Origin of the sequence: Streptomyces sp. NPDC056883, assembly GCF_042788835.1 — a bacterium.
GTDB lineage: Bacteria > Actinomycetota > Actinomycetes > Streptomycetales > Streptomycetaceae > Streptomyces > Streptomyces stoeckheimensis.
Window position 1 is genome coordinate 228,063 of record NZ_JBHUBS010000003.1, and the last position, 55,299, is coordinate 283,361.

Genomic DNA, 55,299 nt, shown 5'->3' on the forward strand with positions numbered 1-55,299 from the left:
TGCGCGGCCAGTTCGCGGGCGTACGCGAACATCTCCCCCAGCAGCGCCGGCGAGCGCGGGTTCAGCGGCTTGCCGTCCGGGCCGAGCAGCGGAGCCGGCGCGTCCTCGGGGTCCTGGTACCCGATGATCCGTACGGTCCACTCCAGCAGGAGCCCCCGGTCGGCGGCCGGGACGCCCAGCAGGTCGGTGAGGTTCAGCAGCGCGTACGTGTCGGTGACGGTGCGCACCAGGTCGGCGGCCCCGTCCTCGGCGCCGTCCCGGGCGGCGCGCAGCAGCGTACGGGCCCGGCCCCGGACCCGGGCGGCGAAGGCGTCGACGCGGGCCGGGGTGAAGGCGCGGGCCACGGTCCGGCGCAGGGTCCCGTGCTCGGGGGGATCCTGGTTGAGCATGGTGCGGCGCAGGAAGGGCAGGTCGGCCGGGTCGGGGTCGCGGATCTGGGTGGCGCCCAGGTGCGAGGAGTACGTGCGGTGGTCGCGCAGGACCCGGACCACGTCGGCGTGCCGGGTGACGGCCCAGAACCCGGGACCGGCGGGCCAGCCGAGCACCTCGGGCTCCCCCTGCCAGGCCACCGGGTGCCGGTCGCGCAGCAGCCGGTAGCGGTCGTACGGGACGCCTTCGCCGTAGAGCCGCGGGTCGAAGACGTCGGGGGCCGTTCCTTGGTCCATGCGCACACGGTGGCGGGCACCGGCCCGGCCCGCAAGGGGCCCCGCGGGGTGGCGGGCCCGCGTCGGCCGGGGCTCAGTCCTCCGGTCTGACCTCGCACACGGCGCTCTGCTCCTTGCCGTCGGAGCCGATGAGGAGGATCTCGGGGGCCGGCCTGACGCCCACCGCCGCGAGGGCCGTGCACGCCAGTTGGCGGCGGGCCGGTTCGGACAGCGGCTCGACCGGGAGGGGCAGGACCACGCGGAGGGTCTTGTCGTCGACGGCGACCTTGACCGGTCCGCGGGCCGCGCCCCTGGCCTTGGGATCGGGAGAGTCGGCGCCCGGAACCGGGATCTCGGTGGTCAGACCGGCCTCCCGCGCAACCTCGCTCGGCCCCTCCAGCAGTATCCCGAGGGTGAACCCGACGTCCGGCCGCTGCACCCGGTCGCTGACCGGGAGCGGAACGAGCGCACCGTCGGGTGCGATGAAGTACAGCAGGCCGGGGTCCGGCGCGGTGGCCAGTTTCACGGTCCCGGCGCGGCCGCTCTCGACGACTCCGGTGGTGGCGATGCCGCAGCCGGTGGCGAGCAGCAGCGGGACGGTCAGCGCGGCCGCGGTCACGGCCCTGCGCACGCGGCTCATGCGCGGGCCTCCAGCGGCATGTCGAGGGTGAAGAGCGCGCCGCCGCCGGGGCCGTTGGCCGCGTGCAGGGTGCCGCCGTGCAGGCGGACGTTCTCCAGCGTGATGGCCAGGCCCAGGCCGCTGCCCGTGGAGCGGGTGCGGGCGGCGTCGGCCTTGAAGAAGCGGTCGAAGATGTGCGGCAGCACCTCGGGGGCGATGCCGGGCCCGCTGTCGGCGACCTCGACGAGCAGCCGCTCGCCTTCGGGCCCGGTCTCGGTGCGGACGCCCACGCGGACCGGGGCCCCGCCGTGTTTGAGGGCGTTGCCCACGAGGTTGGCGAGGACCACGTCGAAGCGGCGCGGGTCGAGCCGGGCACGGACGTCGGGGGGCAGGTCGGTGCTGACCCGCCCGTCGGTCCAGTGGCGGCGTTCCAGGGTCTTGGTGACGGTCTCGGCGACGTCGACCTCGTCGAGGTTGAGCTCGGCGGCGCGGGCGTCGAAGCGGGAGATCTCCATGAGGTCTTCGACGAGCACGGCGAGTTTCCCCGTCTCGGCACTGATCAGGCGCAGCGCCTTGGCGGTGTCGGCGTCGAGGTCCTCGGCTCCCTCGTCGAGGACCTCGGTGACGGCGAGCATCCCGGCGAGCGGGGTGCGCAGTTCGTGGGAGACGTCGGCGGCGAAGCGGCGGGCACGGGCTTCGGCCTCCCGGAGTTCGCTGACCGACTGTTCGAGTGCGCGGGCCGTCTCGTTGAAGGTGCGGGCGAGTCCGGCGAGTTCGTCGGAGCCGCGCACCTCGATCCGGGTGTCGAGCCGGCCGCGTCCGAGCCGCTGGGCGGCCTTGCGCATGTCCCGTACGGGCCGCAGGACGCTGCGCGCCGCGAGCAGGGCCGGGATCAGGGCGATCGCGAGACCAGGCACGGCGCCCGTTCGGGCGGCGGTGACCAGGGCCTGCACGGTGGTCTGCTCGGTGTCCAGGGGCAGGACCGCGTAGAAGACCGCGCCGGTGCTCTCGTACACCTCGTCGTACTTGAAGACGGCGGGCATGCCGACGACGAGGGACAGGTTGCCGTTGCGGTCCTGCGTGCGCTGGAAGGCCCCGTGCGGGTGGGCGGTCACCTGGCTGCGGAGCTGTCCGGTGATGGAGGGCGAGGTGGTATCGCCGCCCGGGTTGGAGGTCGCGCGGAGCTTTCCGTACTCCCCGTAGACGATCCAGGGGTGCGGCTGGCCGCGCTTGCCCAGTTCCCCCACGAGCCGCTGGAGCTCCGGCTGTCCCATGGGCAGTTGGGTGTACTGGGAGTCGACCAGGTCGCGCAGGGTGCTGACGGCGGTGTCCTGGCTCTGCTTGAGGATCGCGTTGCGGGCCTGCTGGTAGGTGAGCGCGGCCGTGCTCACCGCGCAGATGGCGGCGACCAGCAGGAAGGCGGCGATCAGCCGGGTGCGCAGGCCCAGGGGTGCGAAACGTCTCATGCGGGCCGCTTACAGCGGGCCGAAGCGGTAGCCGAAGCCGCGCACGGTCTGGATGTAGCGGGGGGCGGCGTCGGGGTCCTCGATCTTGTGGCGCAGGCGGCGCACGCAGGCGTCCACCAGCCGGGCGTCGGCGTGGTAGCTGTGCTCCCACACGTATTCGAGGAGCTGCTGGCGGGAGAAGACCTGCTCGGGCGAGGCCGACAGGTGCAGCAGGAGCTTGATCTCGCTGGGGGCCAGGGGGACGCGCTCGCCGTTCTTGGCGACGGTGAGCCCGGCGCGGTCGACGGCCAGTTCGCCGTGGAACTCCACGTCGGGGCGGCCGCCCGCGGGCTCGCTGAGGCGGCGCAGCACGGCCTTGATGCGGGCTTCGATGACCTCGGTGCGGGCGGGTTTGACGATGTAGTCGTCGGCGCCGGCTTCCAGGCCGACGACTATGTCGAAGTCGTCCCCGCGCGCGGTGAGCATGATGATCGGGACCTGGCTGGTCTCGCGGATCCGGCGGCACACCTGGACGCCGTTGATGCCGGGCAGCATGAGGTCGAGCAGGACGAGCTCGGGGTGGAAGCTCGCCATGAGGCCGAGTCCGGCCTCGCCGGTCTCGGCGGCGCTCACGTCGTGGCCCCTGCGGCGCAGGCCGAGGCCCACGCCCTCCCTGATGGAAGGGTCGTCCTCGATCAGCAGTACGCGTGGCATCGGGTCAGTATTCCAGGGTCGTCGAGCGGTCCCCTCCCCCCTTCGGCCGATATCGGTGCGATCGGAAGCGGGGACGACCTAACGGCCGGTCTTGCGGCGTACGGAGTCCAGCAGGTCGGTGATCTCCGTGAGCCGCAGGGGGCGGGCGAGGAGTACGACGCCGAGGACGATCACCGCGGTTCCCGCCGCGACCCCGGCGAAGTTCCCGAGGGGCCCGGACAGGTTCCCGAACCGGTCGACGGAGCGCGCGGCCGCGTACCCGGCGGCGCCCGCCGGGGCGCAGGCGGCGAGGAGCCGCAGGTGGGTGCGTACCGCGGTGCTCCGGCGTTCCGTCCGGGTCCCCGTGCGCGGGCCGAGGCGCCGGGACAGGACGTACGCGGTGACGGCCGCGCCCGCGGTGAAGGCGATCGAGCAGGCCGCGGCCATGCCGGTGACGGCCCAGCGCGGCGGCAGCAGGAGGTACGCGGCGGCCGAGAGCCCGGCGTTGAGGGCGGCGATGGTGAGGTTGAGGAAGAAGGGGGTCCGGGTGTCGGACAGGGCGTAGAAGCCGCGGGAGAGCACGTACTGCGCGGAGTAGGCGATCAGGCCGGGTGCGAAGGCCGCGAGCATGCCGGCCATGACGGCGACGTCGGCGGGGCCGGTGCGTCCGTACTCGAAGACGCTGCCGGTCACCCAGGGGGCGAGGGCCGCGAAGAGCGCGGCGGCGGGGACGATCAGGGCCGCGCTGGAGCGCAGCGCGTAGGAGACGTCCTTGCGTACGGCCCCGAGGTCGCCGTCGGTGGCCGCGGAGCTCATCCGGGGCATGAGGGCGGTGACGAGGGAGACGGTGATGATGCCCTGCGGGACCATCCACAGCAGGTAGGCGTTGCTGTAGGCGGTGTATCCGGCGCCGCCGGCGAGGCCCTCGGCGACGGCGTGCTCGCCGGTGGCGGTGGAGAGCCGGGTCACGACCCAGTACGCGATCTGGTTGGTCAGGACGAGCAGGACGAGCCAGCCCGCGTTGCGCAGCGGGCGGGCCAGTCCGCTGCCGCGCCAGTCGAAGCGGGGGCGCCAGCGGAAGCGGGCGGCGCGCAGCGAGGGGATCAGGCCGAGGGCCTGGACGACGATGCCGGCGGTGGTGCCGATGCCCAGGAGCCGGGTGTCGGCGGCGCTCAGGCCGTCGCCGGCGCCGTGGGAGACGGCGAGGAAGAGTCCGAAGACGGCGATGACGACGAGGTTGTTGAGGACCGGGGTCCACATCATGGCGCCGAACCGGCCGCGGGCGTTGAGCACCTGCCCGAGCAGCGTGAACAGCCCGTAGAACAGGATCTGCGGGAGGCAGTACCGGGCCAGGGCCACGGTGACGGACTCCTGGCCGCCGCTGTAGCCGGTGTACGCCGAGACGATGAGCGGGGCTGCCAGGACGGCGGCGGCGGTGAGGACCAGCAGCGCGGCCGTGCAGACGGTGAGCAGCCGGTCGGTGTAGGCGGCGCCGCCGTCCTCGTGCTCCTTGGCGGCGCGGACCAGCTCGGGGACGAAGACGGCGTTGAGGGCGCCGCCGATGAGCAGGATGTACAGGATGTTCGGGACGGTGTTGGCGACCGCGTAGCCGTCGCCGAGCAGGGTGGTGCCGAGGGCGGCGACGATCACGGCGGAGCGGACGAAGCCGGTGGCGCGGGAGACGACCGAGCCGGCGGCCATGAGCGCGCCGCTGCGCAGCACCGAGGTCTTCTTCGGTGCCGCGCGGTCGGTGCGGTCCTGTGTCGCGGGCTCTGCCGCGGCCTCTGCGGCCTCGGCCGCTCTGGGGTCTGCGAGGGTCACCGGCGGGCCATGTACGCCTGGAACGCCTTGTAGAGGGCCGTGTTGGCGTATCCGTCCATGGAGGTCTCCCACTCGCCGAGGGTTTCGACGACCTGTCCGCCGGTGCCGAGCTTCCAGCGCAGCAGCCCGAAGGAACGTTCGTCGGGGTCGAGGGTGGAGGGTACCCCGCGCATGTCGTATTCGTCCGCTCCGAGTGCATGTGCGTCACACATCATGCGCCACTGCAGGGCGTTGCTGGGGCGGACCTCGCGGCGGTGGTCGGCGGAGGCGCCGGTCTGGTACCAGACCCGGCTGCCGGCCACGATCATGGTGTGCGCGGCGAGGATCTCACCCTGGTGAACGCCCAGGTAGAGGCGCATGCGGCCGGGTTCTTCGGCGTTCAGGGCCTCGTACTGCTGCTGGTAGTACGCGAGCGAGCGGCCGAGCCGGAAGCCGTCGCGCTCCTCGGTGATGCGCAACAGCCGGTAGAACTCGGGCAGCTCGGCGGCCGTGCCGACGACCGTCTCGACCCCCGCCTTCGTGGCCTTGCGCACATTGCGCCGCCACTCCTGGTTCAGGCCCGACCACAGGTCGTCGCGGGTGCGCCCGGCGAGCGGGACGCGGAAGACGTGGCGGGGCTGGGCGTCGCCGTCGTCCTCGCCTCCGCAGCGCTTCCAGCCGCGGGTGCGCAGCCGGTCGGCGAGCGCGGCGCCGATCGGGTCCACCTCGGTGGCGAGCACGTCGGAGATCTGCCGGCCCGGGCCGGTGCCCGCCTTGGCGGTGGCCGCGTCCCAGCGGCGGTAGGCGGGGGTGGGCCCGATGCGGACGGCGAAGGCGCCGGAGGCCTTGAGGTGGTTCTTGAGGGGGGTCAGCCAGCGGTCGATGTCGGGGTCCGCCCAGTCGGCGACGGGCCCTTCGGGGAGGTAGGCGAAGTATTTGCGGGTGCCCGGGAATTGACGGTAGAGAACGAGCCCGGCTCCTTCTATTTCACCGCCGGGATAGTGCCATCCGACCTTTTCCGACCGCCAAAGGTCCTTTACCGCACCCCAGGACGGGTACTGGAGAAAGCTGGCCCGTCCGTGCCGTGAAAGGAATCCCCGATATTCCGCTTCGGACAGCGGGCGCACGGTGAGCTCCCTGCCCCGGCTTCGGGTCTGGTCCTGCTGGGTGGGGGTCACGAGCAGTGCGCACACGGCAGATCGGCCTTCCTGTCCGTCCGGATCGGTGGATGCACAGGACTCTCACAGGTGTCCATGACCGCCGTGCGCGGCGATTGTGACCGGACGATGACCGTATCGCTGCGGTCCATGTCACACGGGAAATACTGAACTTTTCTTCATCTTCCGCAACCTAGAGTTGCCCCGTTCGCATCTTCTTTTGCGAACGATCATTACTTACGCGCCATGAAGGGGCCCTCCATTGAGCCGCACACGCCGGGTCTTCTCTGTACGCAGCCGCACCGCCGTGGCGGCCGGCACCGCATTGCTGGCCGCCTCGCTGGCCGCCTGCGGCGGCGGCGCCAGCTCGGGAGGCGCGGCAAAGGCGGAAATGAAGCCGAAGCCCGATATGGCCGTCTCGGTGAACCTCACCGGCGACCAGGTCAAGGCGGGCCAGCCGGTGACCGTGACGATCGCCGAGGGCAAGCTCGCGGCGGTGAAGGTCACGGACGCCAAGGGCGGCGAACTGGCCGGGCAGATATCCGCCGACGGGAAGACCTGGACCTCGCAGGGCAACGCCCTGCCCTCGGCCGACTACAAGGTCGAGGCCCAGAACACGGACAGCCAGAGCGCCACGACGACGTTCAAGACCTCGGCCCCCGACAAGGTCAACAAGGTCTCGATCAACATCCCTAAGGGCAGCACCGTGGGCGTGGCCATGCCGGTCTCGATCGTCTTCGACAACCCGGTGAAGGACAAGGCCGCGGTCGAGAAGCAGCTGAAGGTCACCACCTCGAACAACACCGAGGGTTCCTGGGGCTGGATCACGGACTACTCGGGCAAGGACCGGGTGGACTGGCGGCCCAAGGAGTACTGGAAGTCCGGCACCGACGTGAAGGTCCAGATGAACCTGAACGGCGTGGACTCCGGCCCCGGCGGCGGGATGTTCGTCAAGGACTACGCCACCGAGTTCAAGATCGGCAAGGACCGCGAGGTGAAGGTGGACCTCGACACGAAGAAGGCGACGGTCACCGAAGGCGGCCAGGTCGTCAGCACCATCCCGATCTCGGCGGGCACGCCCGGCGGCAAGAAGGCCTCCTGGGACGGGAAGATGGTGATGATGGCGAAGGAGGGCACCGTCCGGATGGACTCCCAGACGGTGGGCCTGGGCGACTCCTACGACAAGATGGTCGACTACTCGATCCGGCTGACCTGGTCGGGCATGTACGTGCACGCCGCACCGTGGAACACCGCCAACTTCGGCCGCGCCAACACCAGTTCCGGCTGCGTGGGCATGAGCGACGAGAACGCGAAGGCGTTCTTCGCGGCGGCCCAGGCCGGCGACCCGTTCGAGGTCGTGGGGCAGGGCTCCAAGGGCAATCCGGACATCGGCAACGGCTACGGCGAGTGGAACCTCACCTGGGAGCAGTGGCAGGGCAAGAGCGCCCTCGCCGGAACCCCGCAGGTCGGCTGATCCACACGGACTGACCAAAGTTCAATCGTTACCGCCACGTAACTTACTCACGGGTTACTTCCGGTAAGCCCCTCCCGTTACCGTCGGGTCACTTTGACACCCCGGCACACGCGAGGAGCGATCGATGGTCCGCACGGTCCGCACCACCAGCACCGCGACTGCCCTGGCAGCCGTACTGGCAGCAGCCGCCCTGGGCCTGGCCCCCCATCAGGCCCAGGCGGCTCCCGCCACCACGACCGCCACCGCCTCGGAGGCCTCCTCCGAGCTCCGGTTCCACGACATCCCCGGCTCCGGCGGCATCACCCTCAAGGGCAACGTCTTCACCCCGGCCGGCGCCGGGGCCGGCGCGAAGTATCCGCTGATCGTGCTGCCCACCAGCTGGGGCATGCCGCAGATCGAATACATCGCCCAGGCCAAGAAGCTCGCCGACTCCGGCTACGTGGTGGTCTCTTACACCTCCCGCGGCTTCTGGCTCTCCGGCGGCGAGATCGAGACCGCCGGCCCGGCGGACACCGCCGACGTCTCCGCCGTCATCGACTGGGCGCTCGCCAACACCCCGGCCGACACCGCGCACATCGGCCTGGGCGGGGTCTCCTACGGCGCGGGCATCAGCCTGCTGGCCTCCGCGAGCGACCCGCGCATCAAGGCCGTGGTCGCGCTCAGCGGCTGGGCCGATCTCATCGAGTCCATCTACTCCGGCCGCACCCAGCACCTCCAGGCCGCCGCCCTGCTCGGCGGCGCCGGCTTCCTCACCGGGCGCCCCGGCCCCGAACTCCGGCAGATCCTCGGCGACTTCCTCGGCTCGAAGCTGGACCGGGAACCGCAGATGATCGAGTGGGGCAAGAAGCGCTCGGCCGCCGAGAAGGTGGACGCGATCAACGCCAACGGCGCCGCGATCATGCTCGGCAACGCCTGGGGCGACACCATCTTCCCGCCCAACCAGTACACGAAGTTCTTCGAGAAGCTGACCGGCCCCAAGCGCCTGGAGTTCCGCCCCGGGGACCACGCCACCGCCGAGGCCACCGGGCTGCTCGGACTGCCCAACGACACCTGGACCAACGCCCACCGCTGGTTCGACCGCTACCTCAAGGGCACGGCCAACGGCATCGACGCCGAGGCCCCGGTCCAGATCAAGCCCCGCAGCGAGGGCGGCTACGAGGGCTACGCCGACTGGAAGTCGGTCGGCGGCGGCGGCGCCGAGAAGCTGATGCTCTCCGACAGCGAGCACCTCTTCACCGGCATCGACTCCGGCGCCAACGGCGGGATCGTCATGCTCTCCAACCTCCTCGACCAGATCGCCCGGACGCCCCCCGTCGCCTCCATCCCGCTGCTCCCCCGCGCCTTCGCCGCCGTCTGGCAGTCGCCGCGCTACGAGGAGGAGCGCCGCATCCGGGGCACGGTCGCACTGCACACCACCGTCACGCCCTCGAAGTCCGACGGCACCTTCGTCGCGTACCTCTACGACGTGGGCCCGCTCGGCATCGGGAAGCTGATCAGCAACGCCCCGTACACCTTCCACGGCAAGCAGGCCGGCCGGTCCTTCGGCGTGGACCTGGAGCTCTTCTCCACCGCCTACGACGTCCCGGCCGGGCACCGCCTCGCGGTGGTCGTCGACACCGTCGACCCGCTGTACATCGAGCACAACCCGACCGGCGGGCAGCTGACCTTCTCCTCGCCGCGCACCGATCCCTCGTACGTCTCGGTGCCGCTGCGCGAGCAGTGATCCGCGGCTGCTGCCGTGCCGGGTGTGGCTCTGGGGGACGCCCCGCGGGTCAGATCCGGCCCGGCAGCGCCGTTCCGGGGTCGGCCACGTCGATGTCGATGCCGACCGCCTTGGTCTTGGGGTTGCCGCGCTCGCGCCGGGCCACCCAGGTGGCGAACCAGGACAGGAGCATGCACATCCCGATGTAGATCGGCGAGATGATCATCACGACGGGGATGAAGGGGAGGTCGTAGTCGAGGTTGGAGGCGATCAGCTTGCCCGCGTGCAGGAACTCCTCGTAGGTGATCAGGTAGCCGAGCGAAGTGTCCTTGAGGGCGACCACCAACTGGCTGATGATCGTGGGCAGCATCGCCCGGATCCCCTGCGGGGCCAGGACGTAGGTCATCACCTGGGTCTTGCGCATGCCCAGGGCGTACGCGGCTTCGCGCTGGCCCTTCTCCACCGAGTTGATGCCGGTCCGGAAGACCTCGGCCAGCACCGAGCCGTTGTACAGGGTCAGTCCGGCGACCAGCGCGGGCAGCGGCTGGACCTTGAGCGCGACGAAGATGAAGAAGATCATCACCAGCACCGGCATGGCCCGGAAGAACTCCACGCACAGCGTGCACAGCCAGCGCACCGGCCGGTGGACCGAGAGCCGGCCCGTCGCGAGCACCGCGCCGAACACGAGCGAGAGCACCGAGGCGTAGGCGAAGGCCTTGAGGGTGTTCCACAGGCCCTTGAGCAGCAGCTCCTGGATGCCCTTGTAGGTGAAGGGGCTCCACTTGGCGGCGGTGAACTGGTTCGTGTCGAAGAGCAGGTAGAGCAGCCAGCCGATCAGTCCGAGGATGACGGCCGTCGAGGCGATCCCGTAGAAGAAGTGGCGGCGCTGGGCGCGCGGGCCCGGCAGGTCGTAGAGGGCGGTGGACTCCAGGTCACCGTGGAGCGCGTGCGCGGTCATCGGGCGACTCCGTAGCGCTTTTCGAGCACGTTGAACAGCGCGCTGATGGACAGGGTGATGATCAGGTAGCCGACCGCGATCCAGACGAAGGTCCAGATGATGCTGTAGCCCAGCTCGTTGAGGGTCTTGTACGTGCCCAGCAGCTCGGTGACGCTGAAGGCGCCGGCGATCGCGGAGTTCTTGGCGAGCGCGATCAGCGTGGAGCCGATGGGCGGGATGACGGACCGGAAGGCCTGGGGCAGGACGACGGTGCCCAGGGTCTGGCCGAAGGACATGCCGAGGCTGCGGGCCGCCTCGCCCTGACCCTTGGGCACGGTGTTGATGCCGGAGCGCAGGACCTCGCAGATGAAGGCCGAGGTGTAACAGCCCAGGGCCAGCACGGCGAAGAGCTGGAAGGGCAGGACCAGGCCGAAGCGGGGCAGGCCGAGCAGCACGGCGAAGAAGAGCAGGGTGAGCGGGGTGTTGCGCAGGATGGTCACCCAGACGGTGCCGAAGACCCGGAAGGAGCCGACGGGGGCGACGCGGAAGGAGGCCATCAGGAATCCGAGGACCAGGGCCAGGAGGGAGGCGTAGACCGTGAGTTCCACGGTGCCGAGGAAGCCCTTCCCGTAGAGCGAGAAGTTTTCGGTGAGTACGTCCATGGCGGTGCGCTCTCCCCTCAGCTCGCCGGGTAGCGGTCGATGGCGGGCGGTGTCGGCGCCGGCTGGCCGGAGAGGCCGAGCGTGGCCTCGTAGGCCTTCTTCCAGTTGCCGTTCTTCTCGTTCGCCGCGAGTGCGTCGTCGAGCGCGAACCGCAGGGCGTTGTCGGAGCGCGGGACGCCGATGCCGTAGGGCTCCTCGGAGAAGGGCTTGCCGACCACCTTGAGCTCCTCGGGGACCTTGGCCGCGTAGCCGAGGAGAATGGAGTCGTCGGTGGAGACCGCGTCGACCTGGTAGGTCAGCAGGTTGTCCACGCAGACCGAGTACGTGTCGTAGGCGACGAGGACGGCCCGCGGGAACTCCTTCTGGAGCCGCTGGTAGGGGGTGGAGCCTGCGGCCGAGCAGACCTTCTTGCCGTCGAGGTCCTCGGGGCCCTTGATGTCCGTCTCCCCCTTGCGCACCAGCAGGGACTGGCCGGCCATGAAGTAGGGGCCGGCGAAGCCGACCTGCTTCTTGCGGTTGTCGTTGATCGTGTAGGTGCCGACGTAGTAGTCGATCTGGCCGTTCTGCAGGGCCGTCTCGCGGTTGGCGGAGGCGATCGTCTTGAACTCGATCGTCTTGGGGTCGAAGCCGAGCGAGGCGGACATCATCTTGGCGATCTCGATGTCGAAGCCGGAGTAGCGGCCGCTCGCGGGGTCCTTCTCCCCCATGTACGGCTGGTCCTCCTTGGCGCCGACCACGAGGTGGCCGCGCCGCTTGGCCTTCTCCCAGGTCGGGGAGTCCGGCAGCTGGAAGCCGGACTGGACCTGGTAGACGGGCAGGTCCTCGGGCTGCGGACCCTTGACCGGCGGGCTGCCGGACTTTCCGCAGGCGGTGGCGGCCAGCAGCAACGTGGCCAGGGCCAGTACGCGCAGGGCGTGCTTCATCGGACCGCCCCTCAGTGCTTGAGGATCTTGGAGAGGAAGTCCTTGGCCCGGTCGCTCTCGGGGGCGGTGAAGAAGGCCTCCGGGGTCCGGTCCTCGACGATCTTTCCGTCGGCCATGAACACGACGCGGTTGGCGGCGGAGCGGGCGAAGCCCATCTCGTGGGTGACCACGACCATGGTCATGCCCTCCGCGGCGAGCTGCTGCATGACCTCCAGCACCTCGTTGATCATCTCCGGGTCGAGCGCGGAGGTGGGCTCGTCGAAGAGGAGGGCCTTGGGGTTCATGGCGAGCGCGCGGGCGATGGCCACGCGCTGCTGCTGGCCGCCGGAGAGCTGGGCCGGGAACTTCTCGGCCTGGTTCGCGAGGCCGACCCGTTCCAGCAGCTCGCGGGAGCGCTTGTCGGCTTCCTCCTTCTTGCGCTTCCTGACCTTGATCTGGGCGAGGGAGACGTTGGCGAGGACGGTCTTGTGCGCGAAGAGGTTGAAGGACTGGAAGACCATCCCCACGTCCGCGCGGAGCGCGGCGAGCTCCTTGCCCTCGGCCGGCAGCGGTTTCCCGTCGAGCGTGATCGTGCCCGACTCGATGGTCTCCAGCCGGTTGATCGCCCGGCACAGGGTCGATTTCCCGGAGCCGGAGGGGCCGATGACCACCACCACCTCCCCGCGGCCGACGGTGAGGTTGATGTCCTGGAGGACGTGCAGTTGTCCGAAGTGCTTGTTGACGTCCCGCAGCTCGATCAACGGATCGACGGCCATACGCTGCCCTGCCCACTTGTCGGTGTGTCGAGGTCAGCGCAAACTATCCAGCCGCGGAAGGGCACTTCACCGCGACACGCCTAAAAGCCGCATAAAGGCCCGCGAGGTCAGCCTTCCGTGGAGCGTCAGCCCTCCGAGGCCTCGGCGTACGCCTGGCTGAGCTCGGGGGAACCCGTCATCGCCCAGGACACCCCCGACTCGACCACGTTCAGCTCGCGGCCCGAGGCCAGCCGGATCATCGGCTGCCCGTTGGGCCACACCTGCCAGGCGGCGCCCGGAACGGAGCGGATGATCACGGTCCCGAGGTAGAAGCCCGCGTCGTTGCCGAGCCACGGGGTGATCTCCGGATCTCGGCGCCACCGCGGCATCAGCTGGTCGATCTCCTCCAACGAGCGCGGGCTCTCGTCGAGTTCGAGCCCGGCCGAGCGCGCCTGGGCGCGCAGCATCTCGCATTCCGCGAACAACTCGTTGATGCCCTCCGGATCGTCCGCGAGGGCCGCGGCGAGTCCCGCGCCCCGGTCCGTTTCATGTCGGTTGATCCAGTTGGCCAGGAAAGGGATGTTCATGGGGCCAGCCTGACACCAGGACCCGCGACCGGCCATAGGGCGCGCCTGAGGATCACGGGCCGCGGGGACAATCGGCGCGGGCCGGGCAAGATCCGGAAGGGACGGCCCGGGCCGAGACGGCTAGACCTCCAGGTCGACGACGACCGGCGCGTGGTCGGAGGCGCCCTTGCCCTTGCGCTCCTCGCGGTCCACGTAGGAGTCGGTGACGGCCTTGGTGAAGGCCTCGTTCCCGTAGACCAGGTCGATGCGCATGCCGCGGTTCTTCGGGAAGGCCAGCATCCGGTAGTCCCAGAAGGTGTAGGGCCGGTCGTACTTGAGCGCGCGCGGGAAGACGTCGGAGAGCCCGGCCGTGCGCAGGGCCTCCAGGGCGGCGCGCTCGGCCGGGGTCACGTGGGTGAGGCCCTCGAAGACGGCCGGGTCGTAGACGTCCTCATCGGTCGGGGCCACGTTGAAGTCGCCGAGCACCGCGAAGGGGCGCTCCCCCGCCGCGTCCTCGGCTACGGCGGCGGCCAGGGCCCGGAACCAGTCCAGCTTGTAGCCGTAGTGGTCGTGCTCGACCTCGCGCCCGTTGGGCACGTACACCGACCAGACGCGCACGCCGCCGCAGGTGGCGGAGATGGCGCGGGGCTCCTGGACGCCCTCGTAGTCGGGCCCGCCGGGCAGGCCGGTGACCACGTCCTCCAGGCCGACCTTGGAGAGCAGCGCGACGCCGTTCCACCGTCCGGTGGCGTTGACGGCCGACTCGTAGCCCAGCGCGCGGAGCTCCTCGTACGGGAACTGCTCCGCGGAGCACTTGGTCTCCTGGATGCACACGACATCGGTGCCGGAGCTCTCCAGCCAGGCCAGCAGGCGCGGCAGCCGGGCGGTGATCGAGTTGACGTTGAACGTGGCGATACGCATGCCGTCCAACCTACCGCCCGGCACCGACAGTCACAGTTCGGTGGTGTTCCCGGCGGTGAGTCGTTCGTACGCGGCGCCGCCGAGGTTGCCGATCTGGTGGGCGTAGACCGGCAGGATGAGATCGGTCAGACCGGCGTCGTGGATGGCGAGGGTCTGGCGCGGCTTGACCTCGCGGACGTAGTCGATCACTTCGGCGATCTTGTTCCAGGGCGCGTGCACCGGGAGCATGAGGGTCTCGACGGGGGTCGCGGGCACGGTCAGCGCGTCCCCGGGATGGAAGACGGACCCGTCCACCAGGTAGCCGACGTTGGTGATCCGCGGGATGTCCGGGTGGATCACGGCGTGCAGTTCGCCGTACACCTGGACGTCGAAGCCGGCCGCGCTGAAGGCGTCCCCGTGACCCACGGTGTGCACGCGGCCCGGATAGGCGGGGGCCAGCTTCTCCGCGACGCTGCCCAGTGTCCACAGCTGCGCCGCCGGGTTCACGTCGAGGGCGGCGCGGATCCGGCCCTCGTCGAAGTGGTCGAAATGCTCGTGGGTGACGAGCAGGACGTCGGCGCCGAGGCCGGCGTCCGGTTCGCTGAAGGCGCCCGGGTCGATGACGAGCACGCGCCCGTCCTTCTCCAGCTGGACGCAGGAGTGCAGCCGCTTGGTGAGTTTCATGATCCAAGGCTAGCGGCGCGGGCTCCGCTGCGCGGCGGGAAGACGGAGCCGACCGGATTCGAACCGGCGTCCTCGCAGTTTTGGAGACCGCGCGCGACGACCTCTGCGCTACGGCCCCGTCCCGGGCAGCACTTTACCCCCGCCGGCCTAGGGCACTGCCGTGGAGACCACGTAGACCTTGGGGTACCCGGGGTGGCTCAGGTCCACGGTGATGTCGCGGGTGGGCCGGGGGTCCGGTGCGTCCAGGGTGATCCCGTACCAGCTGCCCTTCGAACCCCAGCGCCAGCCCGCGGACGCGGTGTCGCTCGGGGAGATCGACACCCCGGGAGTCAGCTCCTCCCGGCTGGTGCCGACTTCGGCGAGGAAGGTGTCGAGCTCCTCCGGGGTGACCCCGAACTGCACGTACAGGCGGCTGGTGTGCCAGTTGTTGGTCTCCAGGTACCCGACCCGCGAGGCCTTCACCGGGATCGGGACCTCGTAGACGCTGCGCTGCACCTTGGAGGGCCAGGCGGTGCGGACCCTCTCGGCGCCCACCTTGGCGGCCTTGTCGCGGCCGCTCTGGCGGCTCTGCTGGGCGGAGACGGCGAGGTAGCCCGCCGGGACGCCGACCAGCAGCAGGATGATGATCGCCGTGATCCAGCGGCGCCGCACCACGTGCTTGCGGTCCTCGGCGGGGGTGGGCGCGCCGGACCCCGCGTCGGGGGACGGGGCCTGGCGGGGCAAAGAGGGCGGTGTCACTGCTGGTCCTGGTCCTCGGGGCCGGTGGTGGTGTCGCGCCGGCCGAACTGCGCGTAGCGCTCGTACCGCTCGACGCGCCGGCGCGTGGCACGGCGGAAGCGGCGGGCGACCAGCCGGGAGAGGTCGGCGGCGCCGACCATGCCGGCCTCGGGGCCGAGCTGGGCCTTGGCGATGCGGGCCTCCGGGCGGTACCCGCGGCCGGTGAGGTGGCGGCGGAAGGCGTCCCGGGCGGGGCCGATGAGCAGGTCGTCGGCGGCGCTGACGCCGCCCCCGATGACGAAGCAGGAGGGGTCGAGGGCGGCCGCGAGGTTGGCGATGCCGACGCCGAGCCACTGGCCGATGTCCTGGAGGAGCTCGACGCACATGGCGTCGCCCTCGCGGGCCAGCTCGGTGATGAGCGGCCCGGTGATCTCGTGGACGTTGCCGCCGACCCGGGCGATGAGGTTGTACGCGACCGGGGAGTCGGCGGCGGCCAGCTCGCGGGCCTCGCGGACCAGGGCGTTGCCGGAGCTGTACTGCTCCCAGCAGCCGCGGTTGCCGCAGGGGCACCGGTGGCCACCGGGGACCACCTGCATGTGGCCGAACTCACCGGCGACCCCGTAGCGGCCGCGCTTGACCTGGCCGCCTTCGAGGATGGCCCCGCCGATCCCGGTGCCCAGGGTGATCATGACCAGGTGGTCCTCGCCCCGGCCGGCGCCGAAGCGCCACTCGGCCCAGGCGGCGGTGTTGGCATCGTTGTCCACCATGACCGGGACCGCGAGCCGGGACTGGAGGGCGTCGCGCAGCGGTTCGTCGCGCCAGGCCAGGTGCGGGGCGAACAGCACGCGGGAGCGGTCGGCGTCGACCCATCCGGCGGCGCCGATGCCCACGGCGTGCACGTCGTGCCGGTCGGAGAGGTCGAGGACCAGCTCGACGATGGTGTCCTCGACGACCTTGGGGCTCTTGGACTTGTCCGGGGTTTCGGTCCGGATCTTCTCCAGGATGACCCCGTCGGCGTCGACGACCCCGGCCATCACCTTGGTGCCGCCGATGTCGATGCCGACGGTCGGAACGCGCGGGGCGGTCAGGTGCGACCGGCGCTCACGGGTCCCGATGGTCCGCAGGACGGTGCCTCGCGCCGCCCCCCGGTGGGCGAGCGTGAAGTCCCGGTACGTGCTCATCGAGTCGTGTCGTCCCTCAGGGTGCGGCAGGGCCCGCAGTGGGGCCGGATGCCTGGTCGGATGGAGTGGCCGATGGGGAGGCGGATGCGCTGTCAGCTCCTGATTCTGCCACTCGCTCCAGTTCGTGGCTCAGTTCGTCGAGCTCGGAGCCGCCCGCCATCTGCCGGGTGAGCTCGTCCAGGGTGATCGAGTCACGGGTGTGACTGCCCGCCATGGTGCCGCGCTTGAGCAGCACGAACCGGTCCCCGACCAGGTGGGCGTGGTGCGGATTGTGCGTGATCAGGACCACGCCGAGGCCCGCGTCACGGGCCGCGGCGACGTACTTGAGGACCACCCCGGACTGTTTGACGCCGAGAGCGGCGGTGGGCTCGTCGAGCACGAGGACCTTCGCGCCGAAGTGGACGGCGCGGGCGATGGCCACGCACTGCCGCTCGCCGCCGGACAGGGTGCCGATGGGCTGGTCCACGTCGCGCAGGTCGATGCCCATGCGCAGCAGCTCGGCGCGGGTGGTCCGGCGCATGAGCTCCACGTCGAGGCGGCGGAAGGGGCCACGGCCCTTGGTGGGCTCCGAGCCGAGGAAGAAGTTGCGCCAGACGGGCATGAGCGGGACCACGGCGAGGTCCTGGTAGACGGTGGCGATGCCGCGGTCGAGGGCGGCGCGCGGGTTGGCGAGGACGGTCTCCTCGCCCTCGATCTCGAAGGTGCCGGCGTCGTGCCGGTGCAGCCCCGCAATGATCTTGATGAGGGTGGACTTGCCCGCGCCGTTGTCGCCGAGGACGCAGGTGATCTCGCCGGCCGAGACCTCCAGGGAGACGTCCTGGAGGGCGCGGATGTTGCCGTAGTACTTGCTGACCCCGGTCAGCTTCACCAGAGCCGGTGCGGTCTCGGACATCACTTCGCCTCCGCCCGCTTGCGGACCCATGCGTTGAGCAGCGTGGCCAGCAGCAGCATCGCGCCGAGGAAGAACTTGAACCAGTCCGGGTTCCACTGGGCGTACACGATGCCGTTGCTGGTCATGCCGAAGATGAAGGCGCCCACGGCGGAGCCGATGGCCGAGCCGTAGCCGCCGGTCATCAGACAGCCGCCGATGACGGCCGCGATGATGTAGAGGAACTCGTTGCCGACTCCCTCGCCCGACTGGACCACGTCGAACGAGAAGAGGATGTGCTGCCCGGAGATCCAGGCGCACAGTGCGACGCCCATGTACAGGCCGATACGGGTCTTCACGACCGGTACGCCGGTCGCCCGGGCGGCGTCCGCGCCGCCGCCGACGGCGAAGATCCAGTTCCCGGCACGGGTGCGCAGCAGGATCCAGGTGGCCACGGCGACCAGGAGCAGCCACCACAGGATGGTGACCTTGAGGGTGACCGAGCCGAAGGTCCACTGCGAGGCGAAGAGCGCGCGGGCGGAGGAGAAGCCCTCCATGTCGGCGATGGTCTTGGTGGAGACCGAGCCGCTGATCAGCTTGGTGAAGCCGAGGTTCAGGCCGGTCAGCATCAGGAAGGTGCCGAGCGTGATGATGAAGCTGGGCAGTTTCGTGCGGGTCAGCATGAACCCGTTGAAGAACCCGATCCCCAGGGTGACCAGCAGCGATACGAGGACGCCCACCCAGACGTTGGCGGTCATCTGGTAGCTGAACATCGAGCTGAGCAGCGCCGACGAGGTGACCATGACCCCGGCGGACAGGTCGAACTCGCCGCCGATCATGAGCAGGGCCACCGGGACGGCCATGATGCCGATGGTGGAGGCCGAGTACAGGATCGTGCTCAGGCTGGAGGCCTGCAGGAAGCTGTCCGCGGCGAAGGAGAAGAAGACGAAGACGGCGGCCGCGCCGACCACCGCGCCGAGCTCGGGGCGGCCGAGGAGGCGGCGCAGCAGCGAGGTGGGCGCGAGCCGCTCGTCGCGCGGGGCGGGAGCGGGGGCGGGGGCCTGGGTGGTGGTGCCGGTGCTCATCGGCTGCCCCGGTTGATGAACTTCTCCAGCGTGGCCGCCTCGGCCCCCGTGACGATCTGCGGGCCGGTGAGCACCGGCTTGCCGCCGCCGAGCACGTCGGCGTTGTAGCGGTAGAGCCAGAGCAGGTCCACGGCCTCGTAGCCCTGGAGGTAGGGCTGCTGGTCGACGGCGAATCCGAGGGTGCCGGCCTTCAGGTCGCGGGCCACGGAGGCGTTCAGGTCGAAGGTGTCGACCTCGGCCTTGCTGCCCGCCGCGTCCTTGGCCTTGACGGCCGTGGGGGCGAAGGGCGCGCCGAGGGTGAGGATCGCGTCGACGGAGGGGTCGGCCTGGAGCTTGGCCTGCAGGGCCGCCTGGACGGACGGCATGTTGGTGCCCTCGACGTACAGGTTCTCCATGGTCCCGCCGGACTCGGCGAAGGTCTTCTTCGCTCCGGCGCAGCGCTGCTCGTGGCCGACGTTGCCCTGCTCGTGCAGGACGCAGACGGCCTTCTTGCGGCCGCGCTTGCCCAGCTCGGTGCCGACCGCCTCGCCGGCGATCTCCTCGTCCTGGCCGATGTGGGTCAGCGCCCCGTACGCGGCGGACTGGGCGGATCCGGAGTTGACCGTGATCACCGGAATGCCGGCCTTGACGGCCTTGGCGAGGACGTCCTTGAGCGCCTCGGGCTTGGCGAGGGAGACGATCAGCCCGTCGACCTTCTGGTCGATGGCGTTCTGGACGAACTGGGCCTGCTGCTGCGCCTGGTCGTCGTGGGCGTAGACGAAGTTGATGTTGTCCTTCGCCGCGGCCTCCTTCGCGCCCTTCTGCACGATGTCCCAGAAGGTGTCGCCGTCTCCCGCGTGGGTGACCATCGCGAAGGTCCAGCGCGGAGTGGAGACGGCGGGCCGGCCCGCCGCCTCGGCCTTCGCGCGGTCCTCGGCGCGCTTGCCGCCCGTACTGCTGCAGCCCACGAGGGAGGCACCCAGTACCGCCGCGAGCACCGCGCCCACGAGGCGTACCCCTGTCCGAACCCTAGCCACGTCTGCCCGTGCCTTTCGCTTGTCGGGCCGTTCCGCGAGCGCTGTCCCGCCGCGGTACCCGGTCGCCGAAACGGTCATATGTTTCAAGCCGCAGCCGCCCAGTATCCGTCACAGTGCACCATGCAAGGTCATCGGGGCCATTGCGGACCGTGCCGGACACAGCGGGACAGATTGACAGCTCCCCCGGACGGGGCCACGTTGAGTGCATGCGCATCGGGCTCATCGGAACGGGCCGGATCGGTTCCTTCCACGCGGCGGCACTGGCACGCCAGGCGGACGCGGGATCGCTCCTGCTCGCCGACGCCGACCCCGCGCGGGCGGTGCGCCTCGCCGACCGGCTCGGGGCCACCGCCGCGCCTGCCGTCGAGCAGATCTTCACCTGGGGCGTGGACGCACTGGTGGTGTCCTGCGCCACCGAGGGCCACGCGGACCTCGTCGTACGGGCGGTCCGCGGCGGGCTGCCGGTGTTCTGCGAGAAGCCGGTGGCCCCGGACCTGGACCGCACCCTGGCGGTGCTGCGCGAGGTGGCGGCGGTCGGCGGGGTGCTCCAGCTCGGGTTCATGCGCCGCTTCGACGCGGGCTACACGACGGCGCGCGAGCTGGTCCGCTCCGGGGCCCTGGGCCGGCTGCACACCGTACGGACCACGACCGCGGATCCCTCGCCGCCGACCGCCGAATACCTGCGGACCTCGGGCGGGCTGTACCGGGACTGCCTGGTGCACGACTTCGACATGGTCCGCTGGGTGACGGGGCACGAGGTGAGCGAGGTGTACGCGACCGGGTCGGACGCGGGGCCGGCGCGGTTCCGGGAGGCGGGTGACATCGACACCGCCACCGCCGTCCTCACCCTCGACGACGGGACGCTGGTCTCCAGTACCGGTACGCGGTGCAACGGCGCCGGGTACGACGTACGGATGGAGCTGGCCGGGGAGCTGGACCAGGTCTCCACCGGGCTGGACGACCGTACGCCGATCGCCTCCACCGAGCCGCAGGGACCGCCCCCGGCGACCAAGCCGTGGCCGGGGTTCCTGGAGCGCTTCGCTCCCGCCTACGAGGCCGAGCTGGAGGCCTTCGTCCGGCTGGTGCGGGGCGAGGGCCCCAATCCCTGCGACGGCGTCGAGGCGCTCGCCGCGTTCCGGGTGGCGGAGGCGTGCGAGCTCTCGCGGCGGGAGCGGCGCCCGGTGGCCGTGGAGGAGCTCGCGGATCTCTGAGGCGGCCGGTGGCCGGGTACCCGGGGTCCGTAAGCCGCCCGTCGGTAAGTCCGCCGGCCGTAAGCCACTGGTCACGCCCGTCCCGCGCACGCCTGCTACCAGCGCACCGGGTGGCGGGTCGTCCCCCGGACCAGCGTCCCGCGCGCCCAGTCCAGGGCGACCGGCTCCTCCCGGAGGTCCGGGAAGCGCTCCACCAGGGAGCGGATCGCGATCCGGCCCTCCAGCCGGCCGAGCGGGGCGGCGACGCAGTGGTGGATGCCGTGTCCGAAGGCGATGTGCCCGCCGCGGGCGGGGCGGCGGATGTCGAAGGTCTCGGGGCGTGCGAAGCGGGCGGGGTCCCGGTCCGCCGCGGCGAGGCAGACGAGGATGGCGGAGCCCGCCTCGATGAAGGTGTCGCCGATCTCCAGGTCCGTGCCGGCGAAGCGGAACGTGGCGGTCTCCACCGGGCCGTCGTAGCGCAGGATCTCCTCGACGGTGCCGTCGATCAGTCCGCCGGGGTCGGCGCGCAGGAGGGCGAGCTGGTCGGGGTGGGTGAGCAGCGCACGCATCCCGTTGGAGATCAAGTGCACGGTGGTCTCGTGCCCGCCGACCATCATCAGGACGGCCATGGCGACCAGCTCCTGCCGGGAGAGCCGGTCTCCCCCTTCCAGCCGGCTGGTCACCCAGTCGCTGAGCAGGTCCTCGCCGGGACGGGCCGTCCTGGCGTCGACGAGCTCGGCCGTGTAGGCGGTCATGGCGCGCACGGCCGCGTTCTCGGCCTCGACCCCGGTGGGCGAGACCATCTCGGTGATCCAGCCGTGGAAGGCGCTGCGGTCGGCCTCCGGAACCCCGAGGAGTTCGCAGATCACGGTCATGGGCAGCGGCCGGGCGAAGGCCTCGATCAGGTCGGCGCGGCGCTCGGGCAAGGCCTCCATGCCGTCGAGCAGTCCGTCGACGGTCTCCTGGATGCGCGAGCGCAGTTCGTCGATCCGGGCGGGGGCGAAGGAGCGGGAGACGTGCCGGCGCAGCCGGGTGTGGTCGGGCGGGTCGGCGCGCATCATGTTGGCGCTGGCCTCGGTCCGTTCCCGGTCCGCGTAGAGCCCGGAGGCCAGCCAGTTCTTGGACACCGCGGGGTGGGTGAGGGCCTGGCGGGCCTCCTGGTGACCGACGATCAGCCAGACCTCCTGGCCGTCCGCCGCCTTCACCCGGTGGACGGCCCCCTCCGCACGCAGGCGTGCGTAGTGGGGGTACGGGTTTTCGTTGAAATCTTCGGCGATCGTACTGAGGTCCAGAACCGGCATGTGGCCACCCTAGAGGGGAAGTTGATCGCTCTGGAGCACCTTTCGGTCATTCGTTCAGCCAGCTGCGCGCCGCCCCCAGGCGGTCCCCGCGAGCACCAGCGCGACCCCCGCGAATCCGGCCGCGCCGAGCCGCTCGCCGCCGATGGCGATGCCCGCAGCCGCGGCCCACAGGGGTTCGGTGCCGAGCAGCAGGCTGACGCGCGAGGGGGATGTGCGGCGGACGGCCCACATCTGCACGAAGAAGGCGAACAGGGTGCAGAAGACGGAGAGGAAGGCGAGCCCGGCCCACTCGGCCGGGCCGAAGTCGGCGGCGGCCGCCCAGGGGCTCGCGCCGGTGCCGGGCAGCAGGGCCAGTACGGCGAACACGGCGACGGCGGTCCCGAGCTGGACGGTGGTCAGGGAGAGCGAGTCGGCTTCCTGCACGGCCTTGATCCGGGCCATGAGCAGGACGTGCGCCGTCCGGGCGAGCGCGGCGCCGAGGATGAGGAGGTCGCCGAGGCTCGGGGTGGTGAAGCCCGCCCCCTGGGTGAGCAGCACGACTCCGCAGACGGAGACGGCCGCGGCGCCGAGGAAGGCGGGCGAGGGGGCCGCGCGCCGGACGGCCGACTCGGCGAGCGGGGTGAAGATCATGGTCAGGCTGATGATGAGCCCGGCGTTGGTGGCGGAGGTGTGGACGACCCCGTAGGTCTCCAGCAGGAAGATTCCGCCGAGTACGAGTCCCAGGACCCCGGCGCCGCGCAGCTGGGCGGGGGTGAGCGCGCGCAGCTTTCGCCGGCCGGCGACGGCGAGGACGGGCAGGACCAGCGCGAAGCGCAGGACGAGCACCGCGATCACGGTGTGCGTGGTGGTGACGCCCTTGGCGGCGAGGTAGCTGCCGCCCCAGACGACGGCGACGAGCAGGACCGGCAGATCCGCGAGCCAGGCCCTGCGGGGGGCGGCGACGGAAGCGGGGGCGGCGATGGTGGACACCGGTTCTCCAACGGCAGAAGGCAGGTGGAGACTTCGGCGGCTCGCACGGGGGGTGGGCCCACGCTACCGGAGCATGATCGGCCGGTCGAGCCCTTTGATCCCCGGCCCGCACCGCCGGTCCCCGCACCGCCGGTTCCCGCGCGGTGCGGGCCGGGGCCCGGGGCCCGGCGTCAGGCGAAGGTGCCGAACGCGGCGCGGCCCGTCGGCCGGTAGGTGTGGATGGCCGTGCCGGCCGAGGTGGTGCGGGAGCCCGTCAGCTCGAAGGCCGTCGGCAGCCCGCCCGTCGGGAACAGCCGCCGTCCGCCGCCCAGGAAGACGGGGAAGACCAGCAGGTTCAGCTCGTCCACCAGGTCCCGCGCCAGCAGCCACTGCGCCAGCGCGCCGCTGCCGTGTACTTGCAGCTCCCCCTCGGTCGCGTCCTTGACCCGTACGACCTCGCTCTGCAGCTGCTCCCCGTCGATCGCGGTGGCGGGGCCCCAGGCGGGCTCCTTGAGCGTGGTCGAGGCCACGTACTTGGGCAGCCGGTTCAGCTTGCTCGCGACCGGGTCGGCGGGGTCGTCGTGCTGCGGCCAGTACGAGGCGAAGATCTCGTAGGTCCGGCGGCCGAGCAGGAAGGCCCCGGCCCGGTCGAAGACCTCGGTGATGAACTCCCCCATGCCTTCGTCGGCGAAGGGCACGAGCCACCCGCCGTACGCGAACCCGCCGGTGGGGTCCTCCTCCGGGCCCCCCGGGGCCTGCATCACGCCGTCGAGGGTCAGGAAGGTGGTGAGGGTCAGCTTTCCCATGGCACTGCACTCCTTGGCTCCGGTACGTCCACTGTCACGGGTTCAGACTCCCGGGCCGCCGGGAACTCATCGCTCCGGCGCGCGCGAACGCGATGTCCGTTTCCCGCCAGCGGCGTTGCTCCCCGGGCGATTTCATTGAACTCGCAACCAATCCACGCGGGAGGAACACCATGAACGGCAGCTCAGTGGCCCTGGTGACGGGCGGCAGCAGGGGAATCGGCGCGGCGACCGCGCTGCGGCTGGCCCGGGACGGGGCCGACGTGGCCCTCACCTACACCGAGGACGCGGAGGCGGCCCGGGCGGTCGTCGGGAAGATCGAGGCGCTCGGCCGGCGCGGCCTGGTCCTGCGCGCCGACGCGGGCGACCCGGAGCGGGCCGCCGGGGCGGTGGAGGAGACGGTACGGAGCCTCGGCCGGCTCGACGTCCTGGTCAACAACGCCGGGATCGGCGTGCTCGGACCCCTGGAGGGACTCACCCTCACGGAGGTGGACCGGGTCCTCTCGGTCAACGTCCGGGGCGTGTTCCTGGCCTCCCGGGCCGCGGCCGGCCGGATGGGCCGGGGCGGACGGATCGTCACCATCGGCAGCTGCATGACCCAGCGGGTGCCGGGCCCGGGCGGCACCCTGTACGCGATGAGCAAGGCGGCGCTGACCGGCCTGACCAAGGCCCTCTCGCGGGAGCTCGGCGAGCGCGGGATCACCGCGAACCTGGTCCACCCCGGCCCGGTGGACACGGACATGAACCCGGCGGACGGCCCCTACGCCGCTTCGCAGTCGGCCGCGACGGCACTGGGCCGCTTCGGCACCCCGGAGGAGGTGGCCGCCATGGTCTCCTTCCTCGCCGGCCCGGACTCCGCGTACGTCACGGGCGCCGAGTTCTCGGTGGACGGGGGTTACGCGGCGTAGGGCGTCAGGACTCTGGGGCACGTCAGGCCGTCAGGCCGTCAGGCCGTCAGGCCGACCGGAGTCGTCAGGGCAGCCAGCGGCCCGCCTTCATCAGGTCGCGGCCGGCGATCTCGTCGGCCTCGCGCCAGGCCTGGATCCACACGGGCGTGACCCGGAAGTACGGATAGGGCGTCTTGAGGCCGCTCGGGTCGAAGCCGGAGTGCGCCGCGAAGGCCTCGATCTCGCCGGGTGCGAGCTCCGCCGCCTCCAGCCGGGTCACGGCGCCCTCGACGAGGACCACGTCGCGGGTCATGCCGAAGGCCAGCCGGGCACGGCCGCTCGCCGCGAGGTTGCGGCCGGTGGGCAGGGTGCGTCCCGTCGACAGCAGGAAGGTCTCTCCGTCCCACCGGAAGGAGAGCGGCACGAGGGTCGCGACGCCTTCGGCGTCCGCGGTGGCGACCCAGACGTCGATGTCGCTCTCGAACCGGGCCAGCGCGTCCCCCCGCCGCTGCTCCGTCGTGCGTGGCGTGCTCTGCTCCATCGTGGCCCCCTGGGTGTCCGCCGTTGGCGGCAGGCTAGCGGGAACGCCGCAGGGGCGCACCGTCGAAACGGTGCGCCCCTGCGGGGTGTTCGCGCATGCCCCGGGAGTGTCGGCCCCCGGGGCGGTCACGAGGGTGGCGTCAGCCGCCCAGCTCCTGGTGACGGGCGGTGTGCGCGGCGGTGCCGGCCTCCGTCAGCGCACCGAAGAGGCGCAGGCGGGAGAAGCCGCCGTCCGGGAAGATGTCGATGCGCACGTGCGTGCCGACCGCCGGGGCGTCGAGCACGAAGCGGTGGTTGGTGTCGGGCTGCAGGCGGGTGCGCGGCAGGAACTCCGTCCACTCGCCCTCCTCGCCCGTCTTGATGGACAGCGAGGCCCAGCCGGCCGAGTTGCCCTTGAGGTACGCGGTGTCGATCTCGACGGCGCGGATCTCGGACTCGGCGACGAGCTGGTAGCGGATCCAGTCGTTGCCGTTGTCGCGGCGACGGGCGGTCTCCCAGCCGTCGTCCATCTTGCGGGAGCGGCCCGGGTTGATGGTGTTGGTCGGCGGGGAGTAGAAGCGGTTGGAGGCGTCCTGGACGGAGCCGCCGTTCTCCAGGGCCACCACGTCGAAGGAGCCGAGCGCCGCGAGCCACTTCGGGTCGGGCACGACCTCGCCGTAGACGCGCAGGCGGGCGATGCCGCCGTCGGGGTGCTGGTTCACGCGCAGGTGCGTGAAGCGCTGCTCGGAGTCGATCTCGAAGCCGTTGGCCGCGTGGCCGCCGACGGGGGTGCGGGCGACGATGGTCGTCCACTTGATGTCGTCGCCCTGGAGCTCCGCCGGGGTCGGCGCGAGGGCGCCTTCCCAGTTGGTGGCCTCGACGGAGACGGCCTGCGGCATGTTGCCGCGGAAGTGGGCGGTGTCGACGACGATGCCGCGGATGACGCCGGGGGCGCCCAGGCGGACGAGCGCCCAGTCGTGGTCCTCGGGGGTCGGCCAGGGCTGGGTGGCGGAGATGCCGCGGCGGCGGCGGGTCTCCCAGCCGTCCATGACCTTGCCCTTGTGACCGAAGTCCTCGGGGTCGAAGTGCGCGGCCTCGGAGATCAGCAGGTTCTCGCGCTGGGCGAAGAACTCGTCGTTGGCCTCGATGACACCGGCGCCGAGCTCACGGGCGGCGAGGTTCGCGTACTGGGTGAACGGGAAGTCCGCGCTGCGGTAGTCCGCGTACGGGTCGCCGCCTCCGTACGGGTTCGCGTTGCCGGTGAAGGATTCAATCGCCACTGTCAGTTCTGCCTTTCAAGGAGTCGGCCGGTGGGCTCGGTCGGGGTGCCGTGGTCGGCGATCTGCGTACCGCGCAGCCAGGTGGACTTCACGACGCCGTGCAGGGTCTTGCCCGCGTACGCCGTGACCTGGTTGCGGTGGTGCAGGTGGGCCGGGTCCACGGTGAAGGTCTCTTCGGGGGCCAGGACGGCGAAGTCGGCGTCGCGGCCGGCCTCAATCGCGCCCTTGCTCGCCAGACCGGCGAGGGCGGCCGGTGCGGTGGACATCCAGCGGACGACGTCCTCGAGGGTGCGGCCGCGCTTCTTCGCCTCGCTCCAGATGGCCGGAAGGCCCAGCTGGAGGGAGGAGATGCCGCCCCACGCGGTGGCGAAGTCGCCGGTCTTGAGGTCCGCGGTGGAGGGAGAGTGGTCGGAGACGATGCAGTCGATCGTGCCGTCGGCGAGCGCGTCCCACAGGACGTCCTGGTTGGCGGACTCGCGGATGGGCGGGCAGCACTTGAACTCGGTGGCGCCGTCCGGGACTTCCTCGGCCGTGAGGGTGAGGAAGTGCGGGCAGGACTCGACGGTGATCTGCACGCCCTCGGCCTTGGCCGCGGCGATCAGCGGCAGCGCGGAGGCGGAGGACAGGTGCAGGACGTGGACGCGCGCGTTCAGTCGCTTCGCCTGGTCGATCAGGTTCTGGATCGCGGTGTTCTCGGCGTCCTGGGGGCGAGAGGCCAGGAAGTCGGCGTACTTGGGGCCCGGGTTCTGCGGCGCGGACTCCAGGTGGTGCGGGTCCTCGGCGTGCACGATCAGCAGGCCGCCGAAGCCGGTGATCTCGGCGAGCGAGGCGGCCAGCTGCTCCTGGTCGAGGAGGGGGAACTCGTCGACGCCGGAGGGCGACAGGAAGCACTTGAAGCCGAAGACGCCGGCGTCGTGCATCGGACGCAGGTCCTTGACGTTGTCCGGGAGCGCACCGCCCCAGAAGCCGACGTCCACGTGCGCCTTGGTCCGGGCCACGTCCTGCTTGACCACCAGGTTGGCGGTGGTCGTGGTCGGCGGCAGCGAGTTCAGCGGCATGTCGAGGATGGTGGTGATGCCACCGGCCGCGGCGGCGCGGGTGGCCGTCCAGAAGCCTTCCCACTCGGTACGACCGGGGTCGTTCACGTGGACGTGGGTGTCGACCAGGCCGGGGAGGAGCACGTCGTCGCCGAAGTCCTCCAGCCGGGCCCCGGCCGGCACGTCGGCCTCGTACGGCAGCACGGCCGCGATCTTCCCGCCGGCGACGGCCACCGAAGCGGCACGCGTCCCCTCGGGGGTGATGACGCGCGTCGAGCGCAGTACCAGTTCCACAGCCAGGTCGGACACCGGAACCTCCCCATCTACTTCCACAGAGCGAAATTCAACGTTCTGTTGACGGAGTCTTCACGTCGATCCGGAACCAGTCAAGAGCGCCCGGACGGACCACTGACGACTACGTATCGCAATTGGATGTTTCCACAGGATGGAATTAAGATTTCGCTATGCAGAATGTAGCTACCACCACCAGGAACCGGACGGGTAACTTCCCGAGGACGTCCACCACCAGGACAAACCGCCTCTGACCGGCGGGGACGGCATTGCCCCGGCTCTAGGGCCGACGCAGACCGACCGGTAGGCTGCTTGCTTGCCTGCCAGCACCGAAAGGACCGCGCCCGTGCCGACGTCCAGCGCCAGCACCACCGACGCCTCCACCAAGCCCACCGCCGCCAGCGGTGGCGTCCAGTCCCTTGAGCGCGCCTTCGATCTGCTCGAACGCATGGCCGACGCCGGGGGCGAAGTCGGCCTCAGCGAGCTCTCCGCCGCCAGCGGTCTGCCGCTGCCCACCATCCATCGCCTCATGCGCACCCTCGTGGCGTGCGGCTATGTCCGGCAGCAGCCCAACCGACGGTACTCCCTCGGACCCCGGTTGATCCGCCTCGGCGAGTCCGCGTCGCGGCTGCTGGGCACCTGGGCCCGCCCGTACCTGGCGCGTCTGGTGGAGGAGACCGGCGAGACCGCGAACATGGCCCTGCTCGACGGGGACGAGATCGTCTACGTCGCCCAGGTGCCGTCCAAGCACTCGATGCGGATGTTCACCGAGGTCGGCCGCCGGGTGCTGCCGCACTCCACCGGTGTGGGCAAGGCGCTGCTCGCCTACACCCCCGCGGACGAGGTGCGGGCGCTCCTCTCGCGCACCGGGATGCCGGCCGCGACCGAGAAGACCATCACCACCCCCGAGGGCTTCCTGGACGCCCTGGAGGTGGTCCGACGGGTGGGCTACGCCGTCGACGACAACGAGCAGGAAATAGGAGTCCGCTGCCTGGCGGTCTCCGTGCCGAACTCGCCGACCGCCGCCGCGATCTCCATCTCCGGCCCGGCCGGCCGGGTGACCGAGGCCGTGGCCGAGTCCTTCGTGCCGATCCTCCAGGGCGTCGCGGCCGAGCTGTCGGTGGCCCTGCAGAGCCAGAACCCGGCGTAGGCGACCCGCGTACGGGAAAGGCCCCGGTCGCCCCCTCGGAGGGGGTGACCGGGGCCTTTCCCGTACGTCCTACGGGGCCGGGACGGGCTCCGCGCCCAGGGTCAGGCGGCCGTCCGTCATCAGCGCCGTGGCGTCCATCCGCTCCAGGTGCGCGTGGTCGTGGGTGACCAGCACGGTGGCGGTGGAGCGCTCGCGGGTGAGGGTGACCAGCAGGTCCAGTATCGCGGCGCCGCGCTCGTGGTCGAGGGCGCTGGTGGGCTCGTCGACCAGCAGCACGGCGGGCTCGTTCATCAGGGCGCGGGCGATGTTGATCCGCTGGCGCTGCCCCCCGGAGAGCTGGTGCGGCCGCTTGTCGGCCTTGTCCGCCAGTCCCACCGCGTCCAGCAGCTCCAGGGCCCGCCGGCGCAGGGCGCGCGCGGGCCGGCCGGAGAGGTGGGCCATCACCTGGAGCTGTTCGGCGGCGGTGAGCGAGGCCAGCAGGTTCGGCTGCTGGAAGACGATGCCGATCTTCTCCCGGCGCAGCGCCGACTTCTCGCCCGCGCCGAGCTGCGAGGTGTCCTGCCCCGCCACGACCACCCGGCCCGCGTCGGGCGTGACGAGGGTGGCGGCGACCGCCAGCAGGCTGGACTTCCCGGACCCGGAGGGGCCGACCACCGCCGTCAGGGTGCCCGCGGGCACCTCCAGGCCGACCGCGTCCAGCGCCGTGAGGCGGCCCTCGCCGTCCGGGTAGGTGAGCGTGACGTCGTGCACGAGCAGGGTCATCGGGCGCTCCCGAGAGCGGTCAGGGGGTCGACGGCGGTGATCCGCCGGATGGACAGGGCGGCGCCCAGCGCGCCGAGCGCGATCATGACGGCGGCCGGGACCAGCACGGTGGCGGCGTCGAGCACGAAGGGCACGTCACCGCCGCTGATCAGCGCTCCGAAGCCGGCCGCGAGCGCGGTGCCCGTACCGGTGCCGAGCGCCAGCATCACCACGGCCTGCCCGAGCGCGTCCTTGAGGAGGTACGGGGTGGAGGCACCCAGTGCCTTCAGCACGGCGATGTCCCCGCTGCGCTGGATGGTCCACACGGTGAAGAAGGCTCCTATGACCAGGGCCGAGATGGCGAAGAGGAACCCGCGCATCAGCTGGAGCGAGCCGTTCTCGGAGGTGTAGGAGCCGATCGCGCTCAGGGCCTCGTCGACGGTCTGCGCCGTGGTTCCGGTGGCCTTGTCGCCGGCCGCCCAGTCGACGCCCTTGCCGTCCAGGGCCACGACGGTCGCGAGGGTGTCGATGGAGGTGCCGGGGTTCCCGACGCGCTGCCAGTCGTTGAGGTCCATCCAGACGACCGGGGTGTGGCTGTAGGCGGCGGTGCCGGAGACGGCCGCCACGGTCGTCTCGACCTGGCCGATCCTGAGCTTGGCGCCGGCGGTCAGCCCGCCGAGCTCCTTGGCCGCCTTCTCCGTGAGGACCACCCCGCCCTGGGCCAGCCCGCTCCCCCGGGGCGCGAGGGGGCCCGCCGGATCCACGCCGAAGACGGACACGGCCGCCGTGCGCTCACCCGAGACGACGTTGGTGGTGCGGATGCCCAGCGGCTGCGCCGAGGTCACCCCGGGCTGCTCCCGCCAGGCCAGCCAGGCCTTCTCGGGCACCTGGGAGTTGGTGAAGGAGACCTTCTGGTCCCCGGCGGGCGCGGCGAACGCGAGGCGGGTGGTGGCGGGCAGGCCGGTGATGGCCGAGATGTTTTCCCGGGCCAGGCCCGCGGTGAGCCCGGACAACAGGCCGACCAGCAGCGTGATCAGCAGTACGACCGAGCCCATCAGGGCGAAACGGCCCTTGGCGAACCGTAGATCTCTCCATGCGACGAACATGTTCCCCACCTTGGTCTTCCGCGTGGACACAAGGCATCGCGCCACAGTAGAGATCCTCGTATCGAAGGACGCACCAAGACATCAATCCTTTGGTTGACCGGGGCCCCCGGACCCGGACTTACGCTGGTCAGGCCATGACTCCTCCCCTCCCGCCCACCGCGTCCGCCCTCCCTGCACCCCCTTCACCCGGCGCCCCAGGCGTCCCCGGCGCCCCCGGCGTCCGCACCCTCACCCCCGTCTCCCGCGTCCTGCGGCTGTGCCTGCACGCGCTGCTCTTCGGCCTGCTCGCCCTCGCCGCCGGGCGGGCCGTCGCCGACTCCGCGCCGCAGGCCGGCTGGGTGGTCGCGGCCTGCGCGGTGCTGGCCGCCGTGTACCTCGCGGGCGTACGGACCCCCGCGGTGCACCGCTCGGCGCGCGCCGGGGCGGTCTGGCTGGCCGGATTGTGCACGGCCTGGGCCGCGCTGCTGGTGGTCTCCCCCGACGGGCTGTGGATCGCCTTCCCGCTGTACTTCCTGGAGCTGCACCTACTGCGGCTGCGCTGGGGCGTGGCCGCCGTCGCGGGCACGGCGGCCGCGGCGATCGGCGGCTTCCTCGCGCACAGCAGCGCGGTGACGCCGGGGGCCTTCCTCGGGCCGCTGCTGGGCGGCGCCGTGGCGGTGGCCACCGTACTGGGCTACCAGGCGCTGTACCGGGAGAGCGAGCGGCGCCGCGAGCTGATCGAGGAGCTCATCACGACCCGGGCCGAGCTTGCGGCGGCCGAGCGGAGCGCCGGGATCCTGGCGGAGCGGGAACGGCTCGCCCGGGAGATCCACGACACCCTGGCGCAGGGCCTGTCGTCCATCCAGCTCCTCCTCCGGGCCGCTGAGCGCAGCCTGCCCGAGGGCTCGGCAGCCCTTCCGCACATCGGCCGGGCCCGGGAGGCCGCCCAGGAGAACCTCGCCGAGGCGCGTCGCTTCGTACGGGCCCTCACGCCTCCGGACCTGGAACACGGGTCGCTGCCGGCCGCGCTGGAACGCCTGTGCACCGGGGCTCCGGGCCCCCGGGTCCGCTTCTCCCTGAGCGGCACCCCGCGCCCTCTGCCCACCCCCTACGAGGTGGCGCTGCTGCGGATCGCGCAGTCGGCGCTGGCCAATGTGGTGCGGCACGCGGAGGCCGGGCGCGCCGAGATCACCCTGACCTTCATGGACTCCTCCGTGACCCTGGACATCGTCGACGACGGCAAGGGCTTCGACCCCTGCGCGGCCTCCTCCGCCCCCTCGGGCGGGGGCGGCTTCGGCCTGCCGGCGATGCGCTCGCGGGCCGAGACCCTCAGCGGCCTGTTCACGGTCGAGTCCGCCCCCGGCCAGGGCACCGCCGTGGCCGTCACCCTTCCCCTGCCCGCGGAGGCCCTGTCATGACGATCCGCCTGCTCCTCGCCGACGACCACCCCGTGGTCCGGGCCGGGCTGCGCGCGGTGCTGGACACGGAGCCGGACTTCGAGGTGGTCGCGGAGGCGGCCACGGCGGAGCGGGCGGTGGAGCTGGCCCGCTCCGCCGGGGTCGACGTGGTCCTGATGGACCTCCAGTTCGGCCCCGGCGGCGGCATGCACGGCTCGGCGGCCACGGCCCTGATCACGGCCGGGTCCCCGTCCCCCCGGGTGCTGGTCCTGACCACGTACGACACGGACGCGGACATCCTGGCGGCGGTGGAGGCGGGCGCCTCGGGCTACCTCCTCAAGGACGCCCCGCCGGAGGAACTGGCGGCGGCAGTCCGCACCGCGGCGGCCGGCCAGTCGGCACTGGCCCCGGCGGTAGCGCTCCGCCTGATGGACCGCATGCGCACCCCTGCCGAAGCCCTGACCAAGCGCGAACTGGAGGTCCTCCAGCTGGTCGCGGACGGCCTGTCGAACCAGCAGATCTCCAAGCAGCTCTTCCTCAGCCAGGCCACGGTCAAATCCCACCTGGTCCACATCTACGCGAAACTCGGCGTCGACTCCCGCACCTCGGCAGTGGCCGCAGCAGCAACCCGCCGCCTGATCCGCACCCCGTAGATCCAGCCAGGCCGTCTCTTCCGGATCTTGCCTGGCCCGCGCCGCCCGGTCGGCGCGCAGGCTCAGGGTTCCCAGGACCGTCCCTCGCGGTGCGTGCCCGCCGGGAGGGTGCGGGTGGGGGGGATCGCCAGGCCCGTGGGGGTGTTCAGGCCCGTGATGGGGAGGGTCGTCTGGCCGCTGCCGTCGGGGGCGAGGCGGACCACCCGGTTGTTGAAGGCGTCCGCGACGTAGAGGCGGCCCCTCCCGTCGAGGGCCAGGCCCAGCGGGTCGTTGAGCCCGGACGCGGGGACCGTGCTCTGGCCGGAGCCGTCGGCCGCCAGCCTCACCACACGGCTGTTGCCGGTGTCGGAGACGTAGAGGTTGCCCGCCGGGTCGAGGACGATGCCGGCCGGCTGGGAGAGCCCCGTGAAGGGAAGGGTGCGCTGCGCGCCGCCTCCGGCGGGGAGGGTGACGACGCGGTCGTTCACGAAGTCGGTGACGTAGAGGGAACCCGCGGAGTCGAAGGCGAGGCCCCAGGGGTGGAGGAGTCCCACGGTGGGTACGGTGCGCTGCCCGCTGCCGTCCGCGGGTACCTCCACGACCCGGTCGTTGAAGCTGTCGGCGATGTACAGGTCGCCCGCGGCGTCCAGTGCCAGCCCGAGGGGGCGGGAGAGCCCGTCCGTCGCGACCGTGACCTGGGGGCCGCCGTCCGCGGGGATCCGTACGACCCGGTTGTTCCCGGTGTCCGCCACGTAGAGATCGCCCGCGGCGTCGACCACCATGCCCGTGGGCCGGACCAGGCCCACGGCGGGGACCACGTCCTGCCCGCCGCGCCGCGGTACCCGCAGCACCCGGTCGTTCCCGTAGTCGGAGACGTACAGCGGGCCGCCCGCGCCCCCGGATCCCGGGTCGGTGGCGGCTGTCGCACCGGCCGGGGCCAGCCCGATGGCACACAGCGCCAGCAGCACCAGGACGGAACCGGCCCTGCGGCCGGTACGGCCCGTACGGTTCGTACGGTTCGTACGGTTCGTACGCGGGGGCTCGGGAACTGCGGAACGGGGCACGGCGCACCTACCTGTCCTGGTCGTCCGGCCGCCGAGGCTAGCCCCGGCGGCCCGGCCGCTCCCCCGCACCACGCCACGGCCCGGCCGCCTTGCACACGGACGGCCGGGCGGTCACCGCTGCACCGCGGCCTACGCCACCCAGTACGGCCGGTCCACCGCCGAGGGCAGCGGCACGCCCCCGTGGAAGGCCTCCGCGAGCCTCCGTACGCCCTCGTCCAACTGCTCCGCCGCCAGCGTGTACGGGATCCGCAGCCGGTGCTCGAAGGTCCCGGGGTCCACCCCGAACCGCGCGCCGCGCCCGATGTTGACCCCGGCCGCCGCCGCCCGGTCCGCCAGCGCGGAGCTGACCGGCTCCCCGAGGTCCACCCAGAGCGAGAGCCCGCCCGGCGGCACCTGCCAGGACCACTCCGGCGTGTGCCGCTCCAGCGAAGCGATCAGCGCCGCGCGCTGCCCGCGCAGCCGCTCCAGCCGGGCGGGCAGCGTCCGCTCCAGCCCCTCCAGCAGCGGGAGCGCCACCAGCTGGTCCAGGACCGAGCCGGTCATGTCGGCCGCCACCCGTACCGCCGTCAGCTCGGTGATCATCTTTGCGGTGGCCCGGATCCACCCGACGCGCAGCCCGCCCCAGTGCGTCTTGCTCAGCGAGCCGATGGTCACCACGTGATCGGCCCCGCCCTTCGGCGCGAGCGAGGCCAGCGGGGCGGGCGCCGGCGCGTCGAGTGCGATGTCGGCGATGGTCTCGTCGACCACCAGCCAGGTCCCGGTCCGCCGGGTCGCCGCCAGCAGCCGCAGCCGCTGTTCCTCCGGCATCAGCGCGCCCGTCGGGTTGTGGAAGTCGGGGATCACGTAGGCGAGCCTCGGCACGGTCTGGCGCAGCGCGGACTCGGCGATCTCCAGGTCCCAGCCCGCGTCGGAGACGGCGATCGACCCGGTGCGCAGCCGTGCGTGGCGCAGGGCGTCCAGGGCGTTGGCGTAGGTCGGGTTCTCGGTCATCACCCGGTCCCCGGGCCCGCACAGCATGCTCACCACCAGGGCGAACGCCTGCTGCGCGCCCGCCGTGACGAGGATCTGCTCCGGGCGGGTCGCCAGTCCCCGCCGGGTGAACCGCTCCGCGATGGCGGTCCGCAGGTCGGGCAGCCCGAAGGGGTGGTAGCCGGGGCTGCGGGCGAAGCCCGGGAGCCTGGGCGCGGCCCAGGCCACGGCCTCGGTGAGGCTGTCCTCGGGGGCGCCCATGGCGGCGATGGCGAGGTCGATGCCGGGGTCGCCGTCGGCGTGGTAGCCGCCGGCGCCGACGATGGCGTGCGCGCCGACCGGGCGGTGGCCTTCGGGGAGCTCGGTCCAGGTTCCGGAACCGCGGCGGCTGCGGACGTAGCCGCTCTCGCGCAGGAGGTCGTAGGCGCCGGTGACGGTGGCCCGGCTGGCTCCGATCGCCTCGGCGAGCTCGCGTTCGGCGGGCAGGCGCACGTGCAGGGCGATCCGGCCGTCGAGGATCAGGGTGCGGACGGCGTCGGCCAGGGCCCGGTAGCCGGGGCGGGCCCGTACCTCCGCCGGGAGCAGGGCCGCGAGCTGGCGGCTGCCGATCGTTCTGTCCGCCGTCTGGACCACTCGCCCGTTTGCCATGCCAACCTCCCCTGATTGGCTCTGCCTGCCAGGCCAATCCAGGTCCAGACTCGCTGCATTGGCCGCCGATTGGCAAGGAGATGCCGCCGATGCTGACCGACCGTGACGAACGGAACCTGCTCACCGCCGCCGAGAACCGGATCGCCGAGCCCCTGCGCGCGGGGGCCGCACTGGCCGCCGTACGACGCCTCCTGCGGCGCGAGCGGGCACGCGAGCGAGAATCAGTGACATGTCACACCACAGCAGCACCTCAGACCAGCAGCGGCAGCACCCGCGACCCGCGGCGGCAGCCGACGGCTCCGCTCCCCCGGTGATCGCCGGCCTGCTCCTCGCCGCCGGCGGCGGCCGGCGCCTGGGCGGCCGCCCGAAGGCCCTGCTGACCTACCGGGGCCGCCCGCTGGTGGAGAACGCCGTACGGGTCCTGCGCGAGGCGGGCTGCGGCCCGCTGCACGTGGTGCTCGGCGCCTCCGCGGCCGAGGTGCGCGAGCGCGCCGATTTCAGCGGCTGCGTGGTCACGGACAACCCGGACTGGGCCGAGGGCATGGGCTCCTCCCTGCGGATCGGCCTCGCCTCGCTGGCCGGTACGGGCGCCCGCGCGGCCCTGGTCTCCCTGGTGGACCAGCCGGGCATCGGCCCGGAGGCGGTGGCACGGGTCCGGGCCGCCTACCGGTCCCCCGCGAGCCTGGTGGCGGCGGCCTACGACGGCGAGCGCGGGCACCCGGTGCTGTTCGGGGCGGACCGCTGGCCGGACATCGTGGCGACGGCCACGGGCGACAAGGGCGCACGGGTGCACCTCTCGGCGCACGCGGACGAACTCACGCTGGTCGAATGCGGTGACATCGCGGAGGCCTTCGACATCGACACCCCTCCCGACCTGGCACGACTCGCCTGAGCGGGCTGTGACCACGATGGCACTGAGGGCCACCGGGAACCGCCCGGGAACCGGAATCTGTCGACTCAGAGAATCTCGACATCAACAAACCATTGAACTTCCACCATGAGGAAATTACTATCCACTGGTCAGAAGCGCCCTGAACCCCAGACGGCGCCCGCGACCGTATCCCGGAACTCTCCACACCCGACGGCACTGCGTGCCGTCTTGCGCGAGCATTCCCCCGCGGCCGCCAGGCACCGCCGCTGAAGGAGTGACAGATATGTCCGCACCAGCGCCGTCGCTGGCCATCGTCGACGCCGAGCCCCTGCCCCGGCAGGACGAGGTCCTCACCGACGCGGCCCTCGCCTTCGTCGCGGAGCTGCACCGGCGGTTCGCCCCCCGCCGTGCCGAGCTCCTCGCCCGCCGCGCCGTGCGCCGCGCCGAGATCGCCCGCACTTCCACGCTCGACTTCCTCCCGGACACCGCACAGGTCCGCGAGGGCGACTGGAAGGTGGCGCCGGCCCCGGCCGCGCTGAACGACCGCCGTGTGGAGATCACCGGTCCGACGGACCGCAAGATGACCATCAACGCCCTGAACTCGGGCGCCAAGGTCTGGCTCGCCGACTTCGAGGACGCCTCGGCTCCCACCTGGGAGAACGTGGTCCTCGGCCAGCTCAACCTGATCGACGCCTACGAGCGCCGCATCGACTTCACCGACGCCCGCACGGGCAAGGCGTACGCCCTCAAGCCCGCCGAGGAGCTCGCCACCGTCGTGATGCGCCCCCGCGGCTGGCACCTGGAGGAGCGCCACCTGCAGTTCGAGGGCGGCCCGGCCTCCGGCTCCCTGGTCGACTTCGGCCTGTACTTCTTCCACAACGCCCAGCGCCTGATCGACCTCGGCAAGGGTCCGTACTTCTACCTGCCGAAGACCGAGTCCCACCTGGAGGCGCGCCTCTGGAACGAGATCTTCGTCTTCGCCCAGGACTACGTCGGCATCCCGCAGGGCACCGTCCGCGCGACCGTCCTGATCGAGACGATCACGGCCGCGTACGAGATGGACGAGATCCTCTTCGAGCTGCGCGACCACGCGGCGGGCCTGAACGCCGGCCGCTGGGACTACCTCTTCTCCATCGTCAAGAACTTCCGTGACGGCGGCGAGAAGTTCGTCCTGCCGGACCGCAACGCGGTGACGATGACCGCCCCCTTCATGCGGGCGTACACCGAGCTCCTCGTCAAGACCTGCCACAAGCGCGGCGCGCACGCCATCGGCGGCATGGCGGCCTTCATCCCGTCCCGCAAGGACGCGGAGATCAACAAGGTCGCCTTCGAGAAGGTCAAGGCCGACAAGGACCGTGAGGCCGGCGACGGCTTCGACGGCTCCTGGGTCGCCCACCCCGACCTGGTCCCGATCGCGATGGCCTCCTTCGACGCCGTCCTGGGCGAGAAGCCCAACCAGAAGGACCGCCTCCGCGAGGACGTCTCCGTCGCCCCCGGCGAGCTCATCGCGATCGACTCCCTCGACGCGAAGCCCACGTACGACGGCCTGCGCAACGCCGTCCAGGTCGGCATCCGCTACATCGAGGCGTGGCTGCGCGGCCTCGGCGCCGTCGGCATCTTCGGCCTGATGGAGGACGCCGCCACCGCCGAGATCTCGCGCTCGCAGATCTGGCAGTGGATCAACGCCGGCGTGGTCTTCGAGAACGGCAAGCTCGCCACCGCCGATCTCGCCCGCGAGGTCGCGGCCGCCGAACTCGCCGCGATCCGCACCGAGGTCGGCGACGAGGCCTTCGAGAACGGCAAGTGGCAGCAGGCCCACGACCTCCTCCTCCAGGTCTCGCTCGACGCCGACTACGCGGACTTCCTCACCCTCCCCGCGTACGACCAGCTCATCGGCTGACACCCCGCCTTCGGCTGAATCGCACAGCAGCCGAAACCACGACAGCGCCCCCGAAGCCTCCGGCTCCGGGGGCGCTGTCGTGCGTCCGCGAGCGGCGCGTCCGACGCCTCGGACCGGGCGGCGCCGAACGACCGGTCGGTTGTTACTTGTTCGTAACTTACCTGTACCTAGCGGTAACAACGCGCGGGGTGGCACCTTTCCGATTGCCACCGGCCGGAGGTAACCCCCACTTACCCCGCCATGCGCCGGAGTTGTTCCCGGCTTCCGCATGGCCGACCGCAGGAGTTCCGCAGTGATCGGAATGCGCAGCGACAGCATGGACCGGGCCCGTCGGGTGCGACGACTGGCCGGGATCGGGATGGCAGTGCCGCTCGTCGCCGGGGCCCTGGTCGCCGGAGGGGCCGGGACGGCCGTGGCCGGACCGGGGAACGGACCCACGGCGGTGGTGTCCCTCGGCGACAGCTACATCTCCGGGGAAGCCGGACGCTGGAAGGGCAACAGCCTGACCAACAGCGGAAACCGGACCGGGACCGACCGGGCCTGGGTGAGCGGCAGCAGCTACGACCCCGGCAAGGTCTACGGGGCCACCGCCGGCGGATGCCACCGGTCGGACTCCGCCGAGGTGAAGAGCGCCGGGCCGCTCGCCGATGTCGCGATCAACCTGGCCTGCTCCGGGGCGGTCTCGCAGAACGTGTTCCGCGCCTCCAACGGGGGCGTCGCCTTCAAGGGCGAGGCCCCGCAGGCCGATCAGCTCGCCGCCGTGGCCGCGAGCAACAACGTCAAGGTCATCGCGCTGTCCATCGGCGGCAACGACCTCGGCTTCGCCGACATCATCAAGGAGTGCGCGTACGACTTCGTGCTCTGGAACTCCTACTGCTACGACGATCAGCAGGAGGGTGTGGACGCGAAGATCGACGGGGTCATGGCCGACGTCGGCAAGTCCGTGGACGAGGTGCGGGCCGTCATGCGCGGCGCCGGGTACGCCGACTCCTCGTACCGGATCGTGCTGCAGTCCTACCCGTCGCCGATCCCGCGCGGCGCGGAGAACCGGTACACCCAGAGCGACTGGAGCCGGCTCAACACCGGCGGATGTCCCTTCTGGAACAGGGACTCCGACTGGGCGCGGGACTCCCTCGTGCCGCAGATCGCCGGGCGGCTCAAGGCGGTCGCCGCGGCCAAGGGCGCGCAGTTCCTGGACCTGAAGGACATGATGCAGGGGCGCGAGGTGTGCGCGAAGGCGAGCAAGCAGGTGACCACCGCGGCGCCGGCGTCGGCGAAGACGAGCGAGTGGGCACGCTGGATCGACAGCAGCGAAACGCAGGGACTGGTCCAGGAGTCCATGCACCCGAACTACTTCGGGCAGCTCGCGGCCGGGCGCTGCCTGGCCCTGGTCGTGGCACAGCCGGCGAGCAGCGGCTTCGGCTGCAAGAACACCGCCGGGTCCGACCAGACCGGGATGTACCTCACCCCGGCGCCGTAGCCGGGGACCGGCATAAATTCGGGTGATCGCGTGCGGTGCCGGCTGGGATGCTCTCGGCATGACCTCAGTCGGTACCGCACGCTCCGCCCGTCCGGCGCGGCCCAGTCTCTACATTTCCGTCGACGTCGAAGCCGACGGGCCCATCCCCGGGCCGTATTCGATGATCAGTTTCGGGGCCGCCGTGGCCGGGCGGCAGGATGCCGCTTCGTATACGGCCGCCGACCCGGAACGGGACACCTTCTACCGGGAGTTGCGCCCCATCAGTGAGGCGTACGTGCCGGAGGCGCTCGCGGTCAGCGGGCTGGACCGGGACCGGCTGGTCCGCGAGGGCACCGAACCGGCCGTCGCCATGGCGGAGTTCCGCGCCTGGGTGCGGGAGGTCTCGGTCGGGGCGCAGCCGGTGATGTGCGCCTACCCGGCCTCCTTCGACTGGACCTTCCTGTACTGGTACTTGATGAGCTTCGGCGGCGACAGCCCCTTCGGCCACTCGGGCTGCCTGGACATGAAGACCCTCTACGCGGCCAAGGCCGGGGTCCCGCTCCGCGCCGCCGTCAAGGGCCGCATGCCGCGCGAGCTGCTCTCCCGGCGGCCGCACACCCATCACGCCCTGGACGACGCCATCGAGCAGGCCGAGCTGATGAGCAACCTGATGACGTGGGTGCCGCCCGGCCGGCCCTAGCCCGCCAGTTCCGGCAGGAGGTCGCGGAGGGGGGTGCGGGTGCCCGAGGTGTAGGCCGTGCGGAAGGCCTGGGGGGTGAGGCGGGCTCGGACCGTTTGCTGGACGCGGGGGGCCGAGGCCGCGTGCGGGCGGGTGCGGGAGACCGCGCCGAGGAGCCGGGCGGCTTCGGCGTAGCGGCCCTGGTCCGCCTCCAGTTCGGCGAGGAGCTCCACCGAGAAGGCCTGCCCGAGGGTGTCGTCCAGCGCGAACTGGGTCCGCAGCGCGCTCAGCAGTTCTCTACGGGCCTGCGCCGGGTGGCCCTCGTGGCGCTGGACCAGGGCGTGGGCGTAGCTCACCCAGGACCGGGCCCACAGGTCGGCCGAGCCGTCCGGCGCGCCGCCCGGCGGGCCGTCCTCGACCGGGACCGAGGCCGGGTCCGTACGGGCGACCGCCAGGGTGTGCGCGGCGCGCAGGGCTTCCCGGCCGGGGCCGAACTCCGGATCCGCCGGAAGGAGTTCCAGTCCCTCCCGGTACTCCTCCGCGGCGTCCTCGTACCGGTCCTCCCACAGCGCGATGGTTCCGCGCAGGTGCGCGAGGTACGCCAGGCAGGCGTCCTCACCCTCGTGGACGGCCTCCTTCCACGCCTCCACCAGCAGGGGGTCGGCGCCGTCCGCCTCCCCGAAGGCGGCGACCAGCCACGCCGCGAGCCACAGGGCCCGGGCGGGCCGGGGCGCCGGGTGCACGGCCAGGGCGCGTTCCACGTGTCTGCGCCCCTCCGCCGCCATCCCGCACGCGGACCACAGGAACCACAGGGACACCGCGATCTCCAGGGCTGCGCCCGGTCCCCCCGCGGCGAGCGGGTTCATCGCCGCGCGCAGCTCGGGGAGCTCCCGCAGGGCGAGGGCGCGCGCCTCGCGCTGCGCACCGGCGCGCCACAGCTGCGCAGCCCGCTCCGCCACCACCCGACAGCGCTCGCGGTGGCGCCGGGCCGTCGTCGCGCCGTCCCCGGCGGGTCCGTGCGCGAGCCGCCGGGCCGCGTAGGCCCGTACGGACAGCGGCAGCCGGTAGCGGCCGGGCCCGGCGTCCGCGAGCAGGCCCGGGGCCAGCCGGAGCAGTGCCTCGACGGCCGTGTCCGGGGTGAGCGCCCCGAAGCCGCACACCTCGGCGACGGCCGCCCTGTCGAAGGAGCCCGCGAAGACGGAGAGCCGCTCCCAGAGCAGCCGTTCGGCGGGCGAGGCCAGCCGGAGCGAGCGTTCGGCATCGACGCGGGTGCTGCGGCCCGCGCCCCCGGCGAGGAAGCCCAGCGGGTCGGAGCCGAGTCTGCGGAGCGCCTGCGCGGGCGCGTACTGGTGCGAGCGCCCCGCCGCGAGCTCCAGCGCCCCGGGGATCCCGTCGAGCGCCCGGCACAGCGCGGCCACGGCGCCCGCGTTGCGGTCGGTCAGCTCGAAGAAGGGGTCCGCGCCGCGCGCCCGCTCCGCGAAGAGCCGTACGGCCGCGTACCCGGCGACGTCCGCCACCGGGAACCGCCGGGTGGGGTCGGGCGCACCGTGCCCCGGCAGGAACGACGGAAACGACGGGACCGACGACAGCGGCTGCACGGAGGGCGCGGTCGGCACCGACAGCGGCGGTACGGCGAGCACCGCTTCCCCGGCGATCCGCAGCCGCCGCTGCGAGGTGGCCAGAATCCGTAGCCCCGGAAGCCGCAGCAGCTCGGCCGCGAGCCCCGCACCGGCCTCCCCCAGCTGTTCGCAGCCGTCGAGCACGAGCAGCGTCTCACGCCCCGCCAGGCGGTCGGCGAGCTCCCCCAGGAGGCCTCCCCAGCACCGCTCGGGCAGGCCCGCGAGCTCCACCCAGACGGCATCCAGGCCGTCCCGGTCGCCCAGGGCGCGGACGGTGCGCACCGCGAGCCGGGTCTTGCCGATGCCGGCCGGTCCGGTGAGCGTGACCAGGCGTTCCGTGGCGAGCAGGGCAGCGAGGGCGCTGAGCTCCCGTTCCCGCCCGATGAAGCTCGACAGTTCGGCGGGCACCGCCTGCCGCACGCCCGAGCCGGCCTCCCCCACACATCCTCCTGCTCTGTCCGACACGTGCGCACCGTCATGTGGTCAACAGTTGAACGCACAAAGAGAGATGATCGGCTCATAATCCCGTTGTCCCGTCACCGACCGGGAGAACCACCAAGGGGAGGGTATGAACTCGGCCATTTCCGCCATCGACGACACGGATCGGGCACTCGTCCACGCACTCCAGCTCGCACCCCGCGCGAGCTGGGAACTGCTGGGTCCGGTCCTCGGCGCACGCCCGGACACCCTGGCCCGCCGCTGGGAGCGGCTCACCGGGTCCGGCGAGGCGTGGCTGAGCGGACTCGGGCTGCGCACCGGCGTCACGAAGCCCTGCATGGCGTGGGTGGAGGTCACGTGCACCGCGGGCACCTCGCCCTCGGTGGGGGACGTGCTCGTGGCGGACCCGCACGCCCTGGGGATCGAGCACACCACCGGGAGCCGGGACCTGCTCGTCTTCGTGGCGGTACCCGACCTGCCGACCCTGTACGCCTACCTGTCCTGCCGGGTGCAGCGGATCCCCGGCGTGGTCGGCACCCGCACCTCGATGGTGACGGCGGTGCACTACGCCCCCGACCGCTGGCGCCTGGACCAGCTGACCCCGGCCCAGATCGGCCTGCTGACCCGGCGGACCCGGCGGCCCGCGGCTTCCGCCGCCCCGGACCGGCCGGCGGTGGCGCCGCTCCAGGAGGAGGACCGGCCGCTGGTCATGGCCCTGGCCTCGGACGCGCGGCGCACCGTGGCCTCGCTGGCCCGGGAGTTCCGGATGAGCGAGTCGACCGTACGGCGCAGGCTGGCGCGGCTGGAGGGCGGGCAGAGCCTGCGCTACAGCTGCGCGCTGGCCTCGGCGCTGTCGGGCTGGCCGGTGTCGGCGACGCTGTGGGCCGAGGCCTCCGAGTTCGAGCTCGCCGACTGCGCGGCGGTCGCCGCCGGGCTGCGCGAGACCCGTGTCTGCATGTCCGTCAGCGGCCCCTGGAACTTCATGATCAGCGCCAGGCTGCGCACGGTGGAGGACCTCTCCCGCTACACGGCGGAGCTCACCCGGCGGCTGCCGGGCCTGCGCATCACGGACTCGGCGGTGGCCCTGCACGTCCGCAAGACCGAGGCCCAGGAACTGGACCGCCGCGGCCACCGATTGCGTACCGTCACCCCGGACATCTGGTCGGACCCGGTACCCGGCCACCCCGGCCCCGCCGGCGTTTGAGGCACAGGGTCCGGGCGGAGCCCCGGGAACCCCGGCCGGAGCCCCGGGCCGGCCCAGCGTGCCCCCGTACGGGAATCCGTACACGCGCATGCGGCGGTGCGGACGCCAACCCCGCAGTGGGTGACGTACGCACCGCCGCATACCGCGCACCGACCGGGAACAGCCCGGTCAGTGCACCAGTACCGGATCCGGGGCGGCCGCGGCCGATCCCTTCTTGGCACCGAGGTGGTTGAAGGCCAGGTTCAGCAGGATGGCCACGACACAGCCGGTGCTGATGCCGGAGTCGAGGACGACCAGCAGGTCCTCGGGGAAGGCGTGGTAGAAGCCGGGGGCCGCGATCGGGATGAGGCCTATGCCGAGCGAGGCGGCGACGATCAGGGCGTTCTCGCCCGTCTCCATGGCCGCGCCGGCCAGGGTCTGGATGCCGCTGGCGGCCACCGAGCCGAAGAGGACGATGCCCGCGCCGCCGAGGACCGGCAGCGGTACGACTCCGATGAAGGAGGCGGCGATCGGACACAGGCCCAGCAGGATCAGGATGCCGCCGCCGGCCGCGACGACGAACCGGCTGCGGACCTTGGTCATGGCGACCAGGCCGATGTTCTGCGCGAAGGCGCTGCACATGAACCCGTTGAACAGCGGGCTGAGCGCGCTGCCCAGGGTGTCGGCGCGCAGGCCGCCCTCGATGGTCTTCGCGTCCGCCGGACGGCCGACGATCTTGCCCAGCGCGAGGATGTCGGCGGTGGATTCGGTCATGCACACGAGCATCACGATGCACATGGAGATGATCGCGGCGACCTGGAACTGCGGCGCCCCGAAGTGGAACGGCGTCGGGAAGCCGATGAAGTCGGCGTTCTTGACGGCGTCGAAGTTCGTCATGCCCAGCGGCAGCGCGATGAGCGTGCCGGCGACCAGGCCGAGGAGGATGGAGATCTGCTGGAGGAAGCCGCGCAGGAACTTGCGCATCAGCAGGACGATGACGAGGGTGACCGCGGCCATGGCGATGTTCTTCATCGAGCCGTAGCCGGCGGCGTGACTGTTCCCGCCCTGGGACCAGTTGAAGGCCACGGGGAGCAGCGAGACGCCGATCAGGGTGATGACCGTACCGGTGACGACCGGCGGGAAGAACCGCACCAGTTTGCCGAAGTACGGGGCGGCGAAGAAGCCGAGGATTCCGGCGACGATGATCGCGCCGAAGATGATCGGGATGGCGTTGTCGCCCTCACCCTTTCCGATGGCGATCATCGGGGTCACGCCGGCGAAGGAAACGCCGTTGACGAAGGGGAGTTTGGCGCCGATCTTCCAGAAACCGAGGGTCTGGAGGAGGGTGGCGAGTCCTGCGGTGAAGAGCGAGGCGCCCATCAGAAAGGCGGTCTCGGTGGCGGAGAGGCCGACGGCCGGTCCGACGATCATGGGCGGGGCAACTACACCCGCGTACATGGCGGCTACGTGCTGGAGGCCGCTGGTGAACATCTTCAGCGGGGGCAACGTCTCGTCGACCGGGTGCTTCCCCCCTGAGTCGTCCGAGGCCTGCGGTACTGCGACTGCGTCTGCGTCTTTGCGAAACCTGGGCGCCTGGGCCACGGCTTCCTCCGAACTGTTTAACACGCCGGCAGGGACGTGATGTGTCTGGGAGGTGATGCGAAAGCTGTACGAGTCGAGCTCTGTATGGAGTTGTGAGGGTGCTGCGGGTACTGGTGTTGCGAATGCTTGTCCCAAGGGGTGCGGAAACGATTCGCCCGAGTCGTTTCCACGCCGGGCGGCCCGTGAGCCGCCGGTGAGGAAGTCAAAAGTGAGCTGGAGGTGCCGTAGCAGTGGCGCGGTACACGAGCTGCGGGGCTCATGGCACGAGCTGCGGGGCTCATGGCACGGGCTGCGGAGCAACGGGCACGAGTCACCGCTCCCGGGGCGCCCTGGGAAAAACCTCGGGCGCTACCCGGGAACAGCTGCCGTGGACCCCGCTCGGGTCCGCGGCCGCCGGCCGGGGGCCGTCCCCCCCGGCCGGACTCCGTGGGATCAGGCCTGCGCGGAGATCCGCGCGAGGCGCTGGGCCTCTTCCCGAGTGGACACGGCGATGGCGTCCTCATCGGCGAAGAGCAGACGGTTGTTCTCGACGATCTGCTTGCCGTTGACGAACGACGCGGTGACCGGGGCCGCCGCACCGAAGACCAGCGCCGTGACCGGGTCGGCGATCGAGGAGTGCAGGAGGGTGTTCAGGTTCCAGAGCACCAGGTCGGCGCACTTGCCGACCTCGAGCGAACCGATGTTCGAGGCGCGGCCGAGGACCTGGGCGCCACCGAAGGTACCGAGGCGCAGGGCCTGGCGGGCGTTGAGCGCGCGCTCGCGGTGGACCGGGTTCAGGCGGTTGATCAGCAGCGCGTTGCGCAGCTCGGTGTGCAGCTCACCGGACTCGTTCGAGGCGGTGCCGTCCACGCCGAGGCCGACCGGGACACCGGCGGCGAGCATGTCCGGGACGCGGGCGATGCCGGCGGCCAGACGGGCGTTGGAGGACGGGCAGTGCGCGACACCGGTCTTGGTGCGGGCGAACGCGGCGATGTCGGAGTCGTTCATGTGGACGCTGTGCGCCATCCACACGTCCTCGCCGAGCCAGCCGGTCGACTCGAAGTAGTCGGTCGGGCCCATGCCGAACAGTTCCTTGCAGAACTGCTCTTCCTCGACGGTCTCCGAGCCGTGCGTGTGCATGCGCACACCCAGGCGGCGGGCCATCTCGGCGCCCTGCTTCAGCAGCTCGGTGGAGACCGAGAAGGGGGAGCACGGGGCGACGGCGACCTGGGTCATCGCGTCGAAGGAGGCGTCGTGGTACTTCTTCACGGTCGCCTCGGTGTCCGCGAGGGCACCTTCGAGGGTCTCGACCGCGTGGTCCGGCGGCAGGCCGCCGTCCTTCTCGCTGCGGTCCATCGAGCCGCGGGCGAGGGTGAAGCGGACACCCATCTCGGACGCGGCGCGGATGATCGACCCGGACAGGTCGCCCGAACCCTTGGGGAAGACGTAGTGGTGGTCCATCGCGGTGGTGACGCCACCCTTGGCCATCGCGGCGAGGGAGCCCTGCGCGGCCGTGTACGTCATCTGCTCGTCGATGCGCGCCCACGTCGGGTACAGCGCGACCAGCCAGTTGAAGAGGTTGTGGTCGGTGGCCAGACCACGCGTGATCCACTGGTAGAAGTGGTGGTGCGTGTTGACCAGACCGGGAGTCACGAGGTGTCCGGTGCCGTCGATGCGGCGGACGACGTTCTCGAGGTTCTCGGGGGCCTTGCCCGCGCCGACGAACTCGATCTTGTTACCGGCGAGCACCACGTGACCCGAGGCGTACTCGGTGTCGTTGGCGTCAACGGTCGCAATCGCACAGTTTTCGATGACGATGCGCTCTACGGCGCTGTCATTGGCTGCCGATGCTGCCATGGGACTTCCTCGTGCTTTCAGTGGCGGTGCGGGCACGGCAAAACCCAGGGGATTTGAGTGCCGGAGCCGGGGGCCTTGACAGCTGACAGTACTGCCGCCCCGTGTGGTGCGTCCGGGTGCCGATTCAGGAAGTTGAAAGTGTTGGACGTGCTGACGGGTGTCGCGCCGCCCCGGGGCCACTGCGGAGCCCCGGGACGCGCGTGCCACATCAGAGGTTGGTCATGTCCACGGGGATACGGGCGTCTACGCCGTCGCGGAGGACCGTCGCCTCGATCAGACCGTACGGACGGTCCGCGGCGAAGTAGACCTCGTTGTCGTTCTTGAGACCGAAGGGCTCGAGGTCGACGAGGAAGTGGTGCTTGTTCGGGAGCGAGAAGCGAACCTCGTCGATCTCCGAACGGTGGTTGATGATGCGCGAACCCATCTGGTACAGGGTCTGCTGCAGCGACAGGGAGTAGGTCTCCGCGAAGGCCTGGAGCATGTGCTTCCGGGTCTCGGCGTAGGACTTCTCCCAGTTCGGCATCCGCTGGTCGTCGTCGGACCAGCTGAAGCGCCAACGAGCCGAAACCTGGGTCGCCAGGATGCGGTCGTAGGCCTCCTTCAGGGTCGTGTACTTGTCCTTCACGTAACCCCAGAACTCGGAGTTCGTGGAGTTCATGACGACGAGGTCCTTGAGGCCGGAGATGACCTCCCAGTTCTTGCCGTCGTACGTGATCTGGGTGACGCGGGTCTCGCCGCCCTCGCGGACGAAGGAGTGGTTCACCTCGTCGGAGCCGATGAACTTCGAGTTGGCGTCCGAGGTGGCGATCCGGGACCAGGAGTACTCCTCGATCCGGATGCGCGCCTTCTGGATCGGCTCCTGGCTGTTGACGAACCAACGCGCCAGGTGGATGCCGAACTGCTCGGCGGACTCGATGCCGTACTCCTTGGCGAACGCGTACACCGTGTTCTTGGTGGTGTCCGTCGGAAGGACGTTGGCGTTCGAGCCGGAGTAGTGGACGTCGTCCATGTCGCCCGAGAGGGCGACCGAGACGTTCAGGTCCTTGATGTGGTGGGTGTCGCCGTCCCGCGTGATCTTGACAACGCGGTTCTCTGCTTTGCCGTACTGGTTCTGGCCCAGAATGGTGGCCATGCTAGCTCCCTCGGTAAACGGAGTAGCCGAACGGGTTGAGCAGCAGCGGTACGTGATAGTGCTCGCCCGGGTTCACCGCGAAGGTGATGGTGACCTCGGGGAAGAACGCACCGCTGTCCCTTACGCGGGGGGCGTCCTGCTGTGCCTCGGCGGCTTGCTTCTTGGAGAAGTACGTCTCGGTCTCGAAGTCGAGACGCACGTGGGTGGTGCCCTCCGGCAGAGCCGGCAGGTCCTTGCAGCGCCCGTCCGCATCGGTGGCGGAGCCACCCAGGGCCGCCCACTCACCGTCGAGACCCGTACGGGCCGACAGGGAGATCGCGACGCCTTCGGCGGGCTTTCCGATGCTGGTGTCCAGGATGTGCGTGGACACCGACGCGGTGGTCTCAGTGCTCATGCTCGGTCTTACTCTCCTTCTACGGATTCCACGAGACGGGTCAGCCGAATCCGGTTGATCTTGACGAGCTCGCCACGAGCGATTTCCCGCTCCTGTTCCGGCGAGTTCTCGATCCGGACCTTGACCGCGTCCCGCATGAACTCACCGGTCGCACCGGTGGCGCAGATGAGGAAGACGTGGCCGAACTTCTCCTGGTAGGCCAGGTTCAGTTCGAGGAGCTCGGACTTGAGCTCCTCCGAGGCACCGGCCATGCCACGCTGCTCGCGGGCGGAGGTCGGGTCTCCCGGCTTCGGCCGGCCGATCGGCGCGTGTCCACCCATCGCCTCGCCCAGGTCCTCCGCGGTGAGCTCGGCCATGGCGGCCTCGTTCGCGGAGAACAGGGTGTCGACGCTGGTGAAGGGGCGCTGGGCGAGCAGCTTGCTGCCCCATGCCGAGCTGGCACACACCTCGTGCAGTTCGGCCGTGGCCGCACTGTCGTCCAAGGCGTTGAACCGGGTGAGACCCGGGGTCGGACTCGAAGTCACGGTAGGCCTCCGTGGCCTGTTGTTGCTTTGACGGGCTGCGCATAGCTAACGCCCTCGACAACACGGCGTCAACACTTTGTTGAAACTTCCCGTACACAAAAGCCGCCGCCCGGGTGAATTGGGCGGCGGCTCGTCACGGTGAGTCAATCAGGATTCACTCTTGGTTGGTCCCGGTGGACCCTTTGGGAGTGTTTGAGTCCCGGTTCAAGTAGTTGTAGACCGTGAAGCGACTCACGCCCAGGGCCCCCGCGACCGTCTCCACACCGTGCCGGACCGAGAAGGCGCCGCGCGCCTCCAGTATCCGCACGACGTCCTGCTTGGACTTCCGGTCGAGCTGGGACAACGGTACGCCGTGCCGGCGCTCCAGCGCCGCCAGGATGTGGTCCAGCGAGTCGGAGAGCTGTGGGAGCCGTACGGCCAACAGGTCCTGACCCTCCCAGGCGAGCACGACGTCGTCCGGCTGGGCCAGGGACGGATCCATCAGCTCGCCGCCCATGGCGTCCACCAGCGGCTTGACCGCGGCGACGAACGGGTGGTCCCGGGGCTCGGTCATGGCGTGTCCTCCCCGATCACATTGACCTGGAGCGAGACGCGCGTGGCTCCGGCCTCCAGGGAGTTCCGCAGCAGCGCGGTGACCGCGGTCAGCACCGCTTCGGACTCCCCCTCGGCGGTGTTGCCGAACGGGCCGACATCCACCGCGTCCAGCTGGGCCGTCTGGATGACCTCGCGAGCGGCTACGGCATGGGCAGGGGCCTCTTCTAGATCGAAGGGCTCGGTCGTGAACTCCACTCTCAATCGCACGCCGCTCAAGCTACCTGGCAGTCCGGACTTTTCGGGAGGCGGTACTTGACAACCGGGCCGCCCTGCTTGCAGTCTTCCATCAGGCAGAAACTAACTTCCGCAATACGGAAGGAGCGCACACCCCTCATGGGATACACGGACCAGCGCTTCGATGTAAATCTTTCGATCCTCTTCACGGAACTCCCGCTCCTGGAGCGTCCCGCGGCAGCCGCCGCAGCGGGCTTCACGGCGGTCGAGCTGTGGTGGCCCTGGATCGAGACCCCCACCCCCGCTCAGGAGGAGCTCGACGCCCTCAAGACCGCTCTTGAGGACGCCGGCACCCAGCTGGTGGGCCTGAACTTCTACGCCGGCCAGCTGCCGGGCCCCGACCGCGGTGCGGTATCGGTTCCCGGTGAGGAGTCGGAGCGCTTCAACGCCAACATCAACGTGGCTGCGGACTTCGCCGCCTCGGTCGGCTGCAAGGCGCTGAACGCCCTCTACGGCAACCGCGTCGAAGGCGTGGACCCGGCCGTTCAGGACGAGCTCGCGCTGAAGAACCTGGTCGTGGCGGCTCAGGCCGCGGACCGCGTCGGCGCGATCCTCCTGATCGAGACCCTGAACAAGCCCGAGTCGCCGCTCTACCCCCTGGTGAGCGCCCCGGCCGGCATCGAGGTAGTGGACAAGGTGAACGAGGCCACCGGCCTCGGGAACGCCAAGTTCCTGCTCGACCTGTACCACCTGGCGATGAACGATGAGGACCTCTCCGAGGTCATCGAAAAGTACGCCGCCAAGACCGGACACGTCCAGATTGCGGACAAGCCGGGACGAGGTGCCCCCGGCACCGGCGAGCTGCCCCTCGAAGAGCTGCTCGACCAGCTCCAGAAGGCCGGCTACCAGGGCTTTGTCGGTCTCGAGTACAAGGCCGCCGACGCCGCCGCCTCCTTCGCGTGGCTGCCCGCCGAGGCCCGCGCCGCGAAGTAAGCGGAAAAGTCCGGGCGAACAGCCAGGCACCTGACGAACTTTTCGTACGAAGCATTAAGAGAAGGACCCTCATCATGAGCAACCTCCCCAAGATCGCATGGGTCGGCCTCGGAATCATGGGCTCGCCCATGGCCGAGAACCTCCTGAAGGCCGGCTACTCGGTCACCGGCTTCACGCTGGAGCAGGACAAGCTGGACCGCCTGGCCGCGGCCGGTGGCGCCGCCGCCGGTTCGATCGCCGAGGCCGTCAAGGACGCCGACGTGATCATCACGATGGTGCCCGCCTCCCCGCAGGTCGAGGCCATCTCCTACGGTGAGAACGGCATCCTCGAGAACGCCAAGTCCGGCGCGCTGATCATCGACATGTCGTCGATCACCCCGCAGACCTCGATCGACCTGGCGAAGAACGCCGCCGCCAAGGGCATCCGCGTCATCGACGCCCCGGTGTCCGGTGGCGAGGCCGGTGCCATCGAGGCCGTCCTGTCGATCATGGTGGGTGGCGAGCAGGCCGACTTCGACGAGGCCCTGCCGGTCCTCGAGGCCCTCGGCAAGGTCATCGTCCTGTGTGGCCCGCACGGCTCCGGCCAGACGGTGAAGGCTGCCAACCAGCTCATCGTCGCGGTGAACATCCAGGCGTGCGCCGAGGCCGTCGTCTTCCTCGAGAAGTCGGGCGTGAACCTCGAAGCCGCTCTGGACGTGCTCAACGGCGGTCTGGCCGGCTCCACGGTCCTGACCCGCAAGAAGGCCAACTTCCTGAACCGCGACTTCAAGCCCGGTTTCCGGATCGACCTGCACCACAAGGACATGGGCATCGTCACCGACGCCGCCCGCAACGTCGGTGCGGCCCTCCCGGTCGGCGCGGTCGTCGCCCAGCTGGTCGCCTCGCTGCGCGCCCAGGGTGACGGTGGCCTGGACCACTCCGCGCTGCTCCGCGCGGTCGAGCGCCTCTCCGGCGCCCAGATCTGAGCTCCGCTCCGATAGGCGGCCCGATCTCCCCGATCACAGGGCCGCCACCCGCCCCGCTCGCGGGGCCCTGAGTTTCCGGATGGTGCCGGTGCTGACACCTGTCCTGTCGCGCCCAAGTGCCGGCACCGTCCGGATTACCTCTCCCTCAACTTTCATTTCAACAAACTGTTGACGTCGAGTTCATGCCGAAATTAGTCTGTTCCGCATGACGGAAGACGATTTCCGTCAGCAGTTCCCCGTACGGAAGGTCACCATGTCGAAGCGCACGCTGACGACCGAGTCTGGCGCCCCGGTCGCCGACAACCAGAACTCCGCTACCGCCGGCGTCGGTGGCCCCCTGCTGATCCAGGACCAGCAGCTCCTCGAGAAGCTCGCCCGGTTCAACCGCGAGCGCATCCCGGAGCGCGTGGTGCACGCCCGCGGTTCCGCCGCGTACGGCTACTTCGAGGTGACCGACGACGTCACCGCGTACACCAGCGCCGCGTTCCTGAACACGGTCGGCAAGAAGACCGAGACCTTCCTGCGGTTCTCCACCGTGGCCGACTCGCTGGGTGGCGCGGACGCGGTCCGCGACCCGCGCGGCTTCGCGCTGAAGTTCTACACCGAAGAGGGCAACTACGACCTCGTCGGCAACAACACCCCGGTGTTCTTCATCAAGGACCCGATCAAGTTCCCCGACTTCATCCACTCCCAGAAGCGCGACCCCTTCACGGGCAAGCAGGAAGCGGACAACGTCTGGGACTTCTGGGCGCACGCCCCCGAGGCGACGCACCAGATCACCTGGCTGATGGGTGACCGCGGTATCCCGGCGTCGTACCGTCACATGAACGGCTACGGCTCCCACACGTACCAGTGGACCAACGCCCAGGGCGAGGCCTTCTTCGTCAAGTACCACTTCAAGACGAACCAGGGCATCCGCTGCCTGTCGGGCGAGCAGGCCGCCGAGCTCGTCGGCTCCGACGCCAACTCGCACCAGACCGACCTGCTGCAGGCGATCGAGCGCGGTGTGAACCCGAGCTGGACCCTCTACGTCCAGGTCATGCCGGCCTCCGAGGCCGCGGACTACCGCTTCAACCCGTTCGACCTCACCAAGGTGTGGCCGCACTCGGACTACCCGCTGCAGCGCGTCGGCCGCCTGGTCCTGGACCGGAACCCCGACAACGTCTTCGCCGAGGTCGAGCAGTCCGCGTTCTCCCCGAACAACTTCGTCCCGGGCATCACCGCCTCGCCGGACAAGATGCTCCAGGGCCGTCTCTTCGCGTACGCCGACGCCCAGCGTTACCGCCTCGGTGTGAACCACACCCTGATCCCGGTCAACGCCCCGAAGGCGACGAAGGCCGACAACTACGGCCGCGACGGCGTCATGGCGCTGCGCAACGGCTCGCGCTACGACAAGAACTACGAGCCCAACTCGCACCAGGGTCCGGCCGAGACCGGTCTGGCGCTGGGCGCCCCGAAGGCCGTCTCCGGCTACACGGGCACCCACGAGGCTCCGGCCCACACCAAGGACGACGACTTCTTCCAGGCCGGTGAGCTCTACCGCCTGATGTCGGAGGCCGAGAAGCAGCGTCTGGTGGCGACCATCGCCGGCGGCCTGTCTCAGGTCACCCTCGAGGACGTCATCGAGAAGAACCTGGCTCACTTCCACGCCGCGGACGCCGACTACGGCAAGCGCGTCGAGGAGGCCGTCCGCGCCCTGCGCGACGCCTGAGCCCACAAGCTGCGCCGGGATCCTGACGGGAGGTCAGGATCCGGGTGCTGAGCCCGCACCGCGGACCCGGATGAGGGGTGGTACGCGGTGAGGGCAGGACGAGGACCGTGGCGAGCGTGCGAGCCAGTGCGGTGGTAATGGGTTCCGAGGCCCGTCTCTTGACCTGAGGGAGACGAAGCCGGAGTTCTCGTCGCCGTTCGCCACGGTCCCAGCCAAACCTCTCCTCTATATACAGGGGCCACGCACAGAGTCCCCTGTATATGGAGGAACACCTCCCCCACCCTCTCCGCCCGGCGGTGCGAACGTCCTGTCGCGCCAGCCTCGTACCGTCGGGCGGTAACAAGCAACACACACTCAAAGAGCCGAGTCACGGACGGTCCCGTGACTCGGCTCTTTGTCATGCCCTGGGTCATGCCCTGGGTCATGCCCGGGGACCGCCCCTCCGTGCTCTACGGGAGCAGGGCCAGTGCGTACAGGTCGAGGCGCCGCGGGTCGAGGCCGGGCCGCGCCAGGGCCTCGTAGCGCTCCTGGAAGCGCAGCCGGAGGAAGACGTGCTCCCACTCGACGTCGAAGTACATGAGGCCCTCGATGTCGATGAGGACCGCTTCCCCTTCGGGGGTCACCAGGACGTGGTCGGGGCCCAGTTCCCCGTGAATCAGTCCGTGTTCCGTGCGCGGCGCCACCAGCGCCCGAAGGGTGCGGGTCGACCTGCTCTGCCTGGACGAGTTCGGATATATGAATCTGGACAAGAAGGGTGCCAAGCTCCTGTTCCAGATCTTCACCGAGCGCGAGGAATGCAAGGCGACCGCCGTGGCCACGAACTCCCCGTTCGCCAAAGCGCACATGTTCCGGCGAACCCGTGCGAGGTGCTGCCGAAACCTCACGGGTTCAAGCAGACGGGGAGACCATCTTGGTCACCGCGTCGGGGATCAGCGCAATCAGCTGCTGAGACCAGCAGTCCGACTGCTGGGTCGCGACCTCCGCTCCACAGTTGCCGCAGACGAGGTTGGGGCCGTCCAGGCCGTCGAGTCCACAGCATCCGTTGCGGCGCCTGGGATCAGGGTGCCTGGTCACCCCCATGATGTCGTCGGGGTTCAGGACCAGCGCGCCAGTATGGGGGCTGGCCGCATACGACCCACGCGGCACAAGCGGTGGCAGGAACCTGTGTCCCGGGGCTTCCTCGGTGACCGGCGGCGGCATCGGCACTTCCCGGAGATCAGGGCTGATCCGCTGCTGGCAGCTGGTACAAAAGAAGGCGGTCATGCCCGCAATTCTGTACGAGTTTTCAGCGCGGCCTCCTGGTATTTCGGCTGCCATCCGGAAGCGGGAGCCGCCCCTCTTCGACGTGGTCGGCGAGGTAGATCAGTGTGGCCTGTGGGTCCATCCCGAACGCGGCCGCGACGAGCTTGGGGTCCGGGGTGTTCACCAGGTCGACGAGGCGGGTGCTGCGGATCGTCCGGGGCGGGAATCCGCAGT

General features: G+C 70.9%; 54 protein-coding genes, 1 tRNA gene and 2 pseudogenes (2 of these 57 running past the window's edge). 17 read left to right on the forward strand and 40 right to left on the reverse strand.

What is annotated here, in order from left to right:
• The 6 genes from ACFRU2_RS10065 to ACFRU2_RS10090 all read right to left on the reverse strand — a co-directional run.
• On the reverse strand, positions 1-665 hold the 5' portion of the coding sequence (locus tag ACFRU2_RS10065) for a cytochrome P450 (RefSeq protein ID WP_382970108.1). 592 nt of this gene lie to the left of the window's left edge; only the first 665 of its 1,257 coding nucleotides appear in the window; its start codon is at positions 663-665; its stop codon lies beyond the left edge, outside the window.
• A gap of 73 nt (positions 666-738) precedes the next feature.
• Positions 739-1,284 carry a hypothetical protein gene (locus ACFRU2_RS10070; protein WP_382970111.1) on the reverse strand — a complete coding sequence of 182 codons (546 nt, stop codon included), beginning with the start codon at positions 1,282-1,284 and terminating at the stop codon, positions 739-741.
• Positions 1,281-2,729: an ATP-binding protein gene (locus tag ACFRU2_RS10075; protein ID WP_382970113.1), complete on the reverse strand. Its 1,449-nt coding sequence runs from the start codon at positions 2,727-2,729 to the stop codon at positions 1,281-1,283. The genes ACFRU2_RS10070 and ACFRU2_RS10075 overlap by 4 nt, the downstream gene beginning before the upstream one ends.
• A gap of 9 nt (positions 2,730-2,738) precedes the next feature.
• Positions 2,739-3,422 carry a response regulator gene (locus tag ACFRU2_RS10080; RefSeq protein ID WP_382970116.1) on the reverse strand — a complete coding sequence of 228 codons (684 nt, stop codon included), beginning with the start codon at positions 3,420-3,422 and terminating at the stop codon, positions 2,739-2,741.
• A gap of 78 nt (positions 3,423-3,500) precedes the next feature.
• Positions 3,501-5,222, reverse strand: a complete 1,722-nt coding sequence (murJ, locus tag ACFRU2_RS10085; RefSeq protein ID WP_382970119.1) for a murein biosynthesis integral membrane protein MurJ — start codon at positions 5,220-5,222, stop codon at positions 3,501-3,503.
• Positions 5,219-6,394: a lipid II:glycine glycyltransferase FemX gene (locus ACFRU2_RS10090; RefSeq protein ID WP_382970122.1), complete on the reverse strand. Its 1,176-nt coding sequence runs from the start codon at positions 6,392-6,394 to the stop codon at positions 5,219-5,221. Before ACFRU2_RS10090 ends, murJ begins: the two co-directional genes overlap by 4 nt.
• 226 nt (positions 6,395-6,620) lie before the next feature.
• On the opposite strand from ACFRU2_RS10090, the gene ACFRU2_RS10095 reads away from it, so the two are divergent.
• Both ACFRU2_RS10095 and ACFRU2_RS10100 read left to right on the forward strand, forming a co-directional pair.
• Positions 6,621-7,832, forward strand: a complete 1,212-nt coding sequence (locus ACFRU2_RS10095) for an Ig-like domain-containing protein (protein ID WP_382970125.1) — start codon at positions 6,621-6,623, stop codon at positions 7,830-7,832.
• Between the two features lie 124 nt (positions 7,833-7,956).
• On the forward strand, positions 7,957-9,555 hold the full coding sequence (locus tag ACFRU2_RS10100; protein WP_382970127.1) for a CocE/NonD family hydrolase: 1,599 nt from the start codon (positions 7,957-7,959) through the stop codon (positions 9,553-9,555).
• Positions 9,556-9,604: 49 nt separating this feature from the next.
• On the opposite strand, the gene ACFRU2_RS10105 is transcribed toward ACFRU2_RS10100, so the two are convergent.
• The 13 genes from ACFRU2_RS10105 to ACFRU2_RS10165 form a co-directional block, all read right to left on the reverse strand.
• Entirely contained in the window at positions 9,605-10,492 is an 888-nt protein-coding gene (locus ACFRU2_RS10105) for an amino acid ABC transporter permease (protein ID WP_382970130.1), read from the reverse strand.
• Positions 10,489-11,133 (reverse strand): amino acid ABC transporter permease, encoded by a 645-nt coding sequence (locus tag ACFRU2_RS10110; protein ID WP_274550219.1) that lies wholly within the window; start codon positions 11,131-11,133, stop codon positions 10,489-10,491. Before ACFRU2_RS10110 ends, ACFRU2_RS10105 begins: the two co-directional genes overlap by 4 nt.
• Before the next feature lie 17 nt (positions 11,134-11,150).
• Positions 11,151-12,056, reverse strand: a complete 906-nt coding sequence (locus tag ACFRU2_RS10115) for a glutamate ABC transporter substrate-binding protein (RefSeq protein WP_382970133.1) — start codon at positions 12,054-12,056, stop codon at positions 11,151-11,153.
• 11 nt (positions 12,057-12,067) lie between these two features.
• Positions 12,068-12,811, reverse strand: coding sequence for an amino acid ABC transporter ATP-binding protein (locus ACFRU2_RS10120; protein ID WP_250740493.1), 744 nt, complete (start codon positions 12,809-12,811; stop codon positions 12,068-12,070).
• Between the two features lie 125 nt (positions 12,812-12,936).
• Positions 12,937-13,377 (reverse strand): DUF6278 family protein, encoded by a 441-nt coding sequence (locus tag ACFRU2_RS10125; protein ID WP_250740494.1) that lies wholly within the window; start codon positions 13,375-13,377, stop codon positions 12,937-12,939.
• A gap of 120 nt (positions 13,378-13,497) precedes the next feature.
• Positions 13,498-14,277, reverse strand: coding sequence for an exodeoxyribonuclease III (locus ACFRU2_RS10130; RefSeq protein ID WP_382970137.1), 780 nt, complete (start codon positions 14,275-14,277; stop codon positions 13,498-13,500).
• 30 nt (positions 14,278-14,307) lie between these two features.
• Positions 14,308-14,940 carry an MBL fold metallo-hydrolase gene (locus ACFRU2_RS10135; RefSeq protein ID WP_382970139.1) on the reverse strand — a complete coding sequence of 211 codons (633 nt, stop codon included), beginning with the start codon at positions 14,938-14,940 and terminating at the stop codon, positions 14,308-14,310.
• Positions 14,941-14,983: 43 nt separating this feature from the next.
• Positions 14,984-15,058 (reverse strand) — tRNA-Trp (locus ACFRU2_RS10140).
• A 29-nt stretch (positions 15,059-15,087) separates the two neighbouring features.
• The gene (locus ACFRU2_RS10145) at positions 15,088-15,678 is read right to left on the reverse strand and encodes a hypothetical protein (RefSeq protein WP_382970141.1); all 591 of its coding nucleotides are present in this window, start codon (positions 15,676-15,678) and stop codon (positions 15,088-15,090) included.
• Complete coding sequence (locus ACFRU2_RS10150; RefSeq protein ID WP_274550214.1) at positions 15,675-16,838, reverse strand: ROK family glucokinase; 1,164 nt, start codon at positions 16,836-16,838, stop codon at positions 15,675-15,677. Before ACFRU2_RS10150 ends, ACFRU2_RS10145 begins: the two co-directional genes overlap by 4 nt.
• 16 nt (positions 16,839-16,854) lie before the next feature.
• Entirely contained in the window at positions 16,855-17,760 is a 906-nt protein-coding gene (locus ACFRU2_RS10155; protein WP_382970145.1) for an ATP-binding cassette domain-containing protein, read from the reverse strand.
• Positions 17,730-18,791, reverse strand: a complete 1,062-nt coding sequence (locus ACFRU2_RS10160) for an ABC transporter permease (protein ID WP_382970148.1) — start codon at positions 18,789-18,791, stop codon at positions 17,730-17,732. The genes ACFRU2_RS10155 and ACFRU2_RS10160 overlap by 31 nt, the downstream gene beginning before the upstream one ends.
• Positions 18,788-19,777, reverse strand: a complete 990-nt coding sequence (locus ACFRU2_RS10165; RefSeq protein WP_382970150.1) for a sugar ABC transporter substrate-binding protein — start codon at positions 19,775-19,777, stop codon at positions 18,788-18,790. Before ACFRU2_RS10165 ends, ACFRU2_RS10160 begins: the two co-directional genes overlap by 4 nt.
• Positions 19,778-20,013: 236 nt before the next feature.
• Here ACFRU2_RS10165 and ACFRU2_RS10170 point away from each other — a divergent pair, with 236 nt between their 5' ends.
• The gene (locus ACFRU2_RS10170; protein WP_382970153.1) at positions 20,014-21,018 is read left to right on the forward strand and encodes a Gfo/Idh/MocA family oxidoreductase; all 1,005 of its coding nucleotides are present in this window, start codon (positions 20,014-20,016) and stop codon (positions 21,016-21,018) included.
• A 95-nt stretch (positions 21,019-21,113) separates the two neighbouring features.
• On the opposite strand, the gene ACFRU2_RS10175 is transcribed toward ACFRU2_RS10170, so the two are convergent.
• From ACFRU2_RS10175 to ACFRU2_RS10185, 3 genes are all read right to left on the reverse strand, one after another.
• Positions 21,114-22,298 carry a cytochrome P450 gene (locus tag ACFRU2_RS10175; RefSeq protein WP_382970155.1) on the reverse strand — a complete coding sequence of 395 codons (1,185 nt, stop codon included), beginning with the start codon at positions 22,296-22,298 and terminating at the stop codon, positions 21,114-21,116.
• A 54-nt stretch (positions 22,299-22,352) separates the two neighbouring features.
• Positions 22,353-23,267, reverse strand: coding sequence for a DMT family transporter (locus tag ACFRU2_RS10180; RefSeq protein ID WP_382970158.1), 915 nt, complete (start codon positions 23,265-23,267; stop codon positions 22,353-22,355).
• Positions 23,268-23,437: 170 nt separating this feature from the next.
• Positions 23,438-24,052, reverse strand: coding sequence for a dihydrofolate reductase family protein (locus tag ACFRU2_RS10185; RefSeq protein ID WP_382970161.1), 615 nt, complete (start codon positions 24,050-24,052; stop codon positions 23,438-23,440).
• A gap of 170 nt (positions 24,053-24,222) precedes the next feature.
• On the opposite strand from ACFRU2_RS10185, the gene ACFRU2_RS10190 reads away from it, so the two are divergent.
• The gene (locus ACFRU2_RS10190) at positions 24,223-24,957 is read left to right on the forward strand and encodes an SDR family NAD(P)-dependent oxidoreductase (protein ID WP_382970164.1); all 735 of its coding nucleotides are present in this window, start codon (positions 24,223-24,225) and stop codon (positions 24,955-24,957) included.
• Positions 24,958-25,021: 64 nt separating this feature from the next.
• Here the strand turns inward: ACFRU2_RS10190 and ACFRU2_RS10195 are convergent, their stop codons facing one another.
• The 3 genes from ACFRU2_RS10195 to allB all read right to left on the reverse strand — a co-directional run bounded on the left by ACFRU2_RS10195 (position 25,022) and on the right by allB (position 28,072).
• The gene (locus ACFRU2_RS10195) at positions 25,022-25,477 is read right to left on the reverse strand and encodes a pyridoxamine 5'-phosphate oxidase family protein (protein WP_382970166.1); all 456 of its coding nucleotides are present in this window, start codon (positions 25,475-25,477) and stop codon (positions 25,022-25,024) included.
• Positions 25,478-25,616: 139 nt separating this feature from the next.
• Entirely contained in the window at positions 25,617-26,735 is a 1,119-nt protein-coding gene (gene alc, locus ACFRU2_RS10200; RefSeq protein ID WP_266885207.1) for an allantoicase, read from the reverse strand.
• A 2-nt stretch (positions 26,736-26,737) separates the two neighbouring features.
• Positions 26,738-28,072 carry an allantoinase AllB gene (gene allB / locus ACFRU2_RS10205; protein WP_382970816.1) on the reverse strand — a complete coding sequence of 445 codons (1,335 nt, stop codon included), beginning with the start codon at positions 28,070-28,072 and terminating at the stop codon, positions 26,738-26,740.
• Positions 28,073-28,409: 337 nt separating this feature from the next.
• On the opposite strand from allB, the gene ACFRU2_RS10210 reads away from it, so the two are divergent.
• A complete protein-coding gene (locus tag ACFRU2_RS10210) occupies positions 28,410-29,213 on the forward strand; it encodes an IclR family transcriptional regulator (protein WP_250740510.1) in 804 nt (267 codons plus the stop codon).
• A gap of 69 nt (positions 29,214-29,282) precedes the next feature.
• Here ACFRU2_RS10210 and ACFRU2_RS10215 read toward each other — a convergent pair whose 3' ends face one another.
• The gene (locus tag ACFRU2_RS10215; RefSeq protein WP_382970169.1) at positions 29,283-29,975 is read right to left on the reverse strand and encodes an ABC transporter ATP-binding protein; all 693 of its coding nucleotides are present in this window, start codon (positions 29,973-29,975) and stop codon (positions 29,283-29,285) included.
• Positions 29,972-31,060: an ABC transporter permease gene (locus ACFRU2_RS10220; protein ID WP_382970172.1), complete on the reverse strand. Its 1,089-nt coding sequence runs from the start codon at positions 31,058-31,060 to the stop codon at positions 29,972-29,974. Before ACFRU2_RS10220 ends, ACFRU2_RS10215 begins: the two co-directional genes overlap by 4 nt.
• A gap of 134 nt (positions 31,061-31,194) precedes the next feature.
• Here ACFRU2_RS10220 and ACFRU2_RS10225 point away from each other — a divergent pair, with 134 nt between their 5' ends.
• Both ACFRU2_RS10225 and ACFRU2_RS10230 read left to right on the forward strand, forming a co-directional pair.
• The gene (locus tag ACFRU2_RS10225; RefSeq protein ID WP_382970175.1) at positions 31,195-32,457 is read left to right on the forward strand and encodes a sensor histidine kinase; all 1,263 of its coding nucleotides are present in this window, start codon (positions 31,195-31,197) and stop codon (positions 32,455-32,457) included.
• Positions 32,454-33,089, forward strand: a complete 636-nt coding sequence (locus tag ACFRU2_RS10230; RefSeq protein WP_250740518.1) for a response regulator transcription factor — start codon at positions 32,454-32,456, stop codon at positions 33,087-33,089. The genes ACFRU2_RS10225 and ACFRU2_RS10230 overlap by 4 nt, the downstream gene beginning before the upstream one ends.
• Positions 33,090-33,151: 62 nt before the next feature.
• Here the strand turns inward: ACFRU2_RS10230 and ACFRU2_RS10235 are convergent, their stop codons facing one another.
• Both ACFRU2_RS10235 and ACFRU2_RS10240 read right to left on the reverse strand, forming a co-directional pair.
• Complete coding sequence (locus tag ACFRU2_RS10235) at positions 33,152-34,132, reverse strand: hypothetical protein (protein WP_382970179.1); 981 nt, start codon at positions 34,130-34,132, stop codon at positions 33,152-33,154.
• Between the two features lie 129 nt (positions 34,133-34,261).
• A complete protein-coding gene (locus tag ACFRU2_RS10240; protein WP_382970182.1) occupies positions 34,262-35,749 on the reverse strand; it encodes a PLP-dependent aminotransferase family protein in 1,488 nt (495 codons plus the stop codon).
• Positions 35,750-35,838: 89 nt separating this feature from the next.
• On the opposite strand from ACFRU2_RS10240, the gene ACFRU2_RS10245 reads away from it, so the two are divergent.
• From ACFRU2_RS10245 to ACFRU2_RS10265, 5 genes are all read left to right on the forward strand, one after another.
• On the forward strand, positions 35,839-36,063 hold the full coding sequence (locus ACFRU2_RS10245) for a hypothetical protein (RefSeq protein ID WP_382970185.1): 225 nt from the start codon (positions 35,839-35,841) through the stop codon (positions 36,061-36,063).
• 8 nt (positions 36,064-36,071) lie between these two features.
• Positions 36,072-36,641, forward strand: coding sequence for an NTP transferase domain-containing protein (locus ACFRU2_RS10250; RefSeq protein WP_382970819.1), 570 nt, complete (start codon positions 36,072-36,074; stop codon positions 36,639-36,641).
• Positions 36,642-36,903: 262 nt separating this feature from the next.
• Positions 36,904-38,520: a malate synthase A gene (gene aceB, locus ACFRU2_RS10255; RefSeq protein WP_382970187.1), complete on the forward strand. Its 1,617-nt coding sequence runs from the start codon at positions 36,904-36,906 to the stop codon at positions 38,518-38,520.
• A 301-nt stretch (positions 38,521-38,821) separates the two neighbouring features.
• The gene (locus ACFRU2_RS10260) at positions 38,822-40,000 is read left to right on the forward strand and encodes a hypothetical protein (protein WP_382970821.1); all 1,179 of its coding nucleotides are present in this window, start codon (positions 38,822-38,824) and stop codon (positions 39,998-40,000) included.
• A gap of 58 nt (positions 40,001-40,058) precedes the next feature.
• Entirely contained in the window at positions 40,059-40,679 is a 621-nt protein-coding gene (locus ACFRU2_RS10265) for a 3'-5' exoribonuclease domain-containing protein (protein WP_382970190.1), read from the forward strand.
• Here ACFRU2_RS10265 and ACFRU2_RS10270 read toward each other — a convergent pair.
• Positions 40,676-42,718, reverse strand: coding sequence for an ATP-binding protein (locus tag ACFRU2_RS10270; RefSeq protein ID WP_382970192.1), 2,043 nt, complete (start codon positions 42,716-42,718; stop codon positions 40,676-40,678). The two genes, ACFRU2_RS10265 and ACFRU2_RS10270, sit on opposite strands and share 4 nt — an antisense overlap.
• Positions 42,719-42,845: 127 nt before the next feature.
• Here ACFRU2_RS10270 and ACFRU2_RS10275 point away from each other — a divergent pair, with 127 nt between their 5' ends.
• The gene (locus ACFRU2_RS10275; protein WP_382970195.1) at positions 42,846-43,919 is read left to right on the forward strand and encodes an Lrp/AsnC family transcriptional regulator; all 1,074 of its coding nucleotides are present in this window, start codon (positions 42,846-42,848) and stop codon (positions 43,917-43,919) included.
• A 168-nt stretch (positions 43,920-44,087) separates the two neighbouring features.
• Here the strand turns inward: ACFRU2_RS10275 and ACFRU2_RS10280 are convergent, their stop codons facing one another.
• From ACFRU2_RS10280 to ACFRU2_RS10310, 7 genes are all read right to left on the reverse strand, one after another.
• The gene (locus ACFRU2_RS10280; RefSeq protein ID WP_382970824.1) at positions 44,088-45,500 is read right to left on the reverse strand and encodes a nucleobase:cation symporter-2 family protein; all 1,413 of its coding nucleotides are present in this window, start codon (positions 45,498-45,500) and stop codon (positions 44,088-44,090) included.
• Positions 45,501-45,932: 432 nt separating this feature from the next.
• Positions 45,933-47,336 carry an 8-oxoguanine deaminase gene (locus ACFRU2_RS10285; RefSeq protein ID WP_243339131.1) on the reverse strand — a complete coding sequence of 468 codons (1,404 nt, stop codon included), beginning with the start codon at positions 47,334-47,336 and terminating at the stop codon, positions 45,933-45,935.
• A 208-nt stretch (positions 47,337-47,544) separates the two neighbouring features.
• Positions 47,545-48,468, reverse strand: coding sequence for a factor-independent urate hydroxylase (pucL, locus tag ACFRU2_RS10290; RefSeq protein WP_382970198.1), 924 nt, complete (start codon positions 48,466-48,468; stop codon positions 47,545-47,547).
• A gap of 1 nt (position 48,469) precedes the next feature.
• Entirely contained in the window at positions 48,470-48,862 is a 393-nt protein-coding gene (gene uraH / locus ACFRU2_RS10295; protein WP_250740538.1) for a hydroxyisourate hydrolase, read from the reverse strand.
• An 8-nt stretch (positions 48,863-48,870) separates the two neighbouring features.
• Positions 48,871-49,386, reverse strand: coding sequence for a 2-oxo-4-hydroxy-4-carboxy-5-ureidoimidazoline decarboxylase (gene uraD / locus ACFRU2_RS10300; RefSeq protein ID WP_274550194.1), 516 nt, complete (start codon positions 49,384-49,386; stop codon positions 48,871-48,873).
• A 154-nt stretch (positions 49,387-49,540) separates the two neighbouring features.
• Positions 49,541-49,939 (reverse strand): helix-turn-helix domain-containing protein, encoded by a 399-nt coding sequence (locus ACFRU2_RS10305; RefSeq protein WP_250740543.1) that lies wholly within the window; start codon positions 49,937-49,939, stop codon positions 49,541-49,543.
• Complete coding sequence (locus ACFRU2_RS10310) at positions 49,936-50,187, reverse strand: thiamine-binding protein (protein ID WP_250740545.1); 252 nt, start codon at positions 50,185-50,187, stop codon at positions 49,936-49,938. The genes ACFRU2_RS10305 and ACFRU2_RS10310 overlap by 4 nt, the downstream gene beginning before the upstream one ends.
• A 126-nt stretch (positions 50,188-50,313) precedes the next feature.
• On the opposite strand from ACFRU2_RS10310, the gene ACFRU2_RS10315 reads away from it, so the two are divergent.
• The 3 genes from ACFRU2_RS10315 (at position 50,314) to ACFRU2_RS10325 (ending at position 53,823) form a co-directional block, all read left to right on the forward strand.
• Positions 50,314-51,147 carry a TIM barrel protein gene (locus tag ACFRU2_RS10315; RefSeq protein ID WP_243339126.1) on the forward strand — a complete coding sequence of 278 codons (834 nt, stop codon included), beginning with the start codon at positions 50,314-50,316 and terminating at the stop codon, positions 51,145-51,147.
• A gap of 74 nt (positions 51,148-51,221) precedes the next feature.
• Positions 51,222-52,112, forward strand: a complete 891-nt coding sequence (locus ACFRU2_RS10320; RefSeq protein WP_382970204.1) for a 2-hydroxy-3-oxopropionate reductase — start codon at positions 51,222-51,224, stop codon at positions 52,110-52,112.
• 253 nt (positions 52,113-52,365) lie between these two features.
• Positions 52,366-53,823 (forward strand): catalase, encoded by a 1,458-nt coding sequence (locus ACFRU2_RS10325; RefSeq protein ID WP_250740648.1) that lies wholly within the window; start codon positions 52,366-52,368, stop codon positions 53,821-53,823.
• 458 nt (positions 53,824-54,281) lie between these two features.
• On the opposite strand, the pseudogene ACFRU2_RS10330 reads toward ACFRU2_RS10325, so the two are convergent.
• Positions 54,282-54,518, reverse strand: a pseudogene (locus ACFRU2_RS10330) (aminoglycoside phosphotransferase family protein); the annotation flags it as partial.
• Positions 54,519-54,558: 40 nt separating this feature from the next.
• Between ACFRU2_RS10330 and ACFRU2_RS10335 the strand changes: the two are divergent.
• Positions 54,559-54,603, forward strand: a pseudogene (locus ACFRU2_RS10335) (hypothetical protein); the annotation flags it as partial.
• Positions 54,604-54,711: 108 nt separating this feature from the next.
• Here ACFRU2_RS10335 and ACFRU2_RS10340 read toward each other — a convergent pair.
• Together ACFRU2_RS10340 and ACFRU2_RS10345 are read right to left on the reverse strand one after the other, a co-directional pair.
• On the reverse strand, positions 54,712-55,086 hold the full coding sequence (locus tag ACFRU2_RS10340) for a hypothetical protein (protein ID WP_382970207.1): 375 nt from the start codon (positions 55,084-55,086) through the stop codon (positions 54,712-54,714).
• A gap of 22 nt (positions 55,087-55,108) precedes the next feature.
• Positions 55,109-55,299, reverse strand: partial view of an integrase gene (locus ACFRU2_RS10345; protein ID WP_382970210.1) — the 3' portion only. The gene runs 811 nt beyond the window's last position; the window shows 191 of its 1,002 coding nt (coding positions 812-1,002); the start codon falls outside the window, past its right edge; it ends in the stop codon at positions 55,109-55,111.

Bases quoted from the DNA above. Each gene is read 5' to 3' on its own strand.
- ACFRU2_RS10125 (WP_250740494.1), bottom strand. From the start codon at position 13,377: ATGAACATCCCTTTCCTGGCCAACTGGATCAACCGACATGAAACGGAC.
- ACFRU2_RS10260 (WP_382970821.1), top strand. From the start codon at position 38,822: ATGCGCAGCGACAGCATGGACCGGGCCCGTCGGGTGCGACGACTGGCC.
- ACFRU2_RS10325 (WP_250740648.1), top strand. From the start codon at position 52,366: ATGTCGAAGCGCACGCTGACGACCGAGTCTGGCGCCCCGGTCGCCGAC.
- ACFRU2_RS10115 (WP_382970133.1), bottom strand. From the start codon at position 12,056: ATGAAGCACGCCCTGCGCGTACTGGCCCTGGCCACGTTGCTGCTGGCC.
- ACFRU2_RS10150 (WP_274550214.1), bottom strand. From the start codon at position 16,838: ATGAGCACGTACCGGGACTTCACGCTCGCCCACCGGGGGGCGGCGCGA.
- ACFRU2_RS10245 (WP_382970185.1), top strand. From the start codon at position 35,839: ATGCTGACCGACCGTGACGAACGGAACCTGCTCACCGCCGCCGAGAAC.
- ACFRU2_RS10135 (WP_382970139.1), bottom strand. From the start codon at position 14,940: ATGAAACTCACCAAGCGGCTGCACTCCTGCGTCCAGCTGGAGAAGGAC.
- ACFRU2_RS10185 (WP_382970161.1), bottom strand. From the start codon at position 24,052: ATGGGAAAGCTGACCCTCACCACCTTCCTGACCCTCGACGGCGTGATG.
- ACFRU2_RS10075 (WP_382970113.1), bottom strand. From the start codon at position 2,729: ATGAGACGTTTCGCACCCCTGGGCCTGCGCACCCGGCTGATCGCCGCC.
- pucL (WP_382970198.1), bottom strand. From the start codon at position 48,468: ATGGCCACCATTCTGGGCCAGAACCAGTACGGCAAAGCAGAGAACCGC.
- ACFRU2_RS10265 (WP_382970190.1), top strand. From the start codon at position 40,059: ATGACCTCAGTCGGTACCGCACGCTCCGCCCGTCCGGCGCGGCCCAGT.
- uraH (WP_250740538.1), bottom strand. From the start codon at position 48,862: ATGAGCACTGAGACCACCGCGTCGGTGTCCACGCACATCCTGGACACC.
- ACFRU2_RS10315 (WP_243339126.1), top strand. From the start codon at position 50,314: ATGGGATACACGGACCAGCGCTTCGATGTAAATCTTTCGATCCTCTTC.
- ACFRU2_RS10130 (WP_382970137.1), bottom strand. From the start codon at position 14,277: ATGCGTATCGCCACGTTCAACGTCAACTCGATCACCGCCCGGCTGCCG.
- ACFRU2_RS10155 (WP_382970145.1), bottom strand. From the start codon at position 17,760: ATGGGTCCGCAAGCGGGCGGAGGCGAAGTGATGTCCGAGACCGCACCG.
- ACFRU2_RS10170 (WP_382970153.1), top strand. From the start codon at position 20,014: ATGCGCATCGGGCTCATCGGAACGGGCCGGATCGGTTCCTTCCACGCG.
- ACFRU2_RS10340 (WP_382970207.1), bottom strand. From the start codon at position 55,086: ATGACCGCCTTCTTTTGTACCAGCTGCCAGCAGCGGATCAGCCCTGAT.
- ACFRU2_RS10175 (WP_382970155.1), bottom strand. From the start codon at position 22,298: ATGCCGGTTCTGGACCTCAGTACGATCGCCGAAGATTTCAACGAAAAC.
- ACFRU2_RS10305 (WP_250740543.1), bottom strand. From the start codon at position 49,939: ATGACCGAGCCCCGGGACCACCCGTTCGTCGCCGCGGTCAAGCCGCTG.
- ACFRU2_RS10230 (WP_250740518.1), top strand. From the start codon at position 32,454: ATGACGATCCGCCTGCTCCTCGCCGACGACCACCCCGTGGTCCGGGCC.
- ACFRU2_RS10080 (WP_382970116.1), bottom strand. From the start codon at position 3,422: ATGCCACGCGTACTGCTGATCGAGGACGACCCTTCCATCAGGGAGGGC.
- ACFRU2_RS10275 (WP_382970195.1), top strand. From the start codon at position 42,846: ATGAACTCGGCCATTTCCGCCATCGACGACACGGATCGGGCACTCGTC.
- ACFRU2_RS10285 (WP_243339131.1), bottom strand. From the start codon at position 47,336: ATGGCAGCATCGGCAGCCAATGACAGCGCCGTAGAGCGCATCGTCATC.
- ACFRU2_RS10120 (WP_250740493.1), bottom strand. From the start codon at position 12,811: ATGGCCGTCGATCCGTTGATCGAGCTGCGGGACGTCAACAAGCACTTC.
- ACFRU2_RS10190 (WP_382970164.1), top strand. From the start codon at position 24,223: ATGAACGGCAGCTCAGTGGCCCTGGTGACGGGCGGCAGCAGGGGAATC.
- ACFRU2_RS10070 (WP_382970111.1), bottom strand. From the start codon at position 1,284: ATGAGCCGCGTGCGCAGGGCCGTGACCGCGGCCGCGCTGACCGTCCCG.
- ACFRU2_RS10110 (WP_274550219.1), bottom strand. From the start codon at position 11,133: ATGGACGTACTCACCGAAAACTTCTCGCTCTACGGGAAGGGCTTCCTC.
- ACFRU2_RS10100 (WP_382970127.1), top strand. From the start codon at position 7,957: ATGGTCCGCACGGTCCGCACCACCAGCACCGCGACTGCCCTGGCAGCC.
- ACFRU2_RS10105 (WP_382970130.1), bottom strand. From the start codon at position 10,492: ATGACCGCGCACGCGCTCCACGGTGACCTGGAGTCCACCGCCCTCTAC.
- ACFRU2_RS10320 (WP_382970204.1), top strand. From the start codon at position 51,222: ATGAGCAACCTCCCCAAGATCGCATGGGTCGGCCTCGGAATCATGGGC.
- ACFRU2_RS10220 (WP_382970172.1), bottom strand. From the start codon at position 31,060: ATGTTCGTCGCATGGAGAGATCTACGGTTCGCCAAGGGCCGTTTCGCC.
- aceB (WP_382970187.1), top strand. From the start codon at position 36,904: ATGTCCGCACCAGCGCCGTCGCTGGCCATCGTCGACGCCGAGCCCCTG.
- ACFRU2_RS10160 (WP_382970148.1), bottom strand. From the start codon at position 18,791: ATGAGCACCGGCACCACCACCCAGGCCCCCGCCCCCGCTCCCGCCCCG.
- ACFRU2_RS10215 (WP_382970169.1), bottom strand. From the start codon at position 29,975: ATGACCCTGCTCGTGCACGACGTCACGCTCACCTACCCGGACGGCGAG.
- ACFRU2_RS10240 (WP_382970182.1), bottom strand. From the start codon at position 35,749: ATGGCAAACGGGCGAGTGGTCCAGACGGCGGACAGAACGATCGGCAGC.
- ACFRU2_RS10225 (WP_382970175.1), top strand. From the start codon at position 31,195: ATGACTCCTCCCCTCCCGCCCACCGCGTCCGCCCTCCCTGCACCCCCT.
- ACFRU2_RS10195 (WP_382970166.1), bottom strand. From the start codon at position 25,477: ATGGAGCAGAGCACGCCACGCACGACGGAGCAGCGGCGGGGGGACGCG.